The following is a 55693-nucleotide window of genomic DNA, read 5'->3' as shown; positions in this document are numbered from 1 at the left end:
TCACGAACAGAGGCTGGCCGTATTCGACGGCCTGGCCGTTCTCGACCAGGATTTCCTTGATGACACCGGCCTTGTCGCACTCGATTTCGTTGAGCAGCTTCATGGCTTCGATGATGCAGACGGTCTGGCCTTCCTTGACCGAGTCGCCGACGTTGACGAACGGCGCGGCGCCTGGCGACGGCGCACGGTAGAACGTGCCCACCATCGGCGAGGTCACCACATGGCCGGCGGGCAGCTGGGCGGCGGGCTCTGCAGCCGGAGCCACGGCACCGGCCGCCGGTGCGGCGGCCGCGGCGGGCGGCAGCGCCTGCATCTGCGGCATGGCCATCGGCGCCGCGACGATTTGCGGCGGTTGCTTGACGATGCGTACCTTGCCGTCGCCTTCGGTGACTTCCAGCTCGGAGATGCCGGATTCGGCCACCAGGTCGATAAGCGTCTTCAGCTTGCGCAGGTCCATCTTTTTATCCTCCTGAATCGGGTTATCCGGCCGCTGCCCGGGACGGGCCGCGGCGGAAGAATCGTGTTGCCGGCCACCGGAAATCCACGCCCGCCGTGCCGAGGCACGCCAACGGGCGCAGGCCGCCGGGCGGCGCGCGCAGGTTGTCGAAAAAATCTTGGGAGTTCAGCTCCCCGAACTCTCGGGTGGCGGCTGCTCCTGGCCCAGCACATAGTCCAGCGCCAGCAGGTAACCCTGCCAGCCAAGCCCGCAGATCACTCCGACCGCCACCTCGGAGAAATAGGAGTGGTGGCGAAAGCTTTCGCGCCGGTGCACGTTGGACAGGTGCACCTCGACGAACGGGATCGCCACGCCGGCCAGGGCATCGCGCAGTGCCACGCTGGTATGCGTGTAGGCAGCCGGGTTGATGATGATGAACTCGACCCCTTCCGCGCGTGCGGCGTGGATGCGGTCGACCAGTGCCCCCTCATGGTTGGACTGGAACGTATCCAGCGAAATGCCGGCTTTTGCCGCGCGTTCGGCCAGGGCCGCGTCGATATCGGCAAGCGTCGTGTGCCCGTAGGTTTCCGGCTCGCGCGTGCCCAGCAGGTTCAGGTTTGGCCCATGCAGGACCAGCACCTTGCGGTAGCGGGCTGAGCGACGGATAGAGCGGGTTGCAGTCACGGCGGCTCGACCAGATCAACGAAATTGCGCGGAGATTACCGTAGCTTAGAGGGATTTGTCTAGCGCGCGATACAAGGCTTGACGACCTTGCGCGGCGCTTTGGCGGCCCTTTAAGCACTTTCTGGCCGTTTTGGCGCCCCGGCGAAACAAATCGCTGAAGAAAAACGAAATTCAGCGAATTTGGCGGAAGAATACGCTCAGGCTCGTGGCAGCACGGCCCGCAGTTCCTCGGCCGTCACCCGTCCCATCTTGCGGTACTTGACCGATCCGTCCGGGTTGATCACCACCGTGTAGGGCAGGCCGCCGGCGCTGTTGCCGAAGTTGCGCGACAGCTCGGTGCCGGCAAAACCGGCCACGGCGAGCGGGTAGGCCACCGGGACCTTGGTGGTGAACTGCTGGATATTGGCGGCTGAATCGATGCCGATGCCGACAAACTCCACCTGGCGATTCTTGTATTCCTCATGCAGCGCGGTCAGCTCCGGCATTTCCTCGACACACGGCCCGCACCAGGGCGCCCAGAAGTTGATCACCACGGTCTTGCCGCGCAGCTTGCCCAGGTCCAGGTCGGCGCCGGCGGCGTCGGGCAGGCGTGTCTGGAAGAAGGTTTCCACCGCCTGGTCGCTGGCGGGCTTGGGCGAGAACACGAAATGGCCGGCCAGTGCGCCGGCGGCGCAGGCGACCACGGCCACGGCGATCCAAAGCCAGAGGCGGGAGCGGCGGGCGGGCGAGGAAACGGTTTCAGTCATGGGGATGGCTTGGACCAGTGAAGTGGGGGCAGGCATCAGGCCGGGTCGGCATCGCCGGGCGCGTCCATCAGCGCCCGTACCGCCTGCACGTCGGCGCGGGCCGGGCGGCCCGAGGCGTCGGCACGCACGGCGCCGCGTTCGTCGACGGCATCATACAGTGCAATATGAATGCCGACTGGGGCACCCAGTTCCGCGCGCACCTCGCCGGCGAGCAGCCGGGCCTCGCGGCGGTCGGGCCACTGGCCCTTCCACAGGAAGCTGAGGGTCTCGACCTCGCCGCGGCCGCCGAAATGCCGGCTCTCGCTGGTCTCGAAGTCCACGCCGGCGTTGATCAGGTGCAGTGCCGCGTCCTTGGCGCTGTCGCAGAAGCACTGCAGATAGATATCGGAGTGCTCGGTGGCGGTGCCGTTGAGCACGGCGCCGACCAGGTAAGGCCGGAACGGCGCCAGGTCTTCCATGGCCAGCACCGCCAGCCGGCGCAGCAGCGCCAGCACGCGGGGCTGGCTGTCGGCGTGGAACAGCGCCTGGTAGGCGCGCACTTCGGCTTCGACCTGTTCGTTGTCGGGCAGCCATTCGCCGGGCACGCGCTGCTCGCCCAGCACCTGGCGGGCGGCCTTGCGCTTGGCGGTGGCGTAGTCGGCACCGTCCTCGGCGATCATCCGGGCGGCAGCCTGGGCGATTTCCTCGCGCAGGCGGGTGGGGTCGGGGGTGGTGCGTCGGGTCATGCCCCATGATACCGGACGCTCCCGCGCAACCGGTGCGCGCGCTGCCGCAGTGCAGCGAAGGCCGCGGGCGCTCGGGTACAATCGGAGGCTTCCTGCCCGGCCACCGCACCGCAAGACTCGGCCTGAAACAGCCGCCATGCCGCCGCGCCACGCCGGGTGCCGAATCCCCACGCCTGCGGGCTTCAAGTCTTTCCGGGAACCCATGCATATTCATATCCTTGGCATCTGCGGCACCTTCATGGGCGGCCTGGCGGTGCTGGCCAAAGAGGCCGGCCACCGCGTCACCGGCTGCGATGCCAATGTCTACCCGCCGATGAGCACCCAGCTCGAGGCCCAGGGGATCGAGCTGATCGAAGGCTTCGACCCCGCGCAACTGTCGCTGGAGCCGGACCTGTTCGTGATCGGCAACGTGGTCTCGCGCGGCAATGCGCTGATGGAGGCCATCCTCGACCGCAACCTGCCCTATGTGTCGGGTCCGCAATGGCTGGGCGAGCACGTGCTGGCGCGCAAGTGGGTGCTGGCGGTGGCCGGCACGCACGGCAAGACCACCACCACGTCGATGCTGGCCTGGATCCTGGAGGATGCCGGCTACAACCCCGGCTTCCTGGTGGGCGGGGTGCCGCAGAACTTCGGCATCTCGGCGCGCGTGAGCGAATCGGACTTTTTCGTGATCGAGGCCGACGAGTACGACACCGCCTTCTTCGACAAGCGCAGCAAGTTTGTCCACTATCGCCCGCGCACTGCGATCCTGAACAACCTGGAATACGATCACGCCGACATCTTCCCGGATCTGGCGGCGATCGAGACCCAGTTCCACCACCTGGTGCGCACCGTGCCCGGCCAGGGCCGGGTTGTCGTCAACGGCCTGGAGGAAAGCCTGGCACGCGTGCTGGAGCGCGGCTGCTGGAGCGAGGTCGAGCAGTTTGGCGTGGGCGACTGGCGCGAGAGCGATGCTGCCGCCACAGCGGCGCCCGGCAAGGACGCCTTCGACGTCTGGTTTGGCGATACCGTCCAGGGTACCGTGGTGTGGGACTTGCAGGGCACCCATAACCGCATGAATGCGCTGGCCGCGATCGCCGCCGCGCGCCATGTGGGCGTGCCGGCCGCGCAGGCGATCGAATCGCTGTCCCGCTTTGCCAACGTCAAGCGCCGCATGGAAGTGCGCGGCGTGGCGGGCGGCGTGACCGTCTATGACGACTTCGCCCACCATCCGACCGCGATCCAGACCACGCTGGACGGGCTGCGCCGCCGCGTCGGCGATGCCCGCATCCTGGCGGTGCTGGAGCCGCGCTCCAACACCATGAAGCTGGGCGTGATGAAGGCGCAACTGCCGGCCAGCCTGGAGCAGGCCGACCTGGTGTTCGGCTACGGCGCCCCGGCCGGCAAGGACGCGCTGGGCTGGGACCTGGCCGGATCGCTGGCGCCGCTGGGCGACAAGGCCGCCGCCTTCCAGGACCTGGGCACGCTGGTGCAGGCCGTGCGTGCCGCGGCGCAGCCGGGCGACCACGTGCTGGTGATGAGCAACGGCGGCTTCGGCGGCGTGCACCAGAAGCTGCTGGACGCCCTGGGCCAGGGCGCCGCAAGCTGACCGGCGGGAAGGACCACCATGCTGCTGTACCTGCACGGATTCCGCTCCTCGCCCCAGTCGTTCAAGGCCCGGCTGGTGCAGGAGCGCATGCGCGAGTGGGGCGTGGGCCGCTACTACGCCTGCCCCACGCTCAATGTCTCGCCCGAAATGGCCATTGCCCAGGCGCAGGCCGCGATCCGCGCCGCGCAGGCCGGCGGCGACCAGGAGATCGCCATCGTCGGCTCGTCGCTGGGTGGCTTCTATGCCCGCTGGCTGGGCGAGCGCCATGGCTGCAGGACCGTGCTGCTCAATCCGGCCATCCATCCCTGGACCGACCTGGAAGCGTACCTGGGCGAGCAGCCGCTGTGGCACGGCGGCGGCTCGGTCACGGTCGAGCGCCGCCATCTGCAGGAACTGCTGGACCTGCGCGTGGACACCATCACCGATCCCGGACGCTATTACCTGCTCGCCGCCACCGGCGATGAAGTGCTGGACTACCGTGAGATGGTCGCGGCCTGCCCGGGCGCAAACATCCGCGTGATCGAGGGCAGCGACCACGGCATCAGCGAATTTGCCGACTACGTCGACGATGTGCTCGCCTTCTGCGGCTATGGCCCCGGCGGCAAGGTGCCGGCAGGCGCAGGCCCGGCATGAGCGCGCAGTCCGCGCGCCGCTGCAGCTGGAGCCCGCACCTGGCCTTTGATGCAGCCATCACGCCCAACCTGCGGCGCTGGGTGACCGGTGACGACGGCTCGCTGACCGCGCGCCTGGTGGCAGCATCGGAGCGCTTTCGCGTGGCGCGCCTGCTGCAGCGCCCGCAGCGCCCGCTCGCCGATGAATGGCAGGTGCTGGGCCAGCACGACCGCACCCCCGCGCTGACGCGCGAGGTGCTGCTGATCTGCGACGATATTCCCGCCATATTTGCCCATACTGTGGTGCGCCAGCGCCATGCGCGCCGCGACTGGCCGTTCCTGCGCGGGCTGGGCGAGCGCCCGCTGGGCGGCCGGCTGTTTGTCGACCCGGCGGTGGCGCGCGAGCCGTTCCAGTTTGCGCGGCTGCTGCCGCACCATCCGCTGCGCCAGGCCTTGCAGCGAGTGCTGCCGGCCATGGCGCCACTGCCCATGCTGCCGGCGCGGCGCTCGGTGTTCCGGCGCGGCGACGGCGTCATGCTCGTGACAGAAGTGTTCCTGCCGGACCTGCTGTCGCGGCCATCCCCGGGGACCGAGGCGATTCCGCATCCCAGGTATTTGCGGACGACAGACCGAAGCCCCTCTACACACACTACCGAAACCAAGAAAGAGACCACGAGATGAAACTGCAGGGTCGGGTTGCCATCATCACCGGTGCCGCCGCCGGCATCGGGTTTGCCACCGCGCAGCGCTTTGCCGCCGACGGCGCCATTGTCGTCCTGTGCGACGTGCAGGAAGAGCGCGTGCGCGAGGCCGCCGACAAGCTGGCCGCCACCGGCGCCACCGTGTCGGCCTACCGCGTCGACGTGACCCGGCGCGACGAAGTCGATGCCATGGTGGCCGCCGTGCTGGCCGCGCACGAACGCGTCGACATCCTCGTCAATAACGCCGGTATCACCAAGGATGCACGCCTGGCCAAGATGACCGAGGCCCAGTTCGATGCCGTCATCGACGTCAACCTGAAGGGCGTGTTCAACTGCGCGCAGGCCGTGGCCGGCCTGATGAGCGAGCAGGGCAAGGGCGTGATCCTGAACGCTTCCAGCGTGGTCGGCCTGTACGGCAACTTCGGCCAGACCAACTACGCCGCCAGCAAGTTCGGCGTGATCGGCTTCACCAAGACCTGGGCGCGCGAGCTGGGCCCCAAGGGCGTGCGCGTGAACGCGGTGTGCCCGGGCTTCGTCAATACCGAGATCCTGCAGACCGTGCCGGAAAAGGTGCTGGACGGCATGAAATCGTCGTGCTGGCTGCGCCGCCTGGCCGAGCCGGCCGAGATCGCCAGCATCTACGCCTTCCTGGCCAGCGACGACGCCAGCTACGTCAACGGCGTGGCGATCGAGGCCAGCGGCGGCATGTCGCTCTGAACTGCGTGGGTGCACGCACCCCGCCGGGGCGCCGGCCCCCGCAGGCGCCGGAGCGGGGTGCGGTATCATTCCAGGTCTCAGGCCGTATCGATACGGCGTGGCCCGCGGCCAGCGATTTGCACCCCGCGCGCCGCACTCGCTTCCGTTCGCACGCATTTGCGCCCGGTTGCACCATTTCTCCCACAGGACCCGCCCCGGCGCTGCCTCTTGGCGGCCAGACGCGGTTCCGCGCATTTCTGAAAGTACCGATCGATGCAGTTGCTGTTCGAAGAAGGCGGCGAAATCCGCGCCGGCACCGTGCTGAACCAGCAGGGCGAGGCTTACCAGGTGGAGCTGCCAGCCGGCAAGCGTACCAAGGTCAAGTCGCGCGACGTGCTGCTGCAGTTCGCGCAGCCGTCGGCAATCGAGCTGGTGCGCCAGACCGGCGACATGATGGCCGAGATCGACCTGGACTTCCTGTGGGAATGCGCGCCCGAGGCTGAATTCGGCTTCGCCGAGCTGGCCGCCGAATACTACGGCGCCGAGCCCGGCCCGGTGCAGCAGGCGGCGCTGGCGATGGCGCTGCACGGCAACCCGGTGTACTTCCGCCGCAAGGGGCGCGGCCGCTACCAGCGCGCGCCCGAAGACCAGCTCAAGGCGGCGCTGGCCGCGCTCGAGCGCAAGCGCCAGCAGGCGCTGGTGCAGGCCGAGTACGAAGAGCAGCTCAAGGCGCTGACGCTGCCGGAGACGTTCCGCAACAAGGTGCTGCAACTGCTGTTCAAGCCGGACAAGAACAGCCTGGAATACAAGGCCATGGACGCCGCCTGCACCGCGCTGGGAATGACCCCGATGCGGCTGATGGTGGCCGCCGGCGGCGTCGCCAGTGCGCGCGCGCTGCATGAGGCCAAGTTCCTGGCCGAGTGCTTCCCGAAGGGAACGGGCTTTCCGGAAACCGACGTGCCCGAGCCGCCCGCCGACCTGCCGGTGGCCGACGTGGAGGCATTCTCGATCGACGACGTCACCACCACCGAGATCGACGATGCGCTGTCCGTGACCAGGCTGCCCGACGGCAAGCTGCGCATCGGCATCCATATCGCCGCGCCCGCGCTGGGCATCCGCCGCAGCGAACCGCTCGATGCAGTCGCGCGCCAGCGGCTGTCCACGGTCTATTTCCCGGGCGACAAGATCACCATGCTGCCCGACGCCGTGGTGGAGCGCTACACGCTGCAGGAAGGGCGCACGTGCCCGGCGCTGTCGCTGTATGTGACGGTGGACCCGACCGTGTGGCTGATCACCGGCAGCGAGACCCGCGCCGAGATGGTGCCGATCGCCGCCAACCTGCGCCACAACCTGCTCGACGATGTCATCACCGAGGCTGCGCTTGCCGCGGGCACCGGCGACTACCCGTTCCGCGACGCGCTGACGCAGCTGTGGCACTTTGCCGGCTACCTGTACGACGAGCGCCAGAAGGCGCGCCTGGCCAGCGGCCTGCGCCCCGAGACCCACAACCGCGCCGACTTCAATTTCTACCTGGACGACCAGGCCGACGGCAGCCAGCGCGTGCGCATCGAACAGCGCAAGCGCGGCTCGCCGCTGGACAAGATCGTTGCCGAGCTGATGATCCTGGCCAACAGCACCTGGGGCAAGCTGCTGGCCGACAACGGCGTGCCGGGCATCTACCGCACGCAGAAGGCGTGGGGCATGCACCGCACCCGCATGCAGACCTACCCGGCACCGCACGAGGGCCTGGGCGTGGCGCAGTACGCTTGGAGCACCTCGCCGCTGCGCCGCTATGTCGACCTGGTCAACCAGTGGCAGATCCTGGCGGTGGCCCAGCACGGGGTGACCGCCAAGCTGGTGGCGCCGTTCAAGCCCAAGGACGCCGACCTGCTGGCCGCGGTGGCGGACTTCGAAGGCACTTACGCCGCCTACGCCGACCACCAGTCGACCATGGAGCGCTACTGGTGCCTGCGCTGGCTCAAGCAGGAAAAGCGCGAGCGCATGGTGGCCTCGGTGCTCAAGGAAGGCGCGGTGCGCTTTACCGAGATCCCGCTGGTCACGCGCGTGCCCGAACTGGTGCAGGCGCAGCGCGGCACGCAGGTGCTGCTGGAGATCGGCGAGACCGACGAGATCACGCTGGAAGTGTCGTGCCGGGTGCTGGAGATCTTCGCCGGTGAAGGCGAAGTGCCCGAGGAAGAGCTGGAAAGCGACGAGGAAGCCGCAGAGCTGTCCGCCGAAGCCGCTGCCGATGCAGCCGCCGAGGAAGCGGCCGAGCAGGCCGCCGGGGTCTCGGACGAAGCCCCGGCCGAAGCGGGCGACGACGATGCCGGCGCGGCGTCGGGCGAGCGCGACACCGGCACCCCGGCCGCCGGCTGAAGCCTTCGGAAATCGGCGGCGCTCACTTACAATGCCTGTCTGATCCGGGGCCCGCCGCCCCGGTCTTGCCAGGCCGCCGGCCCGGACCGGTTCGGGCCGCCGCCCGCCCTTCAGCCACCCTCCATCCATCGTGAACGCCACACTCGCCGCTCCCCGCCACTGGTGGCATGCCAGGTGGCACAACAGCAGTACGCTGGCCAAGGCGCTGGCCATTTCCGTGGCCGTGCACGTGCTGCTGCTGATGGTGCGGGTGGCTGCGCCCGAGGTGTTCGAGATCAAGCGCAGCGATGCCGCGCTGGACGTGGTGCTGGTCAATGCCAAGTCGGCGCAGAAGCCGCGCAACCCGACCGCGCTGGCGCAAGCCAACCTGGACGGCGGCGGCGACCATGACCTGCAGCGCGCCACCACGCCGCTGCCCGCGCAGACCCAGACGCAGGAAGGCGACCTGGTGCGCCAGGTGCAGCGCCGCGTCGAGCAGCTGGAACAGGAGCAGCAACGCCTGCTGACCCAGTCGCGCGAGGCCGCGCCGTCGGTGCGCAACCAGCCGCTCAAGCCCGGCGAGAAGCGCCAGGACACCCCGCAGCGCGGCCAGGACGAGCGCACCTCGACCGACGAGATGGCCAGGCTGGAGGCCGAGATCGGCCGCAACCTGGACCACTACGCCAAGCGGCCCAAGCGCTTCCAGCTGACCGCCACCAGCGCCCAGGCGGTCGACTACGCGCAGTACTACGACCGCCTGCGCCACAAGATCGAGGCGCGCGGCACCACTGACTTCCCGCAACGCAACGGCAAGCCGCTGTACGGCCAGCTGATCCTGGTGATCAACGTCAACCGGCTCGGCAAGCTCGGCTACAACCGCGACGGCTACAACGTCGATGCCATCGACGTGGTCAAGAGCTCGGGCGATCCCGCGCTGGACCGCCAGGCCGTGGCGATCGTGCGCGCGGCCGCGCCGTTCGGCCCCTTTACTGCCGAGATGGCGTCGCGCCAGGACATCCTCGAAGTCATTTCCACTTTCAAGTTTTCGCGCAACGGGCTGGAAACCCGCTTGCAGGCACGCTGATGACATCCACTGATTCTTCCCAAGCCACTTCCGACCGCTATGTGGTGATCGGCAACCCGGTTGCGCACAGCCGTTCGCCGGCGATCCACGCGGCCTTTGCGCGCCAGACCGGCGAGGCCGTGCAATACGACCGCCTGGAGGCGCCGCTGGACGGGTTTGCCGATGCCGTGCGCCAGTTCTTTGCCGAGGGCGGCTATGGCTGCAATGTCACCGTGCCGTTCAAGCTCGAAGCCTATGACCTGGCCGACCGCCTGACCGAGCGCGCCGAGGCCGCCGGCGCGGTCAACACGCTGTGGATCGAAGAGGGCCTGATCCATGGCGACAACACCGACGGCATCGGCCTGGTGCGCGATATCCAGGACAACCTCGACACCCTGATCGAGGGCAAGCGCGTGCTGCTGCTGGGCGCCGGCGGCGCCGCCATGGGCGCGATGCTGCCGCTGATCGAATGCCGGCCGTCGCGCATCGTGGTGGCCAACCGCACCGCCTCGCGCGCGAGCGACATGCTGGAAGAGTTTGTCGAAGCCGCCGACCAGTACGGCGTGGAGCTGTGGGGCGGCGGGCTCGATGCGCTCGACGGGCTGTCCGAGGACGAAGCCGTCGACGTGGTCATCAACGCGTCGTCCAGCAGCCTGCATGGCGAAGTGCCGCCGGTGCCCGAGTTCCTGCTGGGCGAAGGCGTGCTGGCCTACGACATGATGTACGGCGCCGAGCCCACGGTGTTCCTGCAGTTCGCCGCGCGCTGTGGCGCGCGCACCAGCGACGGCCTGGGCATGCTGGTCGAACAGGCGGCTGAAGCGTTCTACAGCTGGCGCGGCGTGCGCCCCCGCACCGCCCCCGTGCTGGCCGAGCTGCGCGCCGCGCTGCAGGCCGAACGCAAGGGCTGACCGGGGCGCCGCCAGCCGTGGCCAACCGCAACCGCGCAGCCAGCGCCAGCCGCGGCGCAGCCCCCGCACGCACGGTGTTCAACCCGGTCCGCTGGCTCGGCTACCTGCTGGGCTGCGTGGCGGCGGGCGTGGTGGCGATGCAGCTGTACTTCTTCGTGCAGATCGCAAGCTGGCAATACATCAATCCTTCGACGACCACGTTCATGCGCGCCGAGCGCTGGCGCCTGTGCGGCATCAACCTCTGGAACTGCGGCATCGACCGGCAATGGGTACCGTACGACCGCATCTCGCGCAACCTCAAGCGCGCGGTGATCGCCAGCGAGGACGCCGACTTCGTCAACCATCCGGGCTATGAGCTGGATGCCATGCTCGATGCCTGGGAGCGCAACAAGAAGCGCGGGCGCATCGTGCGCGGCGGTTCCACCATCACGCAGCAGCTGGCCAAGAACCTGTTCCTGTCGTCCGAGCAGCAATACCTGCGCAAGGGCCAGGAGCTGGCAATCACGTGGATGCTCGAGTTCTGGCTGGACAAGCAGCGCATCTACGAGATCTACCTGAATTCGGTGGAGTGGGGCGAGGGCGTGTTCGGCGCGCAGGCCGCGGCGCAGCACTACTTCCGCACCAGCGCCGACAAGCTCAGCGTGGGCCAGTCCGCGCGCCTGGCCGCGGCGCTGCCGGCACCCAAGTGCTTCGACAAGAAGGAATACTGCGCCAACGTGCGCGTGAATTTCCGCGCCAAGGCAAGCACCATCGCGCGGCGGATGGGGGCAGCCACGCTGCCCGACTGAGCCCCGCGGGGCTCAGCTCAGCCAGCCCTTCCTGCGGAAATACACCAGCGGGATCGCCGCCGACACCGCCATCAGCGCAATCGCCCACGGATAGCCCGCGCCCCAGTCCAGCTCCGGCATGAACTTGAAGTTCATGCCGTAGATGCTGGCGATCAGCGTGGGCGGCATCAGCGCCACCGACACCACCGAGAACAGTTTGATGATCTTGTTCTGGTTGATGTTGATGAAACCGACGGTCGCGTCCATCAGGAAGTTGATCTTGTCGAACAGGAACGCGGTGTGGTTCTCGATCGAGTCGATGTCGCGCAGGATCTGGCGGGCCTCGTCCTGCTGCTCGGCCGACAGCAGCTGGCTGCGCATCAGGAAGGACACCGCGCGGCGGGTGTCCATCACGTTGCGGCGGATGCGCCCGTTCAAGTCTTCCTCGCGGGCGATGGTTTCCAGCACGTCGGCCGCGGCGGCATCGGTCACGTTCTCGGCCAGCACGCGGCGGCTCGCTTCTTCGAGCCGCTCGTAGATTTCCTCGATCGAGTCGGCGGAATACTCGGCGTCGGTCGCGTACAGGTCCATCAGCACGTCCTTGGCATTGCGCACCGAGCCCGGGCGCATGCGTGCGCGCAGCCGCACCAGCCGGAACACCGGCAGGTCTTCGTCGTGGATGGAGAACAGTACGTCGCGCGTCAGCACGAAAGCCACGCGCACGTTGCGCGACAAGGCCTCTTCCTCGTCCAGCAGGAAGTCGGTGCGGATATGGATATTCTCGTCCTCGCCCTCGAAATATCGCGCGGACGCTTCCAGGTCGCCCAGGTCTTCCAGTTCGGGAAGGGCGACGCCATAGGCTTCCTTGATCCAGTTCAGTTCCTCGTCGTCGGGATTGACGACATCGATCCAGATCGGCTTGTGCTGCAGCAGCTCATTGCGCTCGTCGACCTGCTCCTGGGCAAGCCGGCCTTTCTGCAGGACGAACAGGTTGATCATCCCCGGGATTCCTTATTGCTGATTGCGACGAAAAACAAAGACAAGCGCGAAGACAAGCGCAGGCGGCTCGCCGCATTCCCAGGTAGTCCGTCATGCCCTGCATGGCCTGGCGAGACGCCGGAAGGCGCCCTGCCAGGGCCGGGCCACGGGCAAGCGTGATCGCGCTGTACCGCGGCTGCCGGACGCAACGGACTCGGCGGGCGGTACAAGGCGATGGCGTTTGCCTGGGTTGGCTGGCTAGCCGGGAGAGGGAAAATCCGCACGCGGTGCGGCGCGCATGGATGGCGCCGCCGGTGGCACGGAAAGACACTCGCCCGCAGTGTTCTGCTGCGGGCGAGGCCGACGAGGCGCGGAGCCGGGTGCTCCGGGCGGGTCGTCGTTACGCAGCCCGCAGTGACATGGCATTCGCAGAGGTCGCAGCGCTGCTGCGGCAACTCGAACACCCGATGCTACTGCCCACGTAATTTCTCCGGGATTGTGATGGCCGCGAGTGTAGCCCAACGTAGGGTGGCTTGTTAAGTGAAATCTCCGCGCACGCGGCCCGCTGTTGCCCGCTCACGACCGGCGGCGCGCCCACCTGGCGATCAGCCCAGCGCGCCCTGCAGCCGGCGCCACAGCAGCGGCGCCAGCATCACCGAGGACAGCGCCAGGAACATCAGCACGATCGCCGCGTAGTCCTGCCAGTGCGGCTGCTCGCCCAGCATCCACATGCCCGAGAACACGCCGACTACCGGAATGAACATGATCGACAGGCTCGACACCACCGGCGGCAGGCTGCGCGCCAGCCCGAACCAGACCAGGTGGCAGAAGGCGAAGACCACCACCGCGTTGTAGGCGATGGCGCCCCATTCGACGGCGGTGGGCATGCGCCAGCCGTCTTCCAGCAGCAGCGAGCCGACCGCCAGGAAGGGCAGGGTCACGGCCAGCATCCAGAACGTCATGGCGCCGATGGGCACGTCGGTCGGGGTGCGTTTTATCAATTGGGTGCCGAAGCCCCAGCCGGCCGCGGCCAGCAGCATCAGCAGCGTGCCGGCCGGGCTGCCGGTCAGCGCGGCGAGCTCGCCGGAAAGCAGCAGCACCGTTCCGGCCAGCGCGCAGCCGATGCCCAGCCAGGCCCAGGCGCCGATGCGCTCGCGGAAGAACACCAGGCCCCAGACCACTGCCCAGATCGGCATGGTGTAGCCCAGGATGGCGGCCCGGCCCGAGGACAGCATCTTGACCGCGCAGATCGCAAACAGGTGCCAGACCACCATGTTGGGAATGGCCAGGCGGACCACCGTGCCCCATTCGCGCCGCGGCACGGCCAGCGAATCGCCGCGCAGTCGCAACGCCAGCCCCAGCGCCACCAGCCCGCCCGCCATGCACAGCAGGCGGAAGCCCATCGCCGGAAAGTGCGCTACGCCAACCTTCATGATGGGCCAGTTGATGCCCCAGGCAAGGGTGAGCACGACAAGCAGGAAGATACCGCGGCGATCGAGAGACATGACGGGACGCGGCTGTGCGTCATGCCGCGCTTTGTTTTGAGAGGAAGCGCAAAACCATAGCACGCAGCGGGTAAAATTGCCGGAAGCGACATATGCTGCAGGGATGAAAGGTTTTCACGCCGCTGCGGCCAACCGCGCCGGCCGGGCCAATGGGGCGCCGGCGCCACCAGGATATTCCGAGTACCCATGACTTTCACCGAGCAGCTTGCTGCCGCCTGGCAGCGCAACGATTCCCTCCTGTGCGTCGGGCTCGATCCTGACCCGCAGAAGCTGCCGCTGTCCCTGACCGGGGCGGGCGGCGCCATCTTTTCGTTCTGCCGCGAGATCGTTGACGCCACCGCCGACCTGGTCTGCGCCTTCAAGCCGCAGATTGCGTACTTCCACTCGCAGCGCGCGGAAGACCAGCTCGAGCAGCTGATCCACTATATCCACGACGCCCACCCCGGCATCCCGGTGATCCTGGACGCCAAGCGCGGCGACATCGGCTCGACCGCCGAGCACTACGCGCTGGAGGCCTTCGAGCGCTACCACGCCGACGCGGTCACGGTCAGCCCGTACATGGGCTTCGATTCGATGCAGCCGTACCTGGCCTATCCCGACCGCGGCGTGATCGTGCTGTGCCGCACCTCCAACCCGGGCGGCTCGGACGTGCAGTTCCTGCAGGTCGACGGCAAGCCGCTGTACCAGCTGGTGGCCGAGGCCGCGCGCGAGCGCTGGAACACCACCGGCCAGATGGGCCTGGTGGTCGGCGCGACCTTCCCCAACGAGATCGCGCGGGTGCGCCAGATCGTCGGCGACATGCCACTGCTGATCCCGGGCATCGGCGCCCAGGGTGGCGACATCGAGGCCACGGTCAAGGCGGGGCGCACCGCGGACGGCACCGGCATGATGATCAATTCGTCGCGCGCCATCCTCTACGCCAGCCGCGAGAAGGATTTTGCGGCGGCGGCGCGCAATGTCGCGCTGCAGACGCGGGAGACCATCAATCGCTATCGCCACGGCTGAAACCGGGCGTAGACAATAAAAAACCGCGCCGGAGACGGCGCGGTTTTTTTATTGGGCGCAGATTGCCGGGCGCCGGCCTCAGGCCTCGTTCCGGATCAGCTCCAGCAGCCCCCGCATGGCATGCTCGGCCGCCTGCCGGCGGATCTGGCCGCGGTCGCCGCGAAAGCGTTGAGTCTCGGTATTGGTGGTAATGCGGTTGCTCCAGCCGAAGCAGACCATGCCCACTGGCTTTTCCGGGGTGCCGCCGTTGGGCCCGGCCACGCCGGTGATCGATAGCGCCACCTGGGCGCGGCTGTTGAGCAGCGCGCCTTCGGCCATGGCGCGCGCCACTTCCTCGCTGACCGCGCCGTGGTCGCGGATCAGCTTGGCCGGCACGCCCAGCATGGTGGACTTGGCCTCATTGGAATAGGTGACGAAGCCGCGCTCGAACCAGCCGGACGAGCCGGATACGTCGGTAATGGCGGCAGCCACCAGCCCGCCGGTGCAGGATTCGGCAGTGGCCAGCATCAGGGATTTGTCGGCAAGGGCGACGCCGGCCTGGATGGCGAGCTGGTCGAGCAGGCGGCTGACAGACATGGTGGATACAGGTAGTTTTGAGGGGAATCAGCTTGCAATGGCTGGCGATGCGGGGCTCAGAACGAGCGCCACAGCGCAAACACCAGCAGCGTGTAGAAGGCCGCGAAGATGTCGTCGAACATCACGCCAAAGCCGCCGCGCAGGCCCGGACCCTTGAGCGTGCGGTCATAGTGGCCGATCGGCGCCGGCTTGGCGATGTCGAACAGCCGGAACCACAGGAAGGCGGCGAACTGCCCCCAGAAGCCGGTCGGCATGACAAAGGCCAGCACCAGCCAGAAGGCGACGATCTCGTCCCAGACCATGCTGCCATGGTCGTGCACGCCCATGTCGCGCGCGGTGCGCGCGCACGCCCACAGGCCGACCAGGAAGCCGCCGGCGATGATCCACAGCCAGGTGGTGGGCTCGATCCACAGCGAAATCACTACGAACGACAGCCAGGCGTAGAGCGTGCCGACCGTGCCCGGCGCAACGGGCGACAGGCCCGAGCCGAAGCCGAAGGCGATCAGGTGGGCCGGATGGGACAGCATGAAGCGCGCGCTCGGGCGCGTGACCTTGACGGTCTGGCCGGCTTCCAGGGTCAGGGCGGGGTCGCGCGGCGCGGCCCCGGGAGGCAAGGTGGACATCAAAATTGGCTCGTGTGATGCAGATACTGCTTATGGTTATGGCCGGCTTGCGCTGCCATGCTTGCGGGACTCCCGTGCCCGCGCAGCGCGCCGATGCCGGCATCATGACATGCCCGCGACCCGGTGTCAGGGGGCAGCGAAGTGGTCGAAGCTGGCGCCTTGGTACCGGGTCGGGTTGCCGGTACTGTCGACCAGCCGCAGGCCGGGCTCGGGCGTGATCGCGCCGACACGTGCGAGCGGCAGCGCCAGCCGTTCGCTGATCGCCGCAATGGCGTCGCGACTGCCGGCGGGCGCGGTGAAGCACAGTTCGTAGTCGTCGCCGCCGGCCAGCACGCATTCGCGCTGGATGGCATCGGGCTGGCTGGCCAGCACCGCCGAGCGCGGCAGCGCATCGACGTCGACCAGCGCGCCGACCTGCGAGCGTTCCAGGATATGGCCCAGGTCGCCGACCAGTCCGTCGGAGATGTCGAGTGCGGCATGCGCCACACCGCGCAGGGCCATGCCCAACGCCACGCGCGGCGTGGGCGTGTCCATGCGCGGGCGCACCTGGCTGAACTCGGGCTCAGGCAGCAGCCATTCGCCGCGGCAGTCGCCCAGCGCCAGGCGGGCGTCGCCAAGCCTGCCGGAAATCCAGATATCGTCGCCGGGCCGCGCGGCGTCGCGGCGCAGCGCGGCACGCAGCGGCACGTCGCCGAATACCGTCAGCGAAAGCGTCAGCGGGCCGCGCGTGGTGTCGCCGCCGACCAGTTCGCAGCCGTGGGCGTCAGCCAGCGCCAGCATGCCATCGGCCAGCTCGGCCAGCCAGGCGGGGTCGGCCTCGGGCAGGGCCAGTGCCAGGGTGAACGCGCGCGGCTCGGCGCCCATGGCGGCCAGGTCGGACAAGTTCACGGCCAGGGCCTTGTGGCCGAGTGCGCGCGGCGCCACGTCCGGGAAGAAATGCCGGCCGCTCACCAGCATGTCGGTGCTGATGGCCAGGTGGTGGCCGGGGCGGCCCTCGATCAGCGCGCAGTCATCGCCCACGCCGAGCGCGGCCTTGCGCACCGGCCGCGTGAAAAAGCGGCGGATCAGGTCGAACTCGGAAAGCGGGGCTGGCTGGGCGTGGGACATCGTCGTCGGGAAGATTCGCCCGCCGGGTGGGACGGGATTGGGGGCTGCGCGTTGCGCGAAGATGAATGGCGATCCGGGGCAATCCCGCGGCGCCTGCGCAGCGCGTCAGGATGGGGCGCGTCCGGCATTTCAGCAAGATACTGCCGCGCACGACAGCCATGACCATCGCGCGGTACGCCGCTTCTGCCGGCAGGCGCTACGCTTGCTGGTATTGCCCGGGGGGATGGGGCATATTGTACCGAATCGCAAAGGTGCCCCAAGTAAAAGGCTTATTGTGAAATAGTATTTCACTATATAAAATGCTGGGTTCCAAAGGAAGAGAAGGGCGGACACGTGGAGCCGGTCCGCCGATCGTCCCCCGCCTCGTCAATGACGGCTCCACCGATTGGAAGATGCGCCGATGACCAGCCCTCAGCAGTCCCCGTCCCAAGACGATCTGAAACAGCAGCAGCGTGAGGCGCTGCGCAAAGCGGCGCTCGAGTACCACGAGTTTCCCACCCCCGGCAAGATCTCGGTCACGCCGACCAAGCCGCTGTCGAACCAGCGCGACCTGGCCCTGGCCTATTCGCCGGGCGTGGCCGCCGCTTGTGAAGAGATCGTTTCCGATCCGGCCAATTCCTTCCGCTACACCGCCCGCGGCAACCTGGTCGCGGTGATCACCAACGGCACCGCCGTGCTGGGCCTGGGCGACATTGGCGCCGCGGCTTCCAAGCCGGTGATGGAAGGCAAGGCTGGCCTGTTCAAGAAGTTTGCCGGTATCGACGTGTTCGATATCGAAGTCGACGAGAAGGACCCGGAAAAGCTGGTCCAGATCATCGCCGCGCTGGAGCCCACCTTCGGCGGCATCAACCTCGAAGACATCAAGGCACCGGAGTGCTTCTACGTCGAGCGCAAGCTGCGCGAGAAGATGAAGATTCCCGTCTTCCACGATGACCAGCACGGCACCGCCATCGTGGTGTCCGCGGCCATCATCAACGGCCTGAAGGTGGTCGGCAAGGACATCAAGAAGGTCAAGCTGGTGGCCTCGGGCGCCGGCGCGGCCGCGCTGGCCTGCCTGGACCTGCTGGTCGACATCGGCCTGCCGATCGAGAACATCTGGGTAACGGACCTGGCCGGCGTGGTCTACGAAGGCCGTACCGAGCTGATGGACCCGGAAAAGGCGCGCTTCTCGCAAAAGACCGACAAGCGCAAGCTGGCCGAAGTGATCGACGGCGCCGACATCTTCCTGGGCCTGTCAGCCGCGGGCGTGCTCAAGCAGGACATGGTCCAGCGCATGGCCGACAAGCCGCTGGTGCTGGCACTGGCCAACCCCAACCCGGAAATCGCGCCGGAGCTGGTCAAGGAAGTGCGCCCCGACGCCGTGATGGCCACCGGCCGCACCGACTACCCGAACCAGGTCAACAACGTCCTGTGCTTCCCGTTCATCTTCCGCGGGGCGCTGGATTGCGGCGCCACCACCATCACGCGCGAGATGGAAATCGCCGCGGCCAATGCCCTGGCCGAACTGGCACGCCAGGAGCAGAGCGACATCGTCGCCACTGCCTATGGCATCCAGGACCTGTCGTTCGGCCCCGAGTACCTGATTCCGAAGCCGTTCGACCCGCGCCTGATCGTCAAGGTGGCGCCGGCCGTGGCCGAGGCCGCGATGAAATCCGGCGTGGCCGCCCGTCCGATCGAGGACATGGACGCCTACCGCCTGCAGCTGCAGCAGTTCGTGTACCACTCGGGCACGCTGATGAAGCCGATCTACGCCGCCGCGCGCAAGGTCGAGATGGATAAGAAGCGCATCGTCTTCGCCGAAGGCGAGCAAGAGCGCGTGCTGCGCGCGGTGCAGGTGATCGTCGACGAAAAGCTGGCCAACCCGATCCTGATCGGCCGCCCGGCCGTGCTGCAGCACCGCATCGAGCGCTTCGGCCTGCGCCTGCGCGCCGGCGTGGACTTCACCGTGGTCAACCCCGAGCACGATGAGCGTTTCCGCGACTATTCCGACGCCTATTACCGCATGATGGCGCGCGAGGGCATCACGCCCGAGTATGCCAAGCTGGAAATGCGCCGCCGCACCACGCTGATCGGCGCGATGCTGGTGAACAAGGGCGAGGCCGACGGCATGATCTGCGGCACCGTCAGCAACACCGCGGCGCACCTGCGCTATATCGACCAGGTGCTGGGCGGCACCAACAAGGTCTACGCGGCGATGAACGGACTGGTGCTGCCGGGCCGCCAGATCTTCCTGGTGGATACGCACGTCAACGTCGACCCGAGCGCCGAAGAGCTGGCCCAGATCACGCTGATGGCCGCCGAGGAACTGAAGCGCTTCGGCATCGAGCCCAAGATCGCGCTGCTGTCGCATTCGAACTTCGGTTCGTCCGAAGCGCCTTCGGCCCGCAAGATGCGCGAAACCCTCGCCATCCTGCGCGATCGCGCCCCGGACCTGGAGATCGACGGCGAAATGCACGGCGACAGCGCGCTCGACCAGAAGCTGCGCGACCAGCTGGTGCCGGACGGCGCGCTCAAGGGCGAAGCCAACCTGCTGGTGTGCCCGAACATCGACGCGGCCAATATCTCGTACAACCTGCTCAAGGTTGCCGCGGGCAACAACGTCGCGATCGGGCCGATCTTGCTGGGCGTGAAGGCGCCGGTGCACATCCTGACGCCGTCGGCCACGGTGCGGCGCATCGTCAACATGACCTCGCTGGTCGTGGTGGACGCCGCTGCCAAGCGCTAAACCGCTGGTAGCGCCGGTTGCATGGCCGGTAACAGGCCAATGCGACGAAAAGCCGGGCTCGCCCGGCTTTTTTTACGTCCATATGTGCATGGTTAGTATGCGCACACATACGCTTAACATATTGAAACAATTGAAGAATTACCGCTGCCGCTGGGCCGGGATTGATTAATTGCGTGCATGCGCGTAACCTTACGCCTTTGATACAGGCGCTCGCCATGAGCGCCCCGGTGCGGCCGGCATCCATCGCGCTCCTCTACGGGTGGCGCAGGGCGCTGGCCAGGGTGGCCCGGACAGATCGTCTACCCAACCAGCGGCAGGCTCGATTTCCGGTTCAACCAAGACAAGCAACGTGGGTTTCCAAGTTTCTCTGATGCGGCACGCAACGCGCATGCTGGCCCGGTCCATGACCGGCGCGGCGCTGGTGCTGGCCCTGGCGCAGCCGACGCTGGCGCGGCAGGCGCAGACCGAAGGGATGGGAACCATTGCAGTGCAGCAGTTGCCCAACGATGCACGGCAGACCTTGGAGCGCATCGAAGCCGGCGGCCCGTTCCTGTATGAAAAGGACGGATCGAGATTCGGCAACTACGAACGCATCCTGCCTCAACGTGAACGCGGGTATTACCGCGAATACACGGTCAAGAGCGCCAGGAGCCGGAACCGGGGAGCCAAGCGGATCGTCTGCGGCGGGGAACAACGCGCTGCCAACGATTGTTACTACACGGAAGATCACTACAACAGCTTCAAACGGATACTCAAATGATGACTGACATTTTCGGATTGGGCGACGCCCTTGCCGCCCGCGAAGAGCGCGGCGCCGGAGATGGCTGGCAGCGGGCTCAGCAGCAGGCCCAGAACCTATACGACAACGTGCTGATGATGCCGAGCCAGGAGCTCATGCAAAAACTCCCGCCCGCGACCGCGCCCGTGGCCATGCCCGCCGGTCCCGGTTGGAACGACGGCACCAGCGAGGGGGCCATGAACCTGTTCAAGACGGTGCGTCCGAACATCGTCCAGTCGATCCGCGCCTTCCGCGTGCCTGAGCTGGCCCAGGCGGCCGCCGATCTCGGGCAGCATTTCCTCTATGCCAATTGCGCCCATTGCGCGAGCAAGGCGGAGGTACTGGAAACCATCGCCACGTCGTTCACCTTCCCGAAGCACTTCGGCAAGAACTTCGACGCGCTGGCTGACTGCCTGACCGACATGATCTACAAGGCCGGCCCGCAGCCGGGCTTTGTGATCGTGCTGGAAGGACTGCCGATTGCGCAGAAGTTCGACAAGGAAGGGCGCGAGGTGCTGCTCGACGTATTCCGCGACGCCGCCGAGTTCTGGGGCGAGCGCAAGGTGCAGTTCCGGGTGTTTTATTCGTTCGCCTGAGCGCACTGCCTGAGCCCTTGCAAGGCGAATCAAGCAAAAAGCCCGCAATTGCGGGCTTTTTGCTTTCCGGCGAGGTGCTGGTCTTATGCCTGCGCCGGCAGATGGCCATGGGGCGTGAGGCGGTCGATCAGCTCCGGCAGCCCTTCGCTCAGTTGCGCGGCCACGTCGTCCTGCGACATGCCGGTGGTCTGTGCCAGCGATTCGAGCGCGCCGGTGTCGCCCAGCGCGCTGCTCAGCGCCGACGGCGTGACCGGCTGGTTGGCGCCGCTGCCGATCCACGAGTTCACCTGTTCGCCCAGCCCGGCCTGCGCCAGGATCTGCTGCAGCGCGCCGATGCCGCCGGCGGCCGCGCCCAGTGCCTGGCTGTTGGCCGGCGCGCCACCCTGGCCGCCAAGCAGGCCGCCGAGCAGCGAGCCAAGGTCCAGGCCGCCGGTGGCGCCGCCGGGCGCAGCGCCGGCACCGCCGCCGCCGAGCATGCCGCCCAGCAGCCCGCCGAGGCTGCCCAGTCCGCCCAGGCCATCATCGACAGGCGCCGCATCGCCGGCTTGCCCGCGGCCGCGCATGGCCAGCGTTGCCAGCAGACCAAGCGCCATCATCAGCTTGGGGTCGAGCCCTCCGGTACTGCCTGCCTCGCCACGCGCGCCGCCGAGTTGTCCGAGCACACCGCCCAGCACGCTATCGAGTAGTCCCATGGTCGACTCCTTTCAGTCAGGGTTGCAAGGTTGACGCGATGACCGGATGGCCGCCGTCGTCAGAATCCGCCAAGCAAGGCGTTAAGGGTTGCCAGGCATGCCAGCCCGGCGGTTTCAGTGCGCAGGATGCGGGGGCCGAGCGACACGCCGGTGAAACCCGCCTGTCTTGCCGCCTGCTCTTCCTCGGGCGCCAGGCCGCCTTCGGGGCCGATCAGCAGCGTGACGCCGCCGGCCAGCAAGGTTTCGCGCTGTTCGGCGATGAACGCTGGCAGCGAGTGCGTGGCGCGCGGCGATACCAGCAGCCTGGCACCGCCAGCCGCGGACTGCGCCAGCCATGTCTCAAAGTTAGCGACCGGCGCAACCTCCGGCAAGCGATTGCGGCCGCATTGCTCGCAGGCGGCCTGCACCAGCGCCTGCCAGTGCGCGTGGCGCTTGTGCGCGCGCTCGCCCGACAGGCGCACCACCGAGCGGCTGGCCTGCAGCGGCTGGATTGCCGTGACGCCCAGTTCGACTGCCTTTTCGATCAGCCAGTCCATCTTGTCGCCGCCGGCCAGGCCCTGGGCCAGCGTGACACGGAAGGGCGGCTCGGCTTCGGCCGCGTCATGCGCGCCGATGCGCGCCAGCGCGTGGCGCTTGCCCAGCTCGACCAGCGTGGCCGCGTGGCTGCCGCCGCGGCCGTCGAACAGCGTCATGGCGTCGCCCGGCGCCAGGCGCAGCACCTGCGCGTGGCGTACCACCGGCTCGGGCAGCGGGAAATCGGATTCGGCGGCCAGGACGGTATCGGTGCCGCCGACGAAGAAGCGTGGTGCCATCAGCTTGCCTGGCCTGCTGCCTGTTCCAGCGGCTTGCCGAAGCCCCAGCGGTAGCCGTCGGGATCTTCGACCATGCAGTAGCGGTCGCCCCAGAACTGGTCGGCCGGCGCCATCAGGCTGACCGCGCCGGCGTCGACCGCGCGCTGGTGCATGGCGTCGACATCGTCGCAATAGACATAGAAGGTCTGCGGGCACTCGACGCCCAGCGAGCGCGGCGTGCGCGCGGTGCTGCCCCAGGCGCCCTCGGGCGCGAACATCACCACCAGTTGGCCCTGGTAATGCATCTCGGCATGGGTCGGCACGCCGTTTTCGTCGACCACGTTGCCGGCGGTGAAGCCGAAGGCGCGGCTGTAGAAGTCCAGTGCGGCGCGCCCGTTGGCGACGGTCAGGTAGGGGGTGAGCCAGGGGGTGTTGGCCGGTCTGGTCATGATCGTCTCCTGAGTGCGGGAAACCCGGCGCGGCTGGCGTGCCGCGCGGTGCGAGAGTGCATCTTACGCGTGCCGCGCTACGCTGTCGAAGTGCGGCGCAGCGGCGAAGCTGGCGCTGTCGGGGTGAGGTATCAGGCATGTCAGGGCCTGGATAGTTCCGGTGCCGGGGGCGGGGCCGTGCCAGGCGGCCTGCGGTGATCGCGCGGACTGCGCCGCGGGGGCTGTCCGGGAGTCCGGAAAACCCCCTAGCTTCTGCTAAAATTGCGGTTTTCCTGCCGTCACCGTCAGGCTCACGCCCGCTCACGTCCAAGACCGCCCGCATGTCCGCCCTTGCCCATCCCGCCACAAGCCCTTTTGCTTCCCAGCCCGCCAAGCTGATGGCCGACGCCATCCGCGTGCTTGCCATGGACGCCGTCCAGCAGGCCAATTCCGGCCACCCCGGTGCACCGATGGGCATGGCAGACATCGCCGTGGCGCTGTGGGGCCGGCACCTGAAGCACAACCCGAGCAACCCCCAGTGGGCCGACCGCGACCGCTTTGTGCTGTCCAACGGCCACGGCTCGATGCTGATCTATTCGCTCTTGCACCTGACCGGCTATGAGCTGCCGGTGGAAGAACTGAAGAATTTCCGCCAGCTGCACAGCAAGACCGCCGGCCACCCGGAATACGGCATCACCCCGGGCGTGGAAACCACCACCGGCCCGCTCGGCCAGGGCATCACCAATGCAGTCGGCATGGCGCTGGCCGAACGCCTGCTGGGTGAAGAATTCAACCGCCCCGGCTACGACATCGTCAATCACCACACCTATGTGTTCCTGGGCGATGGCTGCCTGATGGAAGGCATCAGCCACGAGGCCTGCTCGCTGGCCGGCACGCTGAAGCTGAACAAGCTGATCGCACTGTGGGACGACAACGGCATCTCGATTGACGGCGACGTGGTGCACTGGTTCAACGACGATACCCCGAAGCGTTTCGAAGCCTACGGCTGGAACGTGATCCGCGGCATCGACGGCCATGACGTGACCGCCGTCGACATGGCGATCTCGCAGGCCAAGGCCAGCGACAAGCCGACCCTGATCTGCTGCCGCACCAAGATCGGCAAGGGCGCCCCGAACAAGGAAGGCGGCCACGACGTGCACGGCGCCCCGCTGGGCGGCGCCGAAGTGCTGGCCACGCGCGAGGCGCTGGGCTGGGCCCACGCCCCGTTCGAAGTGCCGGCCGAGGTCTACGACGCCTGGGACGCCAAGGCCAACGGCCAGGCGCTGGAGCGTGCCTGGAACGCGCTATTCGATTCGTACGCCGAGCGCCACCCGTATGAGGCCGGCGAGTTCCGCCGCCGCATGAAGGGCGAGCTGCCGGGTTCCTTCGACGCCGCCGTTGAAGCCTTTATCGCCAAGTGCGAGGAAAAGGCAGAGACCATCGCCACCCGCAAGGCCAGCCAGAACACCATCGAGGCCTTCGGCCCGGTGCTGCCCGAGTTCCTCGGCGGCTCGGCCGACCTGACCGGCTCGAACCTGACCAACTGGTCGGGCAGCCAGGCCGTGCGCGTGGATGCCTGGGGCAACCATATCAACTACGGCGTGCGCGAGTTCGGCATGAGCGCCGTCATGAACGGCATCACGCTGCATGGCGGCTACATCCCCTACGGCGCCACCTTCCTGACCTTCTCGGACTACAGCCGCAATGCGCTGCGCATGGCGGCGCTGATGAAGATCCGCTCGCTGTTCGTGTTCACCCATGACTCGATCGGCCTGGGCGAAGACGGCCCGACCCACCAGTCGATCGAGCACGTCGCCAGCCTGCGCCTGATCCCGAACATGGATGTCTGGCGCACCGCCGACACCACCGAGACCGCCGTGGCCTGGGCCGAGTCGATCCGCCGCGAGAACGGCCCGAGCTGCCTGATCTTCAGCCGCCAGAACCTGCCGTTCCAGCGCCGCGACGACGTCACCCGTGCCAATATCGCGCGCGGCGGCTACGTGCTGCGCGACAGCGTCAACCCGAAGACCAACCGTCCGGACGCCGTGATCCTGGCTACCGGCTCGGAAGTCGGCCTGGCCGTCGGCGCCGCCGATGCACTGGCCGCCGAAGGCGTGCACGTGCGCGTGGTCTCGATCCCCGCGACCACCGTGTTCGACAAGCAGGACACCGCCTACAAGGCCAGCGTGCTGCCGGCCGGCGTGCCGCGCGTGGCGGTCGAGGCGGGTGTGACGGACTTCTGGTGGAAGTACCAGGTCCAGGCGGTGGTGGGCATCGACACCTTCGGTGAATCGGCCCCGGCCGGCGTGCTGTTCAAGCACTTCGGCTTTACCGTCGACAACGTTGTCCGAACGGTAAAGGACACCCTTATCTAAGCATCCGGGCGCTGGAGCCGCGTGGTGCGCCGCGCGGCCGGTGCGGCGCCCACCGGTTTCAATCGATCCTCAGGAGAGACAGTCATGACCATCAAGATCGGCATCAACGGCTTCGGCCGCATCGGACGCATGGTGTTCCGCGCCGCAGTCGCCAACTTCAAGGACATCGAAGTCGTTGGCATCAACGACCTGCTGGAGCCCGACTACCTGGCGTACATGCTGAAGTACGACTCGGTGCATGGCCGCTTCGACGGCGAAGTGTCGGTCGACGGCAACACCCTGGTCGTCAACGGCAAGAAGATCCGCCTGACCGCGGTCAAGGATCCGGCCGAGCTGAAGTGGGGCGAGATCGGTGCCGACGTGGTGGTCGAGTCGACCGGCATCTTCCTGACCAAGGAAGGCGCGCAGAAGCACCTCGACGCGGGCGCGAAGAAGGTGATCATGTCGGCTCCGTCCAAGGACGACACCCCGATGTTCGTGTACGGCGTGAACCACGAATCGTACAAGGGCGAGGCGATCATCTCCAACGCCAGCTGCACCACCAACTGCCTGGCACCGGTGGCCAAGGTGCTGAACGACAAGTGGGGCATCAAGCGCGGCCTGATGACCACCGTGCACGCTGCCACCGCCACCCAGAAGACCGTTGACGGGCCGTCCAACAAGGACTGGCGCGGCGGCCGCGGCATCCTGGAAAACATCATCCCGTCGTCGACCGGCGCCGCCAAGGCCGTGGGCGTGGTGATTCCGCAGCTGAACAAGAAGCTGACCGGCATGTCGTTCCGCGTGCCGACCTCGGACGTGTCCGTGGTCGACCTGACCGTCGAGCTGGAAAAGCCGGCGACGTACGAAGAAATCTGCGCCGAGATGAAGGCCCAGAGCCAGGGTGCGCTCAAGGGCGTGCTGGGCTACACCGAAGACAAGGTCGTCGCCACCGACTTCCGCGGCGACGCCCGCACCTCGATCTTCGACGCCGAAGCCGGCATCGCGCTGGACGGCACCTTCATCAAGGTCGTGAGCTGGTACGACAACGAGTGGGGCTACTCGAACAAGGTGCTGGAAATGGTCCGCGTCGCGGCCAAGTAATCCGGCAGCTTCCGCGGTAAAGGAAAACGCGCCTTCGGGCGCGTTTTTCATTTTCCGGCGCTGTGATATTCAGCCAGCCGGGCGGGGCGCCAGCGGGCGCGCGTCGATTGCGTCGCCGTCCACCAGGAAATGGCCGCCAGCCACATGGTGGATGGTGCGCAGCGCATCATGGCCGTTGAAATGCCAGCGCCCGTTGCTGAACACGCGCGAGTCCGCCTGCGCGGCCACGACTTCGCCAAGGAACAGGTCGTAGGTCTGCTGCGTGGCCGGCTCCGGCAGCAGCCGGCATTCCAGCCAGGCCGCGCAGCCCTCCAGCAGCGGCGCGCCCACCGCCGTGCCGGCAAAGGTGTCGAGGCCGTAGGCGTCGAACTTGTCGGTGCCTTCCTGCTCCATCAGTGCCAGGCCCGAGCTCGAGCCCAGCGCCTCGGTCAGGTCGACCTGGCTGACGGTAGGGACCTGCAGCACAAACTCGCCGCTGTCTTCCAGCAGGCGCCGGGTCCAGGTGCTCTTGTCCAGCACCACTGCCACCTTGGGCGGAGCGAAGTCGAGCGGCATGGCCCAGGCGGCGGCCATGATATTGCGCTTGCCGCCGGCGGCGGCGCTGACCAGCACGGTGGGGCCGTGGTTCAGCAAGCGGTAGGCTTTCGGGAGTGGTACGGGCAGGCGGAAATGTTCAGGCATGATGGCCGGGATCGAGCCGTCAGAAAAGAATGATAAAAATGGGAACGGCGGATCCACTATACCCCGATGCACGAGTGCATGTTGCGGCGCGGGAAATGTTCACATATGCGGTCAATAGTGGAAAAAGAGCGCAATTTTTCAGAAATATGGCGTAGACGGCCATTTCAGAAATGCCGAATTTGCTTTCCGAGCTTGTTTTTTCCTCTTACACTATTAAGACGCCGTTGAAATCTGATGTGCAGCCAGTGCAAGTGGTGGGGCCATCTAGCTAAGAATAATCCGACCGAGGCCTGATCATGGTGAACGTAGACACGAAGCTTTTAGTGATCTTCACCGAACTACTGAGCAAGCGAAACGCCACTTATGTAGCGGAAAAGATGCATATGACCGCACCGGCCGTATCGCACTCGCTGGGCAGGCTGCGTGAAATCTTTGACGATCCGCTCTTCATTCGCGTCCCGCATGGCCTGACGCCAACGCCGCGTGCGCTGGAACTGGGGCCGAAGATCCGCGACATGCTGGACTTGTGGTCGTCGATCAACGAGGGCGATGCCGACAATTTTGATCCGGCCACTGCCACCGGCACGCTGAGCATCGGCTTTGCCGCCGAGCTGGGCGACACGGTATTCAACCGTTTTGTGCTGCGTATCAAGCAGCTGGCGCCGGACCTGCATATCAAGCTGGTCGAATCCCATTCATGGGAAACGGACGTCGCCTCGATGCGCGCCAACGAACTTGACCTGGCCTTTTCGCCGTTCCCGACCCGCCACCCGGAAATCGTCGAGGAAATGGTGACGTCTCTGAACCTGTGGGTTTGCGCGCGCAAGAGCCATCCGGTGCTCAAGAACCACTGCTCGCTGGAGCAATACCTGGATTGCGGCCATATTTTCATGGCGCATTCCGGCGGCTCCGGCCGCCCGGCGCCGTCGCTGATTCCGCTCGACTACGCGCTGCAGCAGCGCGGGCTCAAGCGCAATGCGACGCTGACGGTACATTCATGGCGTGCCCAGGCCGAACTGGCCTCGCAGACCGACATGATCTTCACCGTCAATGCGCTGACCAAGGACATGGCCTGCGAGACCTATGGCCTGAAGGCCTTCCCGCTGCCGTCGGAACTGAACACCACGCTCGGCCTGAACATGTTCTGGCACCGCAGCCGCAACACCCATCCGATGCTGGTGTGGGCGCGCAACCTGTTCCGCCAGGTAGTGGGCGAGTTTGTCGGACTGCCGCCGGCACGCCCGGCACGGGTGGTCACCGAACAGGACCTGCAGGACCTGCAGGCGCCCTGAGCAGCATCCTGCGGCGAGCAGTCGAAACAAAAAACCGGCGCCTGGCGCCGGTTTTTTGTTGCCCGTCTGCGCTCCGCGCTGGAGCGTGCAGGCTTATCGTTTGGGTCTGTGGGGACAGTCTGTTTTGGTGCAGTTGCCGTACAGCGACAGTGCATGTTCCTGCAGCGTAAAGCCGCGCTCGCGCGCAATGCTTTGCTGGCGGTGCTCGATTTCAGAGTCGAAGAACTCCTCGACGCGGCCGCAGTCGAGGCACACCAGGTGGTCATGGTGCTTGCCTTCGTTGAGTTCGAAAATCGCCTTGCCGGATTCAAAGTTGTTGCGCGAGAGCAGGCCTGCCTGCTCGAACTGGGTCAGCACGCGGTAGACGGTGGCCAGGCCGATATCCATATGCTCGTTCAGCAGGATACGGTAGACGTCTTCCGCGCTCAGGTGCCGCTGTTCACTGGTCTGAAAAATTTCAAGAATCTTCAGCCTGGGCACGGTCGCCTTCAGGCCGATGTTCTTGAGGTCCGCCGGACTCGGCATGTGGGTGACTCCCTAGAGTACAATGACTGGATAGTTGAATCATAAGGGTTTTGGCAGCAAAAGTCGCTCGCGGTAGTGATGTCCCAGGTCGACGTCACGCGCCCGGCACGGTTGCCGTCCCATGTGGTTGTCGCGGCAGGCGCAACAGGCGTGTGTGGTGCAATCGGCGCATATTGCGCCGTTTTTGTGCCCGCTTTGCAGTACCTTGCCGCGGTACTTTTCTTTCCCTCCCGGAAGCGAGATACATGCGTTCTATCCGTTCGTCCGCCATGCGCCCGACGCTGGTTGTTTCCCTGCTGGCCGCGGCCCTGCTGGCCGGCGCCTGCTCAGCCTACGATTCCACCTCGCGCAAGGTAGCCAACGCCATCACGCCGTACCGGATCAACATCGTGCAGGGCAATTTCGTCTCGCGCGAGGCCGTATCGCAACTGCGCGAAGGCATGACGCGCGACCAGGTCAAGTTCCTGCTCGGCACGCCGCTGCTGAATGACGTGTTCCACGCCGACCGCTGGGACTATGTGTTCTCGTTCCGCCGCGGCAACACCCCCGTGGTGCAGCAGCGCCGCTATACGGTGTTTTTCGAAGGCGACCGGCTGGTCAAGTTCGGCGGCGATGAACTGCCGTCCGAGTATGAGCTGATTGCCGAGATCGACGGCATGAAAAAGGCGCTGAAGGACCAGACGCCGGGCAAGATCTCCACCGGCGCGGCAGCCGCCGCGGCCGCCCCGGCCGAAGCGCAGACCACGGTAGAGAACTTTGTGCCGCGGCAGGCGCAGCAGCCGGAAGCGGCACCCGCCGCTGCGGCATCGCCGGCCGCTCCCGCCGAGGCAGCGGCGCCGGCCCAGGCCCCCGCGCCGGCCGAAGCCCCCAAACCGGCCGCCAACTGATCGGCCGCACGGCGCGCCGGCGGCGGCGCGCCACCAGTTTTCCGGGCCGGTCAGGCATGGCCGGCTCGATCACTTTCCGCGCATTGCGCATATTCCGCTGAGCCAGACACCATGAACATCGCCATTGCAGGCGCATCGGGCCGCATGGGCCGCATGCTGATCGAACAAGTGCTGAACACCGAGGGCGTGAGCCTGGCGGGCGCGCTCGACGTGCCGGGCTCGCCGGCGCTAGGACAGGATGCGGGCCTGCTGCTGGGCCGGCAGACCGGCGTGGCGATCAGTTCCGATGTGGAAGCGGTGCTGGCCGGCGCGGACTGCCTGATCGACTTCACCCGCCCCGAAGGCACGCTGGCCCACGTGGCCGCGGCGAAGAAGCTGGGCGTGAAAATGGTGATCGGCACCACCGGCTTCGACGAGGCCGGCAAGGCCGCGCTGGCCGAGGCCGCCAGGTCGATCGGCATCGTCTTCGCCGCCAACTTCAGCGTCGGCGTCAACGCCACCTTCAAGCTGCTGGAAGTGGCCGCCAGGCTGCTGTCGACCGGCTATGACATCGAAGTGATCGAGGCGCACCACCGCTTCAAGGTCGACGCCCCGTCGGGCACCGCGCTGAAGATGGGTGAAGTGATTGCCGATGCGCTTGGCCGCGACCTCAAGACCTGTGCCGTCTATGCCCGCGAAGGCCACACCGGCGAGCGCGATCCCAACTCGATCGGTTTTGCCACCGTGCGCGGCGGCGATATCGTCGGCGACCACACCGTGATGTTCGCCGGCATCGGCGAGCGCATCGAGATCAGCCACAAGTCGTCCAGCCGCCAGTCGTATGCCGACGGTGCCGTGCGCGCCGCCCGTTTCCTCGCCGACAAGCCCAACGGCCTGTTCGACATGCAGGACGTGCTGGGCCTGAAGTAAGGCGCCGCGGGGCGCGCAGGGCCGAAACTGGCCTGCCGCCACGGTTATAATCGTCTTCTTTCGCATTGCACGCCCGGCGGGCGCCGCGCAAGCGGCGCGCCCGCTGCTCTCATCCCAACGATTCCCCCGGATGCCGGCAGGCCAGTTGCCGCGCAAACGTTGTCCTGACTGCTGTCCCGACCATGCAAGACAAATACCTTCCTTCCGCCGTTGAACAAGCCGCCCAGCAGCACTGGCAAGCCATCGACGCCTATCGCGTGTCGGAGCATGCGGCCGGGGCCGACGGCAAGGAAAAGCCCAAGTTCTACGCCTGCTCGATGCTGCCGTATCCGTCGGGCAAGCTGCACATGGGCCACGTGCGCAACTACACCATCAACGACGTGATGGCGCGCTACCTGCGCATGAACGGCAACAACGTGCTGATGCCGATGGGCTGGGACGCCTTCGGCATGCCGGCCGAGAACGCCGCGCTGAACAACGGCGTGGCGCCGGCGGCCTGGACCTACGACAACATCGCTTACATGAAGAAGCAGATGCAGTCGATGGGCCTGGCGATCGACTGGTCGCGCGAAGTCGCCACCTGCAGCCCGGACTACTACCGCTGGAACCAGTGGCTGTTCCTGAAGATGCTGGAAAAGGGCATCGCCTACCGCAAGACCGGCACCGTCAACTGGGACCCGGTCGACCAGACCGTGCTGGCCAACGAGCAGGTCATCGACGGCCGCGGCTGGCGCTCCGGCGCGGTGGTGGAAAAGCGCGAGATCCCGATGTACTACCTGCGCATCACCGAATATGCGGAGGAACTGCTGGGCGACCTGGACCAGCTGGGCTGGCCCGAGCGCGTCAAGGTGATGCAGCAGAACTGGATCGGCAAGAGCGTGGGCGTGCGCTTTGCGTTCCCGCACGACATCCCGGGCGAGGACGGCAAGCCGATCAATGACGGCAAGCTGTACGTGTTCACCACGCGCGCCGACACCATCATGGGCGTGACCTTCTGCGCGGTCGCCGCCGAGCACCCGCTGGCCACCCACGCCGCGCTGAACAACCCCGAACTGGCTGCCTTCATCGACGAATGCAAGCACGGCTCGGTCATGGAAGCCGACATGGCGACCATGGAGAAGAAGGGCATGCCGACCGGCCTGCAAGTGGTGCACCCGCTGACCGGCGAGAAGGTCGACGTGTGGGTCGGCAACTACGTGCTGATGAGCTACGGCGACGGCGCCGTGATGGGCGTGCCCGCGCACGACGAGCGCGACTTCGCCTTCGCGCTCAAGTACAAGCTGCCGATCAAGCAAGTCATCGACGTGAAGGGCCAGCCGTACTCGACCGAAGCCTGGCAGGAATGGTACGGCGACAAGGAAAACGGCACCTGCATCCACAGCGGCAAGTACGACGGCCTCGGCTACCAGGCCGCGGTCGAAGCCATTGCCGCCGACCTGGGCGCCAAGGGCCTGGGTGAGAAGAAGGTGACCTGGCGCCTGCGCGACTGGGGCATCTCGCGCCAGCGCTACTGGGGTACGCCGATCCCGCTGATCCACTGCGACAGCTGCGGCGTGGTGCCGGTCCCTGAGAAAGACCTGCCGGTGGTGCTGCCCGAAGACCTGGTTCCGGACGGCACCGGCAACCCGCTGGCCAAGGATGCGCGCTTCCTGCAGTGCACCTGCCCGTCGTGCGGCAAGCCGGCGCGCCGCGAGACCGACACGATGGATACCTTCATCGACTCGTGCTGGTACTACATGCGCTATACCTGCCCGGATGCGGCCACCATGGTCGATGCGCGCAACGATTACTGGATGCCGATGGACCAGTACATCGGCGGCATCGAGCACGCGATCCTGCACCTGCTGTACGCACGCTTCTGGACCAAGGTCATGCGCGACCTGGACCTGGTCAAGTTCGACGAGCCCTTCACCAACCTGCTGACGCAGGGCATGGTGCTCAACGAGACCTACTACCGTGAAGACGCGTCGGGCAAGAAGCACTGGTACAACCCGGCCGAGGTCGACCTGCGCACCGACGAGCGCGGCCGCCCGGTGGGCGCCACGCTGATCGCCGACGGCCAGCCGGTGGTGATCGGCGGCGTCGAGAAGATGTCGAAGTCCAAGAACAACGGCATCGATCCGCAGGCGCTGATCGACCAGTACGGCGCCGACACCGCGCGCCTGTTCGTGATGTTCGCCGCGCCGCCGGAGCAGCAGCTGGAATGGAGCGGCTCGGGCGTCGAGGGCGCCTCGCGCTTCCTGCGCCGCGTGTGGAACTACGGCTATGCCAATGCCGCGGCCATCCGCGACGGCGCCGGCGGCAAGCCGACTGCCGATGACGCCGACCTGCGCCGCGAGATCCACGGCGTGCTCAAGCAGGCCAACTACGACTACCAGCGCATTCAGTACAACACCGTGGTGTCCGCCACGATGAAGATGCTGAACGCGCTGGACGACGCCAAGACCGCTTCGCCGGCCGCGCGCCGCGAGTGCTTCGGCATCCTGCTGCGCGTGCTGTACCCGGTGGTGCCGCACGTCACCCACGGCCTGTGGGACCAGCTGGGCTACGCCGCCGAAGCCGGCGACCTGCTCGACGCGCCGTGGCCGCAGGTCGATGAAGCCGCGCTGGTGCGCAGCGAGATCGAACTGGTGCTGCAGATCAACGGCAAGGTGCGCGGCAGCATCACCGTGCCCGCCGAAGCCGACCGCGCCGCGATCGAGGCAACCGCCGCCGCCAGCGAGACCGTGGCCAAGTTTGCCGAGGGCAAGGCGCCGAAGAAGATCGTGGTGGTCCCCGGCCGCCTGGTCAACGTGGTGTTGTAAGCTGGCCCCGGAACCTGACAAGGAATCGCCAAGAATGAAGCGACTGAACATGGGGCGCCGCAAGGTGCTCGCGGCAATGCTGGCAGTGCCGGCAACGGGCCTGCTGGCCGGTTGCGGCTTCCACATGCGCGGCAACGCGGATTTCGCCTTCAAGCGGCTCTATATCGGGATTCCGGCCAATTCGCTGATGGGCGCGGACCTGCGCCGCGCCATCCGCGGCGGCTCCGACACCCAGGTCGTGGCCGACCAGAAAGAGGCCGACGCCCTGCTGGACGTGCTGCAGGACACCCGCACCAAGTCGATCCTGTCGATCACGACCGAGGGCGTGGTGCGTGAATACCGCCTGACGCAGCGCTTCACCTTCCGCCTGCGCGACCCCGCCGGCAAGGAACTGATCGCGCCGTCGCAGCTGGTGCTGACGCGCGACCTGACCTACAACGAAGCCAACACGCTGGCCAAGGACTACGAAGAGCAGCAGCTGTACCGCGACATGCAGCGCGATATCGTGCAGCAGCTGATGCGCCGGCTGGCCGCCGTCAAGGCCATCTGATCACGGCATGCAGCTCAAGCTCGACGGGCTCGACGCGCACCTGAGGCAGGCCAAGGCCAAGGGCCTGGCACCGCTGTACGTGGTGCACGGCGACGAACACCTGCTGGTGCTGGAAGCCGTCGACCGCCTGCGCGCCGCGGCGCGCGAAGCCGGCTTCTCCGAGCGCGACGTGCTGGTGGCCGAGCGCGGCTTCCACTGGGGCCAGCTGGTCGAGGCGCAGCAGTCGATGTCGCTCTTTGGCGACCGCAAGATCGTTGAACTCCGCATCCCGTCGGGCAAGCCCGGCAAGGACGGCGGCGAGGCGCTGCGCGCCGTGGCCGCCCAGCCGTCGCCCGACGTGGTGCTGCTGGTGACGCTGCCGCGGCTGGATTTTGCCGCGTCCAAGTCGGCCTGGTTCCAGGCGCTGGAAGGCGCCGGCGTGTCGATCAAGGTCGACACCGTGGACCGCACCCGGCTGCCGGCCTGGGTCGGCGAGCGGCTGTCGCTGCAGCAGCAGCGCGTCGAAGGCGGCGAGCCGGGCCGGCGTGCGCTGCAGTTCATCGCCGACAAGGTCGAGGGCAACCTGCTGGCGGCGCACCAGGAAATCCAGAAGCTGGGGCTGCTGTACCCGCCCGGCGAACTCACCTTCGACCAGGTGCACGATGCGGTGCTGAATGTGGCCCGCTATGACGTGTTCAAGCTGTCTGAATCGATGCTATCTGGCGACGTGCCGCGGCTGGTGCGCATGCTCGAAGGGCTGCGCGGCGAGGGCGAGGCCACGGTGCTGGTGCTGTGGGCGCTGACCGAGGAAATTCGCGTATTATCCAAGGTCCGGCAAGGGCTGGCGGCCGGCAAGCCGGCGGGTGTGCTGATGCGCGAGCTGCGCGTCTGGGGCCCGCGCGAGCGGCTGGTGCCGCAGGCCGCGCAGCGCCTGGCGCAGCCAAGGCTGGAAGCGGCGCTGGCGCTGGCGGCGCGGCTGGACCGCCAGGTCAAGGGCCTGTCGGACCTGCCGCCACCGGGCGGCAGCCCGCTGCCGGCGGAACCATGGGACGGGCTGCAGCAGCTTGCCCTGATGATCGCGCGCTGAACGCGCAACTCTACAGGTTTGCTTCCCCCGCCGCGTGCGGCGGGGGGACGGAAAACACACTGACGGCCACCACCCCAGGGCCACTGACATGAACGAGCTCGACCTCAACCAATACATGGACCGCGTCGGCCGCCAGGCCCGCGCCGCGTCGCGCGCCATGGCGCGTGCCTCCACGGCCGACAAGAACCGTGCGCTGCTGACCATTGCCGCGGCCATCCGCCGCGATGCGGACAAGCTCAAGGCGGTCAACGCGCGTGACCTTGAACGCGCCCGCGCCAACGGCCAGGACGCCGCCTTCATCGACCGCCTGACGCTGTCGGACAAGGCCATCGCCACCATGGCCGCGGGCCTGGAGCAGATCGCCGCGCTGGCCGACCCGATCGGCGAGATCTCGAACATGAAGTTCCGCCCGACCGGCATCCAGGTCGGCCAGATGCGGGTGCCGCTGGGCGTGATCGGCATCATCTACGAGTCGCGCCCCAACGTGACCATCGACGCCGCGGCGCTGTGCCTGAAGTCGGGCAACGCCACCATCCTGCGCGGCGGTTCCGAGGCGATCGAATCGAACACTGCGCTGGCCGCGCTGGTGGCCGAAGGCCTGGCCGAAGCCGGCCTGCCGTCCGAGGCCGTGCAGGTGATCGAGACTACCGATCGCGCCGCCGTGGGCCGTCTCATCACCATGACCGAATACGTCGACGTGATCGTGCCGCGCGGCGGCAAGAGCCTGATCACGCGGCTGATGGAAGAAGCGCGCGTGCCGATGATCAAGCACCTGGACGGCATCTGCCACGTCTATATCGACGCCGATGCCGACCTGGACAAGGCCGTGCGCGTCTGCGACAACGCCAAGACGCAGCGCTATGCGCCGTGCAACACCATGGAGACGCTGCTGGTGTCGCAGGACATCGCCGCCGCCGCGCTGCCGCCGCTGTGCCGCATCTACCAGGAGAAGGGCGTCGAGCTGCGCGTGTGCCCGGCCACCCGCGCCACGCTGGAAGCCGCCGGCTTCGCCGGCCTGGTCGATGCCGCCGAGGAGGACTGGCGCCTGGAATACCTGGCGCCGATCCTCGCCATCAAGACCGTGGCCGGACTCGACGAGGCCGTCGCCCATATCAACGAATACGGTTCGCACCATACCGATTCGATCATCACCGAGAACTACTCGGCGGGCATGCGCTTTATCCGCGAGGTCGATTCGGCCAGCGTGATGATCAATGCCTCGACCCGCTTTGCCGATGGCTTCGAGTATGGCCTGGGCGCGGAGATCGGCATCTCCAACGACAAGCTGCATGCACGCGGCCCGGTCGGGCTGGAAGGGCTGACCTCGCTGAAGTACGTGGTCTTTGGGCACGGCGAGATCCGCACCTGACGCTCGCGCGCCAACAACAATAACAATCGTTCTCGAACGTCTCTCTGCCGATGCTCTGGGTCAAAGCGCTGCATATCGTCTTTGTGGTCTCGTGGTTCGCCGGCCTGTTCTACCTGCCGCGCATCTTCATCAATCTGGCGCTGGAAACCGACGCCGCCAGCACGCAGCGCCTGTTGCTGATGGCGCGCAAGCTGTTCCGCTTCATGACCATGCTGGCGGTGCCGGCGGTGGTGTTCGGGCTGTGGCTGTACCTGGGCTACGGCATCGGCCGCGGCGCGGGGCAGGGCTGGATGCACGCCAAGCTGGCGCTGGTGCTGGTGCTGATCGGCTACCACCACGGCTGCGGCGTGCTGCTGCGCAGGTTCGAGGCGGGGCGCAATACGCGCGCGCACAAGTTTTATCGCTGGTTCAATGAGCTGCCGGTGCTGGTGCTGCTGGCGGTGGTGATCCTGGTGGTCGTCAAGCCGTTCTGAGCCTGGCGCCCGGTCTGTTGTTGCCAATCCTGTTGCGGAACCGAAATGAGCAAGCTGGTTGACTATTACCTGACGCCGCAGTCGCCGTACGTCTACCTGGGCCATGCGCGCTTTGCCGCCATCGCCGAGCGCCATGGCGCGCAGGTGAACCTGAAGCCGTGCGACCTGGGCAAGGTGTTTTCCGTCTCCGGCGGGCTGCCGCTGTCGCAGCGCCCGCCCCAGCGCCAGGCCTACCGCCTGGTGGAGCTGGCGCGCTGGAGCGAATTCCTGGGCCTGCCGCTGCATCCGCAGCCGACGTTCTTCCCGGTATCGGGCGACGCGGCCAGCAAGCTGATCATCGCGGCGCAGCTGGCGCACGGCACCGCCCGCGCGATGCAGCTGACCGGCGCCATCGGCGCGGCAGTGTGGGCGCAGCAGCGCAATATCGCCGATGCCGCCACGCTGGCGCAGATCGCCGACGAGGCCGGCCTGGACGGCGCCAGCCTGCTCAAGGCCAGCGAGGCGCAGTCGGTGCAGGCCGCCTATGCGCAGAACACCCAGGACGCGATTTCGGCCGGCGTGTTCGGCGCGCCGTGGTACGTCCATGACGGCCAGCCCTTCTGGGGCCAGGACCGGCTGGATTTCCTCGAGCGCGCCCTGGCGGCGGCTTGAGCTAAGCTTCGGATAGATCCCCGTCCGCTACGGCGGACGTTTTTGTTTGCAGGAAACCCAACACATGACCCAAGCCTTCTTTGCCCCTTGCCCGCGCGGCCTGGAGAGCGCGCTCGCCGAAGAACTGCGCGAGATCGCCGCGATGCCGGGCATGGCCGCGCTGGCGCCGTTCACGGTGCACCAGGAGGTGCCGGGCGGCGTCAATTTCTCGGGCGAGATGGCCGCCGCCTATGCGGTCAACCTGCATTCGCGCATTGCCAGCCGGGTGCTGATGCGCGTGGCCGCGCGCGGCTACCGGCATGAGGACGACATCTATACGCTGGCACGCGGCGTGCGCTGGGAGCAGTGGTTTTCGCCCGATGAATCGCTGCGCGTGGACATCACCTCGCACAAGTCGCCGCTGCGCAGCCTGAATTTCACCGCGCTGCGCGTCAAGGACGGGGTCTGCGATGCCCTGCGCGAGCGCGTGGGTGCGCGCCCGAGCGTCGATACCGCCAGCCCGGATGTGCGTATCTATGCCCACCTGACCGAGCGTGACTGCACGCTGTACCTCGACACCACCGGCGAGCCCCTGTTCAAGCGCGGCTGGCGCACCGAGAAGGGCGAGGCGCCGCTGAAGGAAAACCTGGCCGCCGGCATTCTGCGCCTGGCGGGCTGGGTGCCGGGCCAGACCTTCCGGCCCTTCTACGACCCGATGTGCGGCAGCGGCACCTTCCTGATCGAGGCCGCGCAGGTAGCGCTGGGCATCGCGCCGGGCGGCAGCCGCAGCTTTGCCTTCGAATGGCTCAAGGGCATGGACACCAAGGCCTGGCAGAAGCTGAAGTCGGACGCGCAGCGCGCCCGCATGCTGGCCTCGGCCGATGAGCTGCAGGTGGTGGGTTCGGACATCTCCACCGACATGCTGGCCATCACGCGCGCCAACTGGGAGCGTGCCGGCCTGCCGGGCGAGGCGCGCACCAAGCAGGTGGATGCGCGCTTCGTGCAGCCGCCTTTTGATGAGCCGGGTTTGCTGTTGATGAATCCCCCGTACGGCGAGCGCATCGCGGTGCGCGGCCAGCGCCGCCTGCCAGAGGAAGAGATGCCGCGCGACGAGGTGGAGGAGGCCGCCGCCAACCAGTTCGCCAGTGCCTTCGCCGCCACGCTCAAGCAGCATTTCGCGGGCTGGCAGGCGTGGGTGTTTACCGGCGACATGGGCTTCCCGCGCCGGCTGCGGCTCAAGGAGTCGCGCCGCACGCCGCTCTACAACGGCAATATCGAGTGCCGGCTGTTCCGCTTCGACATGGTGCGCGGCGCCAACCGGGCGCCGCAGGCTGACTGACGGCGCCGGGCCGCCGGGTCAGGGGCGCTTGCGCCCCGTCAGTGCGTCAGGATTGCGGCTGAAGTCCGCCAGGAAGCCCTGCAGGCTGACCACCGGCTCCTGCAGCAGGTGGCGCGGCAGGTCGAACAGCGCGTAGATGAATTCTTCATTGCCTTCGCAGCGCTCGGCCGGCAGGCAGTATTGTTCCCAATCCACGCACGCCGGCGTGTACATGCCGTTGCCGGGCCAGAAGAACGGCACCAGCCGGCCTTCGCGCAGGCCTTCGATCAGTGCCGCCGGGGCGTCGTAGGCCTCGGCCGATTCCACCTGGCTCATCAGCCCGGCGCGGGTCTCGATCACCATCAGCGTGGCGTGGCCCTGCGCGGTCAGCAGCAGGATGCCGGCCGGGTTGGGGTACAGGTAGTACTCGACAAAACCATAGCGCGCGATCAGCTGGCGCACGCGCTCGGTGATGGCCGGATCGGACAGGAACGAGAACGAATGCCGCGTCAGCAGCTCGCGCAGCGTGCGCGACAGCGTGGCGAAGTACGCCTGCTGCATGGCCTCGATTTCCTGGTCCAGCCGCTCGACCATATTGCTTTCATGCTTCTTCACGTAGCGGTCGATCAGCCCGTGGTTGAAGCCCTGCACGGCGATGCTCTCGTCGGCGGTGCCGGTCAGCAGGATGGTCTTGCAGGGCAGGTCCTGCAGCGCCTGGCAGAATTCCAGCCCGTCCATCTGCGGCATCGAATAGTCGACCACCACCACGCCCGGCTGCAGGAAGCGCTTGAAGTCGTGGATCTGGCGGTAGATGCGGTCGATGTCGAGCTGCACGGTGCGCCGCTCGGTCAGGAAGGTCAGGTCGTCGTGCGTCACGCGCACCGGCAGGAAGCCCGGGAAGCGGGTGGCATAGGCCTCGCGGATCCATTGCAGCGCTTCACGCGGGTCGGTGAAGGTGATCACCGCGCGCGAGGCATCCATCTGGAACGCCAGGCTGTCGATGAACGACTTGCTGTCATCGACCAGGACGGTCAGGACCGGGTGATGGAAGACCGACAGGTTCCTGTCGTGCGGGTTGAAGGTCATGGAGCGGCGGGCAGGGGTTCGGCGCAGTGGTTCGGCACGGGCGTGGCGCAAGCGGCAAGCCAGTGTGCGCATTCGCAGGCCAGTATAGCGCGCCACGGCTGCCTTGCAAGGCACGCCTTGCAGCCAGGGCCGGCGGCGGGAGGAGCCCGGCGGGCGCCGGGCTGGGGAAGCGCCCGCGGCAGGACCCGGGATGGCCCGGGCCTGCGCGCGGCGCGCTGACGGCCTTAGTCGACCGCCTTGAACATGTCCTCGACCACCTTCTTGGCGTCGCCGAACACCATCATGGTCTTGTCCATGTAGAACAGCTCGTTGTCCAGCCCGGCGTAGCCGGCCGCCATGGAGCGCTTGTTGACGATGATGGTCTTGGCCTTGTAAGCCTCCAGGATCGGCATGCCGGCAATCGGCGACTGGGGGTCGTTCTTGGCCGCCGGGTTGACCACGTCGTTGGCGCCCAGCACCAGCACCACGTCGGCCTGGCCGAACTCGCTGTTGATGTCTTCCATCTCGAAGACCTGGTCGTACGGCACTTCGGCCTCGGCCAGCAGCACGTTCATATGGCCCGGCATGCGGCCCGCCACCGGGTGGATCGCGTACTTCACGGTCACGCCCTTCTCGGCCAGCTTCTCGGTCAGTTCCTTGAGCGCGTGTTGGGCGCGCGCCACGGCCAGGCCATAGCCCGGCACGATGATCACGGTCTCGGCGTTGCCCATCAGGAACGCGGCATCGTCGGCGGAACCCGACTTGACCGGGCGCTGCTGCTGGTCGCCCGTTGCCGCCGCCGCGGTCGCGCCGCCGAAACCGCCCAGCAGCACGTTGAAGAACGACCGGTTCATCGCCTTGCACATGATGTACGACAGGATCGCACCGGAGGAGCCCACCAGCGAGCCCGCGATGATCAGCATCGGGTTGTTCAGCGAGAAGCCGATGCCCGCCGCTGCCCAGCCCGAGTACGAGTTCAGCATCGACACCACCACCGGCATGTCGGCGCCGCCGATCGGGATGATGATCAGCACGCCCAGCACGAAGGCGATCGCCAGCATGATCAGGAACGGCAGCCAGTCCTGCGACAGGAAGAAGATGACGCCGAAGCCCACCATTGCCACCGCCAGCAGCAGGTTCAGCCAGTGCTGGCCGGCAAACACCACCGGCGCGCCCTGGAACAGGCGGAACTTGTAGCGCCCGGCCAGCTTGCCGAAGGCGATCACCGAGCCCGAGAACGTAATCGCGCCGACGAAGCAGCCGATGAAGAGCTCGATGCGGTTGCCCAGCGGGATCAGGTGCGAGCCTGCCGGGCTGATGCCGAATGCCGCCGGCTCGGCCACCGCCGCCACCGCAATGAAGACCGCGGCCAGGCCGATCAGCGAGTGCATCGCCGCGACCAGCTCGGGCATCTTGGTCATCTGCACTTTCTTCGCCACGTAGGCGCCGATGCCGCCGCCGACCACGAGCGCGGCGAAGATCAGCGCCAGGCCCGTGCCCACCGACGACTGGGCCGTGCCCGCCGCGAGGAATTCATTCTTCAGCTTGATGATCAGGACCAGCGTGGTCACCACGGCAATGGCCATGCCGATCATGCCGAAGGCATTGCCCTTGCGCGCCGAGGCCGGGTGCGACAGGCCCTTGAGCGCCTGGATAAAGCAGACCGAGGCCACCAGGTAGAGCAGGGTGACGAGGTTCATGCTGACAAGACCAGTCATCACGCACCCTCCCTGGCCAGCGCCGGCTTGGCCTCAGACGCCTTGGCCTTCGGTTCCTTCTTCTTGAACATCTCCAGCATGCGCTGGGTGACCAGGAAGCCGCCGAACACATTGACCGCGGCCAACGCCACCGCCAGCGTGCCCATCACGCGCCCGACCCCGCCTTCGGTCAGGCCCGCGGCGAGCATGGCGCCGACGATGATGATCGCCGAGATCGCATTGGTCACCGCCATCAGGGGCGTATGCAGGGCTGGCGTTACCGTCCAGACCACGTGGTAACCCACGTAGATTGCCAGCACGAAGATGATCAGGTTGATCACCGTGTGGTTCACCATCTCCATCGACTTCTCCTCCGTTGCTTTGAATCCGGGATGCCGCTTGTCTTTTGCTGTATTGCGAACGACCGGGATGCTGCCGCGCAGGCAGGCCGACAGACCTCTGTGCGGGTCATGGCTCTAGGCGACCAGCTGCGCGACCCCTCTCCCGCCTGCGGCAGAGGGGTGGGGAGCAAACCCTCAGAACTTCTTGATTTCCTTGATGCCGTTCTTCTCGTTCACCAGGATGACCTTGGGCTTGTAGGCGGCGATTTCCTCGTCGCTCATCGGCGCGTAGGTACAGATGATCAGCTGGTCGCCCAGGTGCGCGCGGCGGGCCGCGGCGCCGTTCAGCGAGATCTCGCCGCTGCCGCGCTCGCCCTTGATGATGTAGGTGGAGAAGCGCTCGCCGTTGTTCACGTTGTACAGCTCGATCTTCTCGAACTCCTTCATGTCGGCAGCGTCCAGCAGGTCCTGGTCGATGCCGCACGAACCCTCGTAGTTGAGGTCCGCCTGCGTCACGGTGACGCGGTGGAGCTTGGCGCGGAGCATGATGCGTTGCATGGGTGATACGTCCTTATATTTGATGCAAAAGCAGTGGGCGCACGGCGCCCGTGGAAATTACGCCGCCTCTCGCACGACCTTGCCGTCCCTGCACATCAGGCAGGCCGCGACGATGTCGTCTTCAAGGTTCAGCGTGAACTGGCCGTCCTTGTCGACGACCAGCTTGAGGAAGTCCAGCACGTTGCGGGCATAGAGCGCCGAGGCGTCGGCCGCGACCATGCTGGCCAGGTTGGTGTGGCCGATGATGATGACGCCGTTGTGGTTGACCACTTCGTCAGCCACTGTCAGCGGGCAGTTGCCGCCCTGTGCCGCAGCCAGGTCCACCACCACCGAGCCGGGTTTCATCTGCGCCACGGTGGTTTCCTGCAGCAGCACCGGCGCCTTGCGGCCCGGGATCAGTGCGGTGGTGATGACGATGTCGGCCTGGACCGCGCGCTGGTGCACCAGCTCGGCCTGGCGCTTCATCCAGTCCGGCGGCATCGGGCGGGCATAGCCGCCCACGCCCTGGGCGATCTCGCGCTCTTCATCGGTGAGGAAGGGCACGTCGAGGAACTTGGCGCCGAGCGATTCGATCTGCTCCTTGACCGCGGGGCGCACATCGGAGGCCTCGATCACCGCGCCCAGCCGCTTGGCCGTGGCGATGGCCTGCAGGCCGGCGACGCCCGCGCCCAAAATCAGCACGCGCGCGGCCTTGACGGTGCCGGCGGCGGTCATCAGCATCGGCATGAAGCGCTGGTAGTGGTGCGCGGCCACCAGCACGGCCTTGTAGCCGGCGATGTTGGCCTGCGACGACAGCACGTCCATGCTCTGCGCGCGCGTGGTGCGCGGCGCGGCTTCCAGGGCAAAGGCGGTGATGTTCGCGGCGGACATGCGCGCGTTGTTCTCGGCGTCGAAGGGATTGAGCATGCCGATCAGCACGGCGCCCGGCTTCATCTGCGCCAGTTCGGCGGCGTCCGGTGCGCGCACCTTGAGCACCAGCTGGGCGCCCAGAGCTTCGGCGGCGGTACCGATGGTGGCGCCGACCGCCTCATACGCGCCGTCGGGCTGGCTGGCGCTTACGCCGGCGCCGGCCTGCACGACCACCTTGTGGCCCTGGGCGACGTACTTCTTGACTGTCTCCGGGGTGGCGGCGACGCGAGTCTCGCCGGCCCGCGTCTCCTGCGGGATGCCGATGTACATCGTCAATTTCTCCTTTAGCTGGCGTCTTGTGTGGTTGGGCGGACCGACGTCTGGCCCGTGCGCGCCGCAGGCTTAAGCCGCAGCGCAACAATTTTTTCGCAGCTTACAGGAATCTGACGTTCAATGGTGACCGGCCGGTCGGCTTTTGCGGCGACCGCCAAAGAGGGCGTTGCAGCCGCCATTCCAGCACCAGCCGAGCTCACCGGCCGGGGGCCGTGGCGGGCCGGCAGCGCTGCACGATGGGCCCGCAACCGGTAGAATGCGGGATTGCCTAAAAATTGAGCATCATGTCAAGTGACTGGAATGCCAGCGTGACCGTTGCCGCCGTGATCGAGCGCGGCGGACGCTTCCTGCTGGTCGAAGAGGAAACCGCCGACGGGCTGCGCCTGAACCAGCCCGCCGGGCACCTGGACCCGGGCGAGAGCCTGATCCGCGCCGTGATCCGCGAAACCCTGGAAGAGACCGCGCACACCTTTGAGCCGCGCGCGCTGCTGGGTTGCTACATGGGCCGTTCGCTGTCGTCGCGCACCGGCACCGATGTGACCTATGTGCGCTTCGCTTTTACCGGCGACCTGGGCTCGCTCGATGCGGGCCGCCAGCTCGACACCGGCATCGTGCGCACGGTCTGGATGAGCGCGGAAGAACTGCGCGCCTGCACGGAGCGTCACCGTACGCCGCTGGTGATGGCCTGTGTCAACGACTACCTGGCCGGCAAGCGCTTTGCGCTGGACGCCTTGTACACGCACCCGTCGGCGCTGGCCGCGGCCGTCCCGCTGGGAGCGCAGCCGTGAGTGGTGCCGGAAAACGTGTCGTGGTGGGCATGTCGGGCGGGGTCGATTCGTCGGTCACCGCGTGGCTGCTCAAGCAGCAGGGCTACGAGGTCATCGGCCTGTTCATGAAGAACTGGGAGGACGATGACGACAGCGAGTACTGCTCAACGCGCCAGGACTGGCTGGACGTGGTCTCGGTGGCCGACCTGATCGGCGTCGACGTGGAGGCGGTCAACTTTGCCGCCGAGTACAAGGACCGGGTCTTTGCCGACTTCCTGCGCGAATACTCCGCCGGGCGCACGCCCAACCCCGACGTGTTGTGCAATGCCGAGATCAAGTTCAAGGCCTTCCTCGACCATGCCATGTCGCTGGGCGCGGAAACCATCGCCACCGGCCACTATGCGCGTGTGCGGCAGAACGCGGCCGGCCGGTTCGAGCTGCTCAAGGCGCTCGACCATACCAAGGACCAGAGCTACTTCCTGCACCGGCTGAACCAGGCGCAGCTGTCGCGCACGCTGTTCCCGCTGGGCGAGATCCCCAAGACGCGCGTGCGCGAGATCGCCGCCGAGATCGGTCTGCCGAACGCGAAGAAGAAGGACTCCACCGGCATCTGCTTTATCGGCGAGCGCCCGTTCCGCGATTTCCTGAACCGCTACCTGCCGACCAAGCCGGGCCCGATGAAGACGCCCGAGGGCAAGATCGTGGGCGAGCATATCGGCCTGGCCTTCTACACGCTGGGCCAGCGCAAGGGCATCGGCCTGGGCGGCAGCCGCGACGGCAACGGCGACGCCTGGTACGTGGCGCGCAAGGATATGGCGAACAATACGCTTTACGTGGTGCAGGGCCACGACCACCCGTGGCTGCTGACGCCGGTGCTGACCGCGTCGGACCTGTCCTGGGTGGCCGGCGAGCCGCCCGCCGCGGGCGCGGCGATGGCGGCCAAGACGCGCTACCGCCAGAGCGATGCGGCCTGCACGGTGCAGGCGGTGGCCGGCGACGCGCTGACGCTCCGGTTTGCCGAGGCGCAATGGGCGGTCACGCCCGGCCAGTCGGCGGTGCTGTATGACGGCGACATCTGCCTGGGCGGCGGCATCATCCAGTAAGCGCTGCCGCTGCACGAAAAAACACCCGCTCGAGGCGGGTGTTTTCTTGTCGGCCGCCGTGGGTCAGCCGCGCGGCGGTTCCGTATCGATAAACGACTGGCGCTTGGACAGCTTTTCCTCCAGCGCCGCCAGGTTGGGATGGCGCTCGCGCCAGGCGATCTCGGGGAAGCGGAAGTCCAGGTAGGACAGCGCGCAGCCCACCGCCACGTCGGCCAGCGAGTAGTGCGTGCCGGTGCAGAAGGGGCGGTCGGCCAGGCCGTGCGCCATGGCCACCAGCGCCGCGTCGATCTTGCCGCGCTGGCGCTGCACCCAGCGCTCGCTGCGCTCATGCGGCTCGCGCTGGGTTGCCTCCAGGCGCACCAGCAGCGCTGCGTCGAGCAGGCCGTCGGCCAGCGCCTCCCAGCAACGGACTTCCAGGCGCTCGCGCCCGCCCTGCGGGATCAAACGGCTGACCGGCGTCAAGGTGTCGACATATTCGACGATCACGCGCGAATCGAAGATTGCGCCGCCGTCTTCCATGACCAGGCAAGGCACTTTGCCGAGCGGGTTGAACTGGCCGATCCTGGTCTCGGGCGACCAGACATCCTCTTCGATGAGCTGGCACTCGATCTTTTTCTCCGCCATCACCACACGCACCTTGCGCGCGTAGGGACTGGTCCGGGATGCATACAGCTTCATATTCTCCCCTTGAGCTTGTTATGAAGTGCATCGTCGCTCTGTGGCAGCGGCGGTGGGGCGCGCGGCTTGCCCGATGCACTTCATAACAGGCTACTGGAACGGCGTGCGCGAGTATACCCGTGGTGCATGGCGAATGCGGGCTTGCGCACCGATGCCCCGCGGCGGCGCTTTACCGCTGCCCGGAGCCGGGGCAGGGGTGGTAAAATCCCGCGTTGCGCAGCGCCGGCGGGCCTGCCGGCGCGGCGTTTTGGACGCATCCGGCCGCATAAGGTCGCTTTTCCGGTCCTCCCGCCGCCAACGCTGACAGCGCCAGCCCCCGCGGCGCTTCTTGTTCGTCGCCTTCTTCCATTGCCTCCCTTTTTCCCGGTTTCCAGCATGACCTCCTCTTCGCTTTCGCCGCTCACCGCCCTGTCCCCGATCGATGGCCGTTACGCCGCCAAGGCCGATGCGCTGCGCGAATGGCTGTCCGAGGCCGCGTTCATGCGCAACCGCGTCAAGGTCGAGGTGCACTGGCTGATCGCGCTGGCGCAGGCCGGCCTGCCCGACATGCCCAAGTTCTCGGCCGCCTCCGAGGCCGCGCTGCTGGGGCTGGTGGACAAGTTCAGCGAGGCCGACGCCGCCCGCATCAAGGAAATCGAAGCCGTCACCAACCATGATGTCAAGGCGGTCGAGTACTGGCTCAAGGAACAGGTCAAGGGCAACGCCGAGCTGGAAGCCGCCAGCGAGTTCATCCACTTCGCCTGCACCTCGGAAGACATCAACAACACCTCGCACGGCATGATGCTCAAGGGCGCCCGCGAAGGCGTGGTGGTGCCGGCGCTCAAGCGCGTGCACGCCCGCCTGGTCGAGCTGGCCAAGCTCAATGCCGCGCAGCCGATGCTGTCGCGCACCCACGGCCAGCCGGCCAGCCCGACCACGCTGGGCAAGGAAATGGCCAACGTGGCCGCGCGCCTGGCGCGCGCGATCCAGCGCATCGAGCAGGTCGAACTGCTGGGCAAGATGAACGGCGCGGTGGGCAACTACAACGCGCACCTGTCGGCCTACCCGAGCTTCGACTGGGAAGCCTTCTCGAAGCAGGTGATCGAGACCCGCCTGGGCCTGGTCTTCAACCCCTACACCATCCAGATCGAGCCGCACGACTACATGGCCGAGCTGTTCGACGCGATTGCCCGCGCCAACACCATCCTGCTCGACCTGAACCGCGACGTCTGGGGCTATATCTCGCTGGGCTATTTCAAGCAGAAGACCAAGGCCGGCGAAATCGGCTCGTCGACCATGCCGCACAAGGTCAACCCGATCGACTTCGAGAACTCCGAAGGCAACCTGGGCCTGGCCAACGCCGTGCTGCGCCACTTGTCCGAGAAGCTGCCGCTGTCGCGCTGGCAGCGCGACCTGACCGATTCGACCGTGCTGCGCAATATCGGCGTGGCCTTCGGCTACAGCCTGCTGGCCTATGAGGCCTGCCTGCGCGGCCTGGGCAAGCTGGAAACCAACCCCGAGCGCCTGGACGAAGACCTGGACAACTGCTGGGAGGTGCTGGCCGAGCCGGTGCAGACCGTGATGCGCCGCTTCGGCGTGCCCAACCCGTACGAGCAGCTCAAGGAGCTGACCCGCGGCAAGGGCATCTCGCGCGAGGCGCTGCAGACCTTCATCAACGGCCTGGCGATCCCCGACGACGCCAAGAAGCTGCTGCTGGACATGACGCCCGCCAGCTACATCGGCAAGGCCGTGGTGCTGGCCGAGCGCATCTGACGCCACATTTCGCCCCTGAACCGGGGCGACGTGCTGCAAAAGCCATCCGCGAGGATGGCTTTTTGCTTTTCTGGCGCAGCGCGGCGGGCAAGTCACTGCGGCTTTGTGCCGCTTGCGACAGAATGTCACTTCAAAGCATTTGAATAACTTAATGAAGGACTGTCCTTCACCGGCGCACAGCCCGCCGCAATAATGCGAGAATCGTAAGCGCACGGGCGGGCCAGCCCCCGCCGGTGCCTTCCCCAAAATTGTGAAACGCTCCTGCACGGGGCGAGAGGAATCCGATGCGTTCTACCGCCAACGCCCCCACCGGCTACGGTGCCACCGCGATCGCCTTGCACTGGGTCATTGCGCTGGCGATCTTCGCCGCGTTCGGGCTCGGCCTGTACATGACCGGCATTCCGGGGCTGACGCCGACCAAGCTCAAGCTCTACTCCTGGCACAAGTGGCTGGGCGTGACGATCTTCGCGGTTGCCGTGCTGCGCGTGCTGTGGCGTGCAACCCATGCGGCACCGCCGGTAGCGCCCGGCACCCCGGCCTGGCAGGCTAAGGCTGCGGCCGGCGCCCATCACCTGCTGTACCTGCTGATCGTGATCGTTCCTATCAGCGGCTACCTGTACAGCTCGGCCGCGGGCGTGCCGGTGGTCTACCTGGGCCTGTGGAAGATGCCGGCGCTGCTGGAGAAGAACGACGAACTGAAAGAAGTACTCAAGTTTGTCCATATCTGGCTGAACTACCTGATGGCGGCGGTGGTCGTTGTCCATGCGGCGGCGGCGGTCAAGCACCAGTTCGTCGACCGCGACGGCACGCTGGGCCGGATGCTGCCGTTCCTGCGCTGAGGCGCCGCCCCGGCCAACTTTTTCCGTACCGCGGCGCGTCGCGCCGACCCTGACAGGAGTTTTTTGAGATGAAACGCAATTCCCGCCGCGGCTCGCTCGTCATCGCCGCCGTCCTGGCCGCCTCCGGCATCGCCGCCAACCTGGCCTGGGCGCAGGTTGATGCCGCCAAGAGCTCGGTGACCGCGGTCGCGCGCCAGATCGGCGTGCCGATGGAGGGCAAGTTCAGGAAGTTCGATGCCGCGGTCAGCTTCGACCCGGCCAAGCTGGCGACCTCGTCGGCCAAGGTCGAGATCGATGTGTCCAGCTTCGAGATCGGCGACGCCGAGACCACCAAGGAAGTGAAGGGCAAGGACTGGTTCGACGCCGCCAAGTACCCCAAGGCCGTGTTCCAGTCCACCAGCATCAAGAACGGCACGCCGGGCAAGTACGACGTGGCCGGCAAGCTGACCATCAAGGGCAAGACCGTTGACGTGGTGGTGCCCGCCACCTACCGCCAGGAAGGCGCCGTGCAGGTGTTCGAGGGCGCGCTGCCGATCAAGCGCACGGTCTTCAATATCGGCGACGGCGAGTGGAAGGACACTTCCGTGGTGGCCGACGACGTGCAGATCAAATTCCGTATCGTGCTGGCCAAGAAGTAACAAGCAAGGCCGGCATTCCGCTGACGTACCCAATCGGCGTTCCTGAGAACGTTCCGCCCCAACCTGATTTGTCGGGAGATTCCATGAAACTGCGTTCCCTCGTTGCCGCTGTCGCGGCCATTTCCGCAACCGCCGCCTTCGGCGTGGCTTCGGCCAATACCGTGACGTACAACCTCGATCCGACCCACACCTACCCGAGCTTCGAGGCTGACCACCTGGGCGGCCTGTCGACCTGGCGCGGCAAGTTCGACAAGTCCAGCGGCGTGGTCACGCTGGACCGTGCCGCCAAGGCGGGCTCGGTCGAGGTCAAGATCGACCCGGCTTCGATCGATTTCGGCAATGCCAAGCTGAACCAGCACGCCAAGGGCCCGGACATGTTCGACGTGGAAGCCTTCCCCGAGGCCGTCTACAAGGGCAAGTTCTCCAAGTTCAAGGGCGACGTGCCGACCGAGGTTGACGGCGTGCTGACGCTGCGCGGCGTGTCCAAACCGGTCAAGCTGGAAATCCGCGACTTCAAGTGCATCCAGCACCCGATGCTCAAGCGCGAAGCCTGCGGCGCCGACGCCGTGGGCCATTTCAACCGTGCCGACTTCGGCCTGGACTACGGCGTGAAGATGGGCTTCAAGCCCGAGGTCAAGCTTGCCATCCAGGTGGAAGGCGTGCGCGCGGACTGAGCGTGCCAGCCCGCTGCGCCGGGCTTGCAGGCAGTCAGGGCCGGCAATGCCGGCCTTTTTTATTGTCCGGTATGATTCAGGCGCCTGCCAGGGCACTTGGTTGTACGACCCCCGACGGGCACAGTACAATGGCCCGCGGCAATCCCTCCTTGATCGTGGCATTGCTACTCCTGCCAAGGCGGGGGCAGCCATGCCCGCAACCGGCTAAAGCGCATCACTATGAGCATTCGCTGCATGTCCCGATACCGGTAGCCACCCCGCGACCTCCTCGCCCCTCATGCTGTACCCGGCCGTTCTGCCCTGGCTGTATGGCCCGCAGCGTTTCTCGGTTTTCCCTGGCGCAATACCGTGTATTCCAAAACGCAAATCGATCCGGTAGTTAGTTTCCGCAACTCGCAGGGCGAGCAGGTGCGGGGCACGATTGTCAATCTCCAGAGAAAGTCCCTGGTGATGGAGATCTACAACCCGTATTCGATCGTGCAGGTCAGCGAGGTGCTGAGCGAACTCAGCGTCCGCATGGGCTCGAAGAATGCCTACCTCGGCAAGGCCGTGGTCATGAGCCTGGTGAACACCGGCCTGACCGCGGTGGTGTCGCTGACGCTGATCGACGAGTGGCTGGAACTGAGCAACCTGGACAACGAGCCCAAATCGGTCGCGCGCGAGTCGCAGCGGTTCGTGCAGGACTGGAATGAGCGCTTCAATATCCGGCCCGACTACCAGATCGTGGTCAATGAAATGCGCGCGTTCCTGTCCGAGGTGTCGCGCTGGGTGGAGCAGGTCGACATGACCAGCACGCTGCCCAAGGAAGGCGATACGCTGCGCATGGACGTGTTCGAGGAGCTGGCCACCCCGATCGCACTGAAGATCCGCGAATATTCCGCGCGGCTCGACGGCGAAGCCGCGCACGTGCCGGAAGAAGACACCGTGATGCACCGCACCTTCACGCAGGCGGCGCTGCATCCCTTGCTGCTGCGCTCACCATTTGTGTTCCGGACCTATACCAAGCCGCTCGGCTATGCCGGCGACTACGAAATGGTCAACCAGATCCTGTCGGATCCGCGCCAGGGCCCCAGCACCTACTTCCAGATCGTCAACGCAACCTTCCTGCAGTCGTCCGTGGCCGCTGCCCACCGCAACCGCATCGACCTGCTGGTCGATTTCCTGGTGCGAATGGCCGAGCAGGCCCGTGCCGCGGGCAAGCCGTTCCGGCTGCTCAACGTGGGCTGCGGCCCGGCGGTCGAGATCAACCGCTTCATTACCGAATACCCCGAGCCGCACTGGCTGTCGTTCCAGCTGCTCGACTTCAGCCAGGAAACGCTGGACTACGCGCGCGAGCGCATCGAAGAGAGCTGCCGCAAGGCCAATGCGAAGGTCGAGGTGGAATATGTCCACCACTCGGTGCATGAACTGCTCAAGCGCCGGATCGACCACGATCCGTCGCTGCGCGAGTTCGACGGGGTCTACTGCGCCGGCCTGTTCGACTACCTGTCCGACCGCGTCTGCGCGCGCCTGCTGAGCTATTTCTCCACGCGCACCCATCCCGAGGGGCGCATCCTGGCCACCAACGTCCACGTCGACAACCCGGAACGGTACAGCATGGAACATATGCTGGAGTGGTACCTGATCTATCGCGATGAGGCCGGCATGCAGTCGTTGCTGCCGGCCAATACGCGCGACGGCCGCACCTACGTCGACCCGACCGGGGTCAACGTGTTTGTGGAAGCGATCGTGACTGATCCGGCCAAGGCCTGACCACCATGCTGAAACGGACTGCGAGCAGGTATTCCCCGTACGAGGCTGACCTGCGCGAGTTTCGCCTGGTCTCGAGCCGGGCCGGCGCGCTGACGGCCATCGTGCTGGTGATGGCCGGCGTCGGGCTCGACTACGGGATCTATCCCAGCCACCAGCTGCAGTTCTTTGTCGCCCGCCTGGTGGTCTCGGTCCTGATCGGGCTGATCTTCCTGCTGCTGGCCAACCAGGCCGGCCGGCGCTTCGTGCAGCCGCTCACGCTGGCCTGGCTGCTGCTGCCGCAGATGATGATCACATGGATGATCGCCACCACCGACGGCGCCTCGTCCATCTACTATGCCGGGCTGAACCTGGTCATCTTCGCGGTCGGCATCGCCATGCCCATGGGCCTGTGGCAGACCATCGGCTTTGGCGTGGTCACTTACCTGCTCTACCTCGGCGCCTGCCTGATCCACCCCGATGGCCTGGCGCAGCGCGCGCACTTCACCGTCAATTCGCTGTTCATCATGTTTTCGATCGTGGCCAGCGCGGTCTACACGTTCATGAACGAGCGCGGCCACTTCCACCTGATCCGGCTCAAGGAAGAGCTGGCGCACAAGAACGATGAGCTTGCCGACATCAACCGCCGGCTGGCCGACATCAAGGGCCAGATGCTGCAGCAGGAGAAGATGGCCGCCATCGGTACGCTGGCGGCCGGGCTGCTGCACGAGGTGAACAACCCGGTCAACTTCTGCCTGATGGCGATCGAAGTGGCGATGGAAGAGCCACAGGCCAAGGAGAACCCTTCGCTGGAAGAGTGCCTGGTCGACGCCAAGCAGGGGATGCAGCGCATCCAGCATATCGTCTCCGACCTCAAGACCTTTGCCTACCGCAAGCCGGGCGCCGAGGTGGAAGGCACGCCGTTCCTGTTCGAGAAGGCGCTCGATTCGTCGATCCGCCTGACCGCGCATGAGCTGCGCGGGGTCAGCCTCAGCCGCGAACTGCCTGCCGACACCCTGGTGCTGGGCGACGAGGCGGCCATCATCGGCGTGCTGATCAACCTGTTCTCGAATGCCGCGCTGGCCATGCGCAAGGCGGGCACGGCCGCGCCGGCGATCCATACCACGGCCCGCTGGGACAACCACCGCCTGCACGTCATGGTGCGCGACAACGGCCCTGGCATCCCCCAGGAAAACCTGGCGCGCGTGTTCGAGCCGTTCTTCACCACGCGCGAGGTGGGGCAGGGGCTTGGCCTGGGCCTGTCGATCAGCTACGCGGTGGTGGAACGCCACGGCGGGCAGCTGTATGCCGAGAGCGAACTGGGCCAGTGGACCGCGTTCAGCTTCGACCTGCCGCGTGCGGAGTAACCAGCCATGAGCGAAGCGAAGCAGGCACGGCTTGCCGTCCTCTATGTCGACGACGAGGAGATGGCGCGCAAGTATTTCGCCCGAGCCGCCGGCGGCGACTATGAGGTGCTGGTGGCAGACGGCGCCGACGAGGCCCTGGCGGTGCTGCGCGCGGACCCCGCCCGCGTGGCGGTGCTGGTGACTGACTTCCGCATGCCCGGGCGCGACGGTGGCCAGCTGCTGCGCCAGGTGGCGCAGGAATACCCGCAGATCGTGCGCATCCTGGTCACGGCCTATGCCGACAAGGATGTGCTGCTGGAAACGGTCAACAGCGGCGAAGTCTTCCGCATCCTGGAAAAGCCGCTGAGCGTGGCCGACCTGCGCGAGGTGCTGGCACGCGCCGCCGAGCGCCACCGCGAGCGCACCCTGCGCCAGCACCGGCTGATGGCGATCGACGAGACCCTGGCCTTCCTGGCGCACGAGCTGAACACCCCGCTGGCGGCCATCGCCAACTTTGCCCACGGCATCCGCGGGCGTGTCGCCGGCGAATACAGTGCGCAGCGCCAGGCCGAGATCGGCCAGGCGGCCAGCGCCATGTACGACAACGCCCAGTATTGCCTGGCGGTGCTGTCGTCGTTCCTGCAGTCGGTGCGCAACAGTGCCGGCAGCACGCCGGCGAGGCCCGATGCCGGCACCGAGGTCAGCGCCGGCACGCTGGTCACTTCGCTGCTGGACAGCTACCCGTTCGCAGGCGACCAGCGCAACTGGGTGCAGGTGGAGATGCACGGCGATTTCCCGGTGCAGACGCTGCCCAACTGCGTGGCGCTGGTGCTCTCCTCGGTGATGAGCAACGCGCTGCGGGCGCTGGGCAGCGTCGGCACGCCGGCCTTGCGCTTTGTGGTGGTGGCGCAGCCGCGCCCGGAAATCCGCATCTGCGACAACGGGCCGGGGATTCCGCCGGAAGTGATGGAGCGGTTGCTGGTCGACCCTGTCACCACCCACGCCAGCGCCGGCGGCAGCGGCCTGGGCATGATTTTCTGCAACCGCGTCATGCAGTCGTTTGGCGGCGGCATCCGGATCGAATCCGCATCCGGTGCCGGCACGACGGTGACGCTGGACTTTCCAAGTTTCAAGAGTCGAAAGCATAGGAGTGACCGATGACCGAACCGAATGCCACGCAGGCACCACCCCCGGCGATTCTGTTCGTCGATGACGAAGCGACTGCAGTCAAGTATTTCCAGCGTGCCATCGGGGCGCTGGCGCCGGTGGCCACCGGCGGCTCCGTTGAAGAGGGCAAGGCCTTGCTCGACGCCCACGCGGACAGCCTGGCGGTGCTGGTGTCGGACCAGCGCATGCCGGGCGAATATGGCAACGAACTGCTGCGCTACGCGCGCGAGCGCTACCCGCATATCGTGCGCATCCTGACCACCGCGTATTCGGAGCTCGACCAGACCGTCGAGGCGGTCAACCAGGGGCAGATCCACCGCTACATCAAGAAGCCGTGGGACATCACCGCGCTGCGCATGGAGCTGAAGCAGGCGCTGGAACTGGCCGGCCTGCGCAAGGAACGCGACCAGCTGCTGCGCGAAAAGCTGTCCGTGCTGCAGACCCAGACTGTGGCCTCGCGCATCGGCATGGTGCATGCGCTGTGTGCCAGCCTGATCGGGCCGGGCCGTTTCCAGCCGGTGGAGACCTACCTCGCGGCGGTCGACCTGGCCGGCGCGGGCAGCGTCGAGCCGGACTGGCAGCGCATGGACTACGCCGACCTGGTGCGCGCAGAGGCCGAGCGCAGCGGCAGCTTCGGCCATGCCGTCGGCACGCGCCTGGCGCAGCTGCGCGGCACCCATGCCGGCAAGGGCGCTGCCGATGCCGCGGCGGTGATCGCCGACACGCTCGGCAGCGAAGTGGTGCGCCGCGACGGCGATACCCTGGTGTGGACCGCGCCGGCGACGCTGGCCGAGTTCCTGGCACAGCCGGTGGGTTCGCCCGTGTCGGCGTCGCACGCCGCCTGGCTGGCGAGCCTGCTGTGGCTGGAAGAGGCCGGCGGCGCAATGAAGTTTGCGCGCGACGGCGAGGCCGTGGTGTGCCGCGTGGGCCCGCGCAGCGAGAGCTTCGCGGCCGACCGGCTGGCGGCGTGGATCGAGCGCTTCTCGATGCCGGCCTGAATTTCCCAGGTCTTGCTGCCATGAAAAACGGCGCCCCGTGAACTGACCCCGTAAAGTTGGACGGGTAAGTTAGGCCGCCAAGGGCTGAGTCCTGTATTGCACGGGGCTCAGCCC

Annotated in this window: 54 protein-coding genes (1 of these 54 cut by a window edge); 34 read left to right on the top strand and 20 right to left on the bottom strand. The window is 66.8% G+C overall.

Annotation, left to right across the window (positions count from 1 at the left end):
- The 4 genes from accB to AC3WVS_RS21630 form a co-directional block, all read right to left on the bottom strand.
- Positions 1-457, bottom strand: partial view of an acetyl-CoA carboxylase biotin carboxyl carrier protein gene (accB, locus tag AC3WVS_RS21645; protein ID WP_492320302.1) — the 5' portion only. It extends 8 nt beyond the left edge of the window; the window shows 457 of its 465 coding nt (coding positions 1-457); the start codon lies at positions 455-457; its stop codon lies off the left edge, out of view.
- Between the two features lie 165 nt (positions 458-622).
- Entirely contained in the window at positions 623-1120 is a 498-nt protein-coding gene (gene aroQ / locus AC3WVS_RS21640; RefSeq protein ID WP_492320301.1) for a type II 3-dehydroquinate dehydratase, read from the bottom strand.
- A gap of 197 nt (positions 1121-1317) precedes the next feature.
- On the bottom strand, positions 1318-1866 hold the full coding sequence (locus AC3WVS_RS21635) for a TlpA family protein disulfide reductase (protein WP_492320300.1): 549 nt from the start codon (positions 1864-1866) through the stop codon (positions 1318-1320).
- A gap of 35 nt (positions 1867-1901) precedes the next feature.
- On the bottom strand, positions 1902-2591 hold the full coding sequence (locus tag AC3WVS_RS21630) for a UDP-N-acetylmuramate--alanine ligase (protein ID WP_492320299.1): 690 nt from the start codon (positions 2589-2591) through the stop codon (positions 1902-1904).
- Between the two features lie 202 nt (positions 2592-2793).
- Between AC3WVS_RS21630 and mpl the strand changes: the two genes are divergently transcribed.
- The 8 genes from mpl to mtgA all read left to right on the top strand — a co-directional run bounded on the left by mpl (position 2794) and on the right by mtgA (position 11301).
- The gene (gene mpl / locus AC3WVS_RS21625; protein ID WP_492320298.1) at positions 2794-4179 is read left to right on the top strand and encodes a UDP-N-acetylmuramate:L-alanyl-gamma-D-glutamyl-meso-diaminopimelate ligase; all 1386 of its coding nucleotides are present in this window, start codon (positions 2794-2796) and stop codon (positions 4177-4179) included.
- An 18-nt stretch (positions 4180-4197) separates the two neighbouring features.
- Positions 4198-4812: a YqiA/YcfP family alpha/beta fold hydrolase gene (locus AC3WVS_RS21620; protein WP_492320297.1), complete on the top strand. Its 615-nt coding sequence runs from the start codon at positions 4198-4200 to the stop codon at positions 4810-4812.
- Positions 4809-5471 (top strand): chorismate--pyruvate lyase family protein, encoded by a 663-nt coding sequence (locus AC3WVS_RS21615; RefSeq protein WP_010813190.1) that lies wholly within the window; start codon positions 4809-4811, stop codon positions 5469-5471. Before AC3WVS_RS21620 ends, AC3WVS_RS21615 begins: the two co-directional genes overlap by 4 nt.
- The gene (fabG, locus tag AC3WVS_RS21610) at positions 5468-6208 is read left to right on the top strand and encodes a 3-oxoacyl-ACP reductase FabG (RefSeq protein WP_492320296.1); all 741 of its coding nucleotides are present in this window, start codon (positions 5468-5470) and stop codon (positions 6206-6208) included. Before AC3WVS_RS21615 ends, fabG begins: the two co-directional genes overlap by 4 nt.
- 252 nt (positions 6209-6460) lie before the next feature.
- Positions 6461-8563 (top strand): ribonuclease catalytic domain-containing protein, encoded by a 2103-nt coding sequence (locus AC3WVS_RS21605; protein WP_492320295.1) that lies wholly within the window; start codon positions 6461-6463, stop codon positions 8561-8563.
- 130 nt (positions 8564-8693) lie between these two features.
- Positions 8694-9626, top strand: coding sequence for an energy transducer TonB family protein (locus AC3WVS_RS21600; protein WP_492320294.1), 933 nt, complete (start codon positions 8694-8696; stop codon positions 9624-9626).
- Positions 9626-10513 (top strand): shikimate dehydrogenase, encoded by an 888-nt coding sequence (gene aroE, locus AC3WVS_RS21595; RefSeq protein WP_492320293.1) that lies wholly within the window; start codon positions 9626-9628, stop codon positions 10511-10513. The genes AC3WVS_RS21600 and aroE overlap by 1 nt, the downstream gene beginning before the upstream one ends.
- Positions 10514-10650: 137 nt before the next feature.
- Positions 10651-11301, top strand: coding sequence for a monofunctional biosynthetic peptidoglycan transglycosylase (mtgA, locus tag AC3WVS_RS21590; protein WP_492320377.1), 651 nt, complete (start codon positions 10651-10653; stop codon positions 11299-11301).
- A gap of 12 nt (positions 11302-11313) precedes the next feature.
- Here mtgA and corA read toward each other — a convergent pair whose 3' ends face one another.
- Both corA and AC3WVS_RS21580 read right to left on the bottom strand, forming a co-directional pair.
- Positions 11314-12279 carry a magnesium/cobalt transporter CorA gene (gene corA / locus AC3WVS_RS21585; RefSeq protein WP_010813196.1) on the bottom strand — a complete coding sequence of 322 codons (966 nt, stop codon included), beginning with the start codon at positions 12277-12279 and terminating at the stop codon, positions 11314-11316.
- Positions 12280-12863: 584 nt separating this feature from the next.
- A complete protein-coding gene (locus AC3WVS_RS21580; RefSeq protein WP_492320292.1) occupies positions 12864-13763 on the bottom strand; it encodes a DMT family transporter in 900 nt (299 codons plus the stop codon).
- A 186-nt stretch (positions 13764-13949) separates the two neighbouring features.
- Between AC3WVS_RS21580 and pyrF the strand changes: the two genes are divergently transcribed.
- Positions 13950-14768 (top strand): orotidine-5'-phosphate decarboxylase, encoded by an 819-nt coding sequence (pyrF, locus tag AC3WVS_RS21575; RefSeq protein WP_010813198.1) that lies wholly within the window; start codon positions 13950-13952, stop codon positions 14766-14768.
- A 78-nt stretch (positions 14769-14846) separates the two neighbouring features.
- Here pyrF and AC3WVS_RS21570 read toward each other — a convergent pair whose 3' ends face one another.
- The 3 genes from AC3WVS_RS21570 to thiL form a co-directional block, all read right to left on the bottom strand.
- A complete protein-coding gene (locus AC3WVS_RS21570) occupies positions 14847-15344 on the bottom strand; it encodes a CinA family protein (protein WP_492320291.1) in 498 nt (165 codons plus the stop codon).
- 56 nt (positions 15345-15400) lie between these two features.
- Positions 15401-15967 (bottom strand): phosphatidylglycerophosphatase A family protein, encoded by a 567-nt coding sequence (locus tag AC3WVS_RS21565; protein WP_492320290.1) that lies wholly within the window; start codon positions 15965-15967, stop codon positions 15401-15403.
- 126 nt (positions 15968-16093) lie between these two features.
- Positions 16094-17074: a thiamine-phosphate kinase gene (gene thiL / locus AC3WVS_RS21560; protein ID WP_492320289.1), complete on the bottom strand. Its 981-nt coding sequence runs from the start codon at positions 17072-17074 to the stop codon at positions 16094-16096.
- Between the two features lie 400 nt (positions 17075-17474).
- Between thiL and AC3WVS_RS21555 the strand changes: the two genes are divergently transcribed.
- From AC3WVS_RS21555 to AC3WVS_RS21545, 3 genes are all read left to right on the top strand, one after another.
- On the top strand, positions 17475-19799 hold the full coding sequence (locus tag AC3WVS_RS21555) for an NADP-dependent malic enzyme (protein ID WP_492320288.1): 2325 nt from the start codon (positions 17475-17477) through the stop codon (positions 19797-19799).
- Positions 19800-20187: 388 nt separating this feature from the next.
- Positions 20188-20559, top strand: coding sequence for a guanyl-specific ribonuclease (locus AC3WVS_RS21550; RefSeq protein WP_492320287.1), 372 nt, complete (start codon positions 20188-20190; stop codon positions 20557-20559).
- Complete coding sequence (locus AC3WVS_RS21545; protein WP_010813204.1) at positions 20556-21173, top strand: barstar family protein; 618 nt, start codon at positions 20556-20558, stop codon at positions 21171-21173. Before AC3WVS_RS21550 ends, AC3WVS_RS21545 begins: the two co-directional genes overlap by 4 nt.
- Positions 21174-21256: 83 nt before the next feature.
- Here AC3WVS_RS21545 and AC3WVS_RS21540 read toward each other — a convergent pair whose 3' ends face one another.
- From AC3WVS_RS21540 to AC3WVS_RS21530, 3 genes are read right to left on the bottom strand one after another with little or no spacing between them, the layout of a single operon-like run.
- Positions 21257-21865: a YidB family protein gene (locus tag AC3WVS_RS21540; protein ID WP_492320286.1), complete on the bottom strand. Its 609-nt coding sequence runs from the start codon at positions 21863-21865 to the stop codon at positions 21257-21259.
- 59 nt (positions 21866-21924) lie between these two features.
- Positions 21925-22677, bottom strand: a complete 753-nt coding sequence (locus AC3WVS_RS21535; RefSeq protein WP_492320285.1) for a 16S rRNA (uracil(1498)-N(3))-methyltransferase — start codon at positions 22675-22677, stop codon at positions 21925-21927.
- Positions 22677-23105, bottom strand: a complete 429-nt coding sequence (locus AC3WVS_RS21530) for a VOC family protein (RefSeq protein WP_010813207.1) — start codon at positions 23103-23105, stop codon at positions 22677-22679. Before AC3WVS_RS21530 ends, AC3WVS_RS21535 begins: the two co-directional genes overlap by 1 nt.
- Positions 23106-23425: 320 nt before the next feature.
- Between AC3WVS_RS21530 and tkt the strand changes: the two genes are divergently transcribed.
- Positions 23426-25459 (top strand): transketolase, encoded by a 2034-nt coding sequence (tkt, locus tag AC3WVS_RS21525; protein ID WP_492320284.1) that lies wholly within the window; start codon positions 23426-23428, stop codon positions 25457-25459.
- An 84-nt stretch (positions 25460-25543) separates the two neighbouring features.
- Positions 25544-26542 (top strand): type I glyceraldehyde-3-phosphate dehydrogenase, encoded by a 999-nt coding sequence (gene gap / locus AC3WVS_RS21520; protein WP_492320283.1) that lies wholly within the window; start codon positions 25544-25546, stop codon positions 26540-26542.
- Positions 26543-26611: 69 nt separating this feature from the next.
- Here gap and AC3WVS_RS21515 read toward each other — a convergent pair whose 3' ends face one another.
- Positions 26612-27223, bottom strand: coding sequence for a flavin reductase family protein (locus AC3WVS_RS21515; protein ID WP_492320282.1), 612 nt, complete (start codon positions 27221-27223; stop codon positions 26612-26614).
- Between the two features lie 296 nt (positions 27224-27519).
- Here AC3WVS_RS21515 and AC3WVS_RS21510 point away from each other — a divergent pair, with 296 nt between their 5' ends.
- Positions 27520-28515 (top strand): LysR family transcriptional regulator, encoded by a 996-nt coding sequence (locus tag AC3WVS_RS21510; RefSeq protein ID WP_492320281.1) that lies wholly within the window; start codon positions 27520-27522, stop codon positions 28513-28515.
- Between the two features lie 93 nt (positions 28516-28608).
- On the opposite strand, the gene fur is transcribed toward AC3WVS_RS21510, so the two are convergent.
- Positions 28609-29040 (bottom strand): ferric iron uptake transcriptional regulator, encoded by a 432-nt coding sequence (gene fur, locus AC3WVS_RS21505; protein WP_010813212.1) that lies wholly within the window; start codon positions 29038-29040, stop codon positions 28609-28611.
- A gap of 245 nt (positions 29041-29285) precedes the next feature.
- Here fur and AC3WVS_RS21500 point away from each other — a divergent pair, with 245 nt between their 5' ends.
- From AC3WVS_RS21500 to AC3WVS_RS21460, 9 genes are all read left to right on the top strand, one after another.
- On the top strand, positions 29286-29927 hold the full coding sequence (locus AC3WVS_RS21500; protein WP_492320280.1) for an outer membrane protein assembly factor BamE: 642 nt from the start codon (positions 29286-29288) through the stop codon (positions 29925-29927).
- 111 nt (positions 29928-30038) lie between these two features.
- On the top strand, positions 30039-30836 hold the full coding sequence (gene dapB, locus AC3WVS_RS21495; protein WP_010813214.1) for a 4-hydroxy-tetrahydrodipicolinate reductase: 798 nt from the start codon (positions 30039-30041) through the stop codon (positions 30834-30836).
- Positions 30837-31018: 182 nt separating this feature from the next.
- Complete coding sequence (gene leuS / locus AC3WVS_RS21490; RefSeq protein ID WP_492320279.1) at positions 31019-33640, top strand: leucine--tRNA ligase; 2622 nt, start codon at positions 31019-31021, stop codon at positions 33638-33640.
- Positions 33641-33674: 34 nt separating this feature from the next.
- Positions 33675-34190, top strand: coding sequence for an LPS-assembly lipoprotein LptE (locus tag AC3WVS_RS21485; protein ID WP_340522111.1), 516 nt, complete (start codon positions 33675-33677; stop codon positions 34188-34190).
- Positions 34191-34197: 7 nt separating this feature from the next.
- Entirely contained in the window at positions 34198-35256 is a 1059-nt protein-coding gene (gene holA / locus AC3WVS_RS21480; protein WP_010813217.1) for a DNA polymerase III subunit delta, read from the top strand.
- An 88-nt stretch (positions 35257-35344) separates the two neighbouring features.
- Positions 35345-36625: a glutamate-5-semialdehyde dehydrogenase gene (locus AC3WVS_RS21475; RefSeq protein ID WP_492320278.1), complete on the top strand. Its 1281-nt coding sequence runs from the start codon at positions 35345-35347 to the stop codon at positions 36623-36625.
- 50 nt (positions 36626-36675) lie between these two features.
- Positions 36676-37098, top strand: a complete 423-nt coding sequence (locus tag AC3WVS_RS21470) for a CopD family protein (protein WP_492320277.1) — start codon at positions 36676-36678, stop codon at positions 37096-37098.
- Between the two features lie 45 nt (positions 37099-37143).
- On the top strand, positions 37144-37749 hold the full coding sequence (locus AC3WVS_RS21465) for a 2-hydroxychromene-2-carboxylate isomerase (protein ID WP_492320276.1): 606 nt from the start codon (positions 37144-37146) through the stop codon (positions 37747-37749).
- A 64-nt stretch (positions 37750-37813) separates the two neighbouring features.
- A complete protein-coding gene (locus tag AC3WVS_RS21460) occupies positions 37814-39067 on the top strand; it encodes a THUMP domain-containing class I SAM-dependent RNA methyltransferase (RefSeq protein WP_492320275.1) in 1254 nt (417 codons plus the stop codon).
- 18 nt (positions 39068-39085) lie between these two features.
- Here AC3WVS_RS21460 and AC3WVS_RS21455 read toward each other — a convergent pair whose 3' ends face one another.
- The 5 genes from AC3WVS_RS21455 to AC3WVS_RS21435 all read right to left on the bottom strand — a co-directional run bounded on the left by AC3WVS_RS21455 (position 39086) and on the right by AC3WVS_RS21435 (position 43886).
- Positions 39086-40132 (bottom strand): response regulator, encoded by a 1047-nt coding sequence (locus tag AC3WVS_RS21455; protein WP_010813222.1) that lies wholly within the window; start codon positions 40130-40132, stop codon positions 39086-39088.
- A 224-nt stretch (positions 40133-40356) separates the two neighbouring features.
- On the bottom strand, positions 40357-41829 hold the full coding sequence (locus AC3WVS_RS21450) for an NAD(P)(+) transhydrogenase (Re/Si-specific) subunit beta (protein WP_010813223.1): 1473 nt from the start codon (positions 41827-41829) through the stop codon (positions 40357-40359).
- Positions 41829-42170 (bottom strand): NAD(P) transhydrogenase subunit alpha part 2, encoded by a 342-nt coding sequence (locus AC3WVS_RS21445; RefSeq protein WP_492320274.1) that lies wholly within the window; start codon positions 42168-42170, stop codon positions 41829-41831. The genes AC3WVS_RS21450 and AC3WVS_RS21445 overlap by 1 nt, the downstream gene beginning before the upstream one ends.
- A gap of 174 nt (positions 42171-42344) precedes the next feature.
- Positions 42345-42707 carry an aspartate 1-decarboxylase gene (gene panD / locus AC3WVS_RS21440; RefSeq protein WP_010815077.1) on the bottom strand — a complete coding sequence of 121 codons (363 nt, stop codon included), beginning with the start codon at positions 42705-42707 and terminating at the stop codon, positions 42345-42347.
- 57 nt (positions 42708-42764) lie between these two features.
- Complete coding sequence (locus AC3WVS_RS21435; RefSeq protein WP_492320273.1) at positions 42765-43886, bottom strand: Re/Si-specific NAD(P)(+) transhydrogenase subunit alpha; 1122 nt, start codon at positions 43884-43886, stop codon at positions 42765-42767.
- Positions 43887-44173: 287 nt separating this feature from the next.
- On the opposite strand from AC3WVS_RS21435, the gene AC3WVS_RS21430 reads away from it, so the two are divergent.
- Positions 44174-44677, top strand: coding sequence for an NUDIX hydrolase (locus AC3WVS_RS21430; RefSeq protein WP_037023515.1), 504 nt, complete (start codon positions 44174-44176; stop codon positions 44675-44677).
- Entirely contained in the window at positions 44674-45759 is a 1086-nt protein-coding gene (gene mnmA, locus AC3WVS_RS21425) for a tRNA 2-thiouridine(34) synthase MnmA (RefSeq protein WP_492320272.1), read from the top strand. The genes AC3WVS_RS21430 and mnmA overlap by 4 nt, the downstream gene beginning before the upstream one ends.
- 63 nt (positions 45760-45822) lie before the next feature.
- On the opposite strand, the gene AC3WVS_RS21420 is transcribed toward mnmA, so the two are convergent.
- Entirely contained in the window at positions 45823-46437 is a 615-nt protein-coding gene (locus AC3WVS_RS21420) for a glutathione S-transferase C-terminal domain-containing protein (protein ID WP_010815073.1), read from the bottom strand.
- A 375-nt stretch (positions 46438-46812) separates the two neighbouring features.
- On the opposite strand from AC3WVS_RS21420, the gene purB reads away from it, so the two are divergent.
- The 8 genes from purB (at position 46813) to AC3WVS_RS21380 (ending at position 55579) form a co-directional block, all read left to right on the top strand.
- On the top strand, positions 46813-48189 hold the full coding sequence (gene purB / locus AC3WVS_RS21415) for an adenylosuccinate lyase (RefSeq protein ID WP_492320271.1): 1377 nt from the start codon (positions 46813-46815) through the stop codon (positions 48187-48189).
- A 284-nt stretch (positions 48190-48473) separates the two neighbouring features.
- The gene (locus tag AC3WVS_RS21410) at positions 48474-49028 is read left to right on the top strand and encodes a cytochrome b (RefSeq protein WP_035817219.1); all 555 of its coding nucleotides are present in this window, start codon (positions 48474-48476) and stop codon (positions 49026-49028) included.
- A 68-nt stretch (positions 49029-49096) separates the two neighbouring features.
- Positions 49097-49666 (top strand): YceI family protein, encoded by a 570-nt coding sequence (locus AC3WVS_RS21405; protein WP_010815070.1) that lies wholly within the window; start codon positions 49097-49099, stop codon positions 49664-49666.
- An 83-nt stretch (positions 49667-49749) separates the two neighbouring features.
- Complete coding sequence (locus AC3WVS_RS21400) at positions 49750-50340, top strand: YceI family protein (RefSeq protein ID WP_492320270.1); 591 nt, start codon at positions 49750-49752, stop codon at positions 50338-50340.
- Positions 50341-50688: 348 nt separating this feature from the next.
- Positions 50689-52092: a class I SAM-dependent methyltransferase gene (locus tag AC3WVS_RS21395; protein WP_492320269.1), complete on the top strand. Its 1404-nt coding sequence runs from the start codon at positions 50689-50691 to the stop codon at positions 52090-52092.
- Between the two features lie 5 nt (positions 52093-52097).
- Entirely contained in the window at positions 52098-53435 is a 1338-nt protein-coding gene (locus AC3WVS_RS21390) for a sensor histidine kinase (RefSeq protein WP_035817222.1), read from the top strand.
- Positions 53436-53441: 6 nt separating this feature from the next.
- Entirely contained in the window at positions 53442-54575 is a 1134-nt protein-coding gene (locus tag AC3WVS_RS21385; protein ID WP_492320268.1) for an ATP-binding protein, read from the top strand.
- Positions 54572-55579 carry a response regulator gene (locus AC3WVS_RS21380; protein ID WP_492320267.1) on the top strand — a complete coding sequence of 336 codons (1008 nt, stop codon included), beginning with the start codon at positions 54572-54574 and terminating at the stop codon, positions 55577-55579. Before AC3WVS_RS21385 ends, AC3WVS_RS21380 begins: the two co-directional genes overlap by 4 nt.
- The last annotated feature ends 114 nt before the right edge of the window (positions 55580-55693 follow it).

The sequence above is a fragment of the Cupriavidus sp. CPT47-8839-RL05A genome (genome assembly GCF_058792255.1).
The sequence above is the reverse complement of the archived record's forward strand: the minus strand, read 5'-3'. Positions and strand labels throughout refer to the sequence as shown.

Excerpts from the sequence above, each read along its gene's own strand:
- AC3WVS_RS21635 (WP_492320300.1), bottom strand. The coding sequence starts at position 1,866 with ATGACTGAAACCGTTTCCTCGCCCGCCCGCCGCTCCCGCCTCTGGCTT.
- AC3WVS_RS21630 (WP_492320299.1), bottom strand. The coding sequence starts at position 2,591 with ATGACCCGACGCACCACCCCCGACCCCACCCGCCTGCGCGAGGAAATC.
- mpl (WP_492320298.1), top strand. The coding sequence starts at position 2,794 with ATGCATATTCATATCCTTGGCATCTGCGGCACCTTCATGGGCGGCCTG.
- AC3WVS_RS21620 (WP_492320297.1), top strand. The coding sequence starts at position 4,198 with ATGCTGCTGTACCTGCACGGATTCCGCTCCTCGCCCCAGTCGTTCAAG.
- AC3WVS_RS21615 (WP_010813190.1), top strand. The coding sequence starts at position 4,809 with ATGAGCGCGCAGTCCGCGCGCCGCTGCAGCTGGAGCCCGCACCTGGCC.
- fabG (WP_492320296.1), top strand. The coding sequence starts at position 5,468 with ATGAAACTGCAGGGTCGGGTTGCCATCATCACCGGTGCCGCCGCCGGC.
- AC3WVS_RS21605 (WP_492320295.1), top strand. The coding sequence starts at position 6,461 with ATGCAGTTGCTGTTCGAAGAAGGCGGCGAAATCCGCGCCGGCACCGTG.
- aroE (WP_492320293.1), top strand. The coding sequence starts at position 9,626 with ATGACATCCACTGATTCTTCCCAAGCCACTTCCGACCGCTATGTGGTG.
- mtgA (WP_492320377.1), top strand. The coding sequence starts at position 10,651 with ATGCAGCTGTACTTCTTCGTGCAGATCGCAAGCTGGCAATACATCAAT.
- corA (WP_010813196.1), bottom strand. The coding sequence starts at position 12,279 with ATGATCAACCTGTTCGTCCTGCAGAAAGGCCGGCTTGCCCAGGAGCAG.
- AC3WVS_RS21580 (WP_492320292.1), bottom strand. The coding sequence starts at position 13,763 with ATGTCTCTCGATCGCCGCGGTATCTTCCTGCTTGTCGTGCTCACCCTT.
- pyrF (WP_010813198.1), top strand. The coding sequence starts at position 13,950 with ATGACTTTCACCGAGCAGCTTGCTGCCGCCTGGCAGCGCAACGATTCC.
- AC3WVS_RS21570 (WP_492320291.1), bottom strand. The coding sequence starts at position 15,344 with ATGTCTGTCAGCCGCCTGCTCGACCAGCTCGCCATCCAGGCCGGCGTC.
- AC3WVS_RS21565 (WP_492320290.1), bottom strand. The coding sequence starts at position 15,967 with ATGTCCACCTTGCCTCCCGGGGCCGCGCCGCGCGACCCCGCCCTGACC.
- thiL (WP_492320289.1), bottom strand. The coding sequence starts at position 17,074 with ATGTCCCACGCCCAGCCAGCCCCGCTTTCCGAGTTCGACCTGATCCGC.
- AC3WVS_RS21555 (WP_492320288.1), top strand. The coding sequence starts at position 17,475 with ATGACCAGCCCTCAGCAGTCCCCGTCCCAAGACGATCTGAAACAGCAG.
- AC3WVS_RS21550 (WP_492320287.1), top strand. The coding sequence starts at position 20,188 with ATGCTGGCCCGGTCCATGACCGGCGCGGCGCTGGTGCTGGCCCTGGCG.
- AC3WVS_RS21545 (WP_010813204.1), top strand. The coding sequence starts at position 20,556 with ATGATGACTGACATTTTCGGATTGGGCGACGCCCTTGCCGCCCGCGAA.
- AC3WVS_RS21540 (WP_492320286.1), bottom strand. The coding sequence starts at position 21,865 with ATGGGACTACTCGATAGCGTGCTGGGCGGTGTGCTCGGACAACTCGGC.
- AC3WVS_RS21535 (WP_492320285.1), bottom strand. The coding sequence starts at position 22,677 with ATGGCACCACGCTTCTTCGTCGGCGGCACCGATACCGTCCTGGCCGCC.
- AC3WVS_RS21530 (WP_010813207.1), bottom strand. The coding sequence starts at position 23,105 with ATGACCAGACCGGCCAACACCCCCTGGCTCACCCCCTACCTGACCGTC.
- tkt (WP_492320284.1), top strand. The coding sequence starts at position 23,426 with ATGTCCGCCCTTGCCCATCCCGCCACAAGCCCTTTTGCTTCCCAGCCC.
- gap (WP_492320283.1), top strand. The coding sequence starts at position 25,544 with ATGACCATCAAGATCGGCATCAACGGCTTCGGCCGCATCGGACGCATG.
- AC3WVS_RS21515 (WP_492320282.1), bottom strand. The coding sequence starts at position 27,223 with ATGCCTGAACATTTCCGCCTGCCCGTACCACTCCCGAAAGCCTACCGC.
- AC3WVS_RS21510 (WP_492320281.1), top strand. The coding sequence starts at position 27,520 with ATGGTGAACGTAGACACGAAGCTTTTAGTGATCTTCACCGAACTACTG.
- fur (WP_010813212.1), bottom strand. The coding sequence starts at position 29,040 with ATGCCGAGTCCGGCGGACCTCAAGAACATCGGCCTGAAGGCGACCGTG.
- AC3WVS_RS21500 (WP_492320280.1), top strand. The coding sequence starts at position 29,286 with ATGCGTTCTATCCGTTCGTCCGCCATGCGCCCGACGCTGGTTGTTTCC.
- dapB (WP_010813214.1), top strand. The coding sequence starts at position 30,039 with ATGAACATCGCCATTGCAGGCGCATCGGGCCGCATGGGCCGCATGCTG.
- leuS (WP_492320279.1), top strand. The coding sequence starts at position 31,019 with ATGCAAGACAAATACCTTCCTTCCGCCGTTGAACAAGCCGCCCAGCAG.
- AC3WVS_RS21485 (WP_340522111.1), top strand. The coding sequence starts at position 33,675 with ATGAAGCGACTGAACATGGGGCGCCGCAAGGTGCTCGCGGCAATGCTG.
- holA (WP_010813217.1), top strand. The coding sequence starts at position 34,198 with ATGCAGCTCAAGCTCGACGGGCTCGACGCGCACCTGAGGCAGGCCAAG.
- AC3WVS_RS21475 (WP_492320278.1), top strand. The coding sequence starts at position 35,345 with ATGAACGAGCTCGACCTCAACCAATACATGGACCGCGTCGGCCGCCAG.
- AC3WVS_RS21470 (WP_492320277.1), top strand. The coding sequence starts at position 36,676 with ATGCTCTGGGTCAAAGCGCTGCATATCGTCTTTGTGGTCTCGTGGTTC.
- AC3WVS_RS21465 (WP_492320276.1), top strand. The coding sequence starts at position 37,144 with ATGAGCAAGCTGGTTGACTATTACCTGACGCCGCAGTCGCCGTACGTC.
- AC3WVS_RS21460 (WP_492320275.1), top strand. The coding sequence starts at position 37,814 with ATGACCCAAGCCTTCTTTGCCCCTTGCCCGCGCGGCCTGGAGAGCGCG.
- AC3WVS_RS21455 (WP_010813222.1), bottom strand. The coding sequence starts at position 40,132 with ATGACCTTCAACCCGCACGACAGGAACCTGTCGGTCTTCCATCACCCG.
- AC3WVS_RS21450 (WP_010813223.1), bottom strand. The coding sequence starts at position 41,829 with ATGACTGGTCTTGTCAGCATGAACCTCGTCACCCTGCTCTACCTGGTG.
- AC3WVS_RS21445 (WP_492320274.1), bottom strand. The coding sequence starts at position 42,170 with ATGGAGATGGTGAACCACACGGTGATCAACCTGATCATCTTCGTGCTG.
- panD (WP_010815077.1), bottom strand. The coding sequence starts at position 42,707 with ATGCAACGCATCATGCTCCGCGCCAAGCTCCACCGCGTCACCGTGACG.
- AC3WVS_RS21435 (WP_492320273.1), bottom strand. The coding sequence starts at position 43,886 with ATGTACATCGGCATCCCGCAGGAGACGCGGGCCGGCGAGACTCGCGTC.
- AC3WVS_RS21430 (WP_037023515.1), top strand. The coding sequence starts at position 44,174 with ATGTCAAGTGACTGGAATGCCAGCGTGACCGTTGCCGCCGTGATCGAG.
- AC3WVS_RS21420 (WP_010815073.1), bottom strand. The coding sequence starts at position 46,437 with ATGAAGCTGTATGCATCCCGGACCAGTCCCTACGCGCGCAAGGTGCGT.
- purB (WP_492320271.1), top strand. The coding sequence starts at position 46,813 with ATGACCTCCTCTTCGCTTTCGCCGCTCACCGCCCTGTCCCCGATCGAT.
- AC3WVS_RS21410 (WP_035817219.1), top strand. The coding sequence starts at position 48,474 with ATGCGTTCTACCGCCAACGCCCCCACCGGCTACGGTGCCACCGCGATC.
- AC3WVS_RS21405 (WP_010815070.1), top strand. The coding sequence starts at position 49,097 with ATGAAACGCAATTCCCGCCGCGGCTCGCTCGTCATCGCCGCCGTCCTG.
- AC3WVS_RS21400 (WP_492320270.1), top strand. The coding sequence starts at position 49,750 with ATGAAACTGCGTTCCCTCGTTGCCGCTGTCGCGGCCATTTCCGCAACC.
- AC3WVS_RS21390 (WP_035817222.1), top strand. The coding sequence starts at position 52,098 with ATGCTGAAACGGACTGCGAGCAGGTATTCCCCGTACGAGGCTGACCTG.
- AC3WVS_RS21385 (WP_492320268.1), top strand. The coding sequence starts at position 53,442 with ATGAGCGAAGCGAAGCAGGCACGGCTTGCCGTCCTCTATGTCGACGAC.
- AC3WVS_RS21380 (WP_492320267.1), top strand. The coding sequence starts at position 54,572 with ATGACCGAACCGAATGCCACGCAGGCACCACCCCCGGCGATTCTGTTC.